The following is a 57671-nucleotide window of genomic DNA, read 5'->3' on the forward strand; positions in this document are numbered from 1 at the left end:
CCCAGTGTGGCCGTTCACCCTCTCAGGTCGGCTACGCATCGTCGCCTTGGTGAGCCGTTACCTCACCAACTAGCTAATGCGCCGCAGGTCCATCTGTAAGCAGCAGATTACTCCGCTTTTCCAGCTCTCCTCATGCGGGGAAAGCTCCTATCCGGTCTTAGCTATCGTTTCCGATAGTTATCCCAGTCTTACAGGCAGGTTACCTACGTGTTACTCACCCGTCCGCCGCTAAGCTATCCCCGAAGGAATAACTCCGCTCGACTTGCATGTATTAGGCACGCCGCCAGCGTTCGTCCTGAGCCAGGATCAAACTCTCCATTAAAGAAAAGCTGATTTGTGCTCATTTTAAAACTTTGGCTTATTCGCTCGTTGTTCAGTTTTCAAAGAACAATTCGTTTCTTTTTTCGTTTATCGCCGTTTCATTGGCGACCTTTATAATATATCACATTCGCCTACTTCTTTGCAAGCTTTTTTTAAAAAACTTTTTCGAGGTGATTCAGAAACAAAAAATCTGTGATCCATCATCTTTACCTCCGAAGGGGCGAGAAATAATGTACCACAGATCGCTATACAATTGCAAGCTTTTTCAAATTTTGATTACATCTTGTATAAAAAGCTGCCTTTCGATCGTTAAATTGACGATCGTTCCATCGACATTCACCCATGGGCGGGTAGGATTCGCGCGATCGGAGAAGATGATTTCCCCAACGCGGTTATCGCTTAATCGGACGACCGTACCATTGTGGAACTGTGTTACGCGATGGATAAATGTCTGTACGAGCACAGGATCAAGCTTGCCGAACGATTCCGAGAAGATCTGCTCCAGCACGAGATAAGGCGAAGACGCATCCTTGTAGCTGCGTGAAGAGGTCATGGCATGAAATACATCGGCGATGGCTACAATACGGGCATACGTATGAATTTTGCCGTCTCCGACTCCTAACGGATACCCTGTTCCGTCCATTTTTTCATGATGCTGCAACGCAGCTAACTTAACCCCTTCATTCAGCGCGGGAACATTCTTCAGGATGTTATAACCGTAAATCGTATGCTTCCGGACTTCTTCCGCCTCCTCAGACGTCAGCTTGCCCGGTTTATTCAGAAGGGCTGGATCGACCTTCATATTCCCGATATCGTGAAATAAACCCGCGAGTGCGATTTGCATCAGGTCCTTCGGCGGCATGCTGTGCCACTTCGCCAATACATACGAGGTCAATGCAACCATGATGCCGTTATGATACATGTAATCGTGTTTATTCGCGTTTTTGGGTGCGAAGGTCAAAACGTTGTAGTAATCGATTTGGGCAATGAGCGCTTCCAGTTGTGTCCGAATGTCCAACATCGGAACGGGATGGCTGGAATTTGCGAAATTGAACCCTTTTTTCAGCAAAGCAAGCATCTTGTCGTATTCGGCATGGAATGGGTGCGGTGTTGGGTTCGCCTCTTCGCCAGCCTTTAATTCTTCCGCTTTGCCCTGATCTTCAAAACGCCCCTTTGATTCAACCGATACCGACGGTACGAGAAAAGCTTGCAATATTTCGATCTCGCGCAACGTGATGACTTTGCCCTTGTTGAACAGCACGCCTCCAAGCGAGGTATGGACATTCTGATCCAACTTTTCACCGGGCTTCAATTGTGATACGGGAACGATTGCCATCCATTCACACCTTCTTTTCGCCGAATTCCATCTTGCTGTAGAACATTCTCATCCAAAAATTAAGGAAAAGAAGCGAATTAAGATTCGCTTCCCTCTTCATCCTCTGCGTTTTCCGACAAATCGACCTCTTCGCTCTTTTCCGTTGGGCTAACTGTCGAAACCGTATCGTCTTCGCGTATATTGATTAACCGAACGCCCTGCGTATACCGGCCCATCGTGGAAATGCCGGACATGCTCATCCGGATCAATGTTCCCGAAGCGGTAATAATCATCAGATCGTCGTCGTTATTAACGACCTTCAGACAAACGACTGGGCCGTTCTTGGCCGTTACGTTTAGCGTCTTGATTCCTTTGCCGCCGCGCGACTGAACGCGGTATTCGTCCATTGGCGTCCGTTTGCCGTAGCCTTTCGACGTTACGATCAGTACGTCATCGTCGGTCGAGACAACGTCCATATCGATGACGGTGTCGCCTTCGTCCAATTGAATGCCTTTGACCCCGGTTGCGGAGCGGCCCATCGAACGCACGTCCTGTTCCGGGAATCGAATGGACATCCCTTGGCTCGTCCCCATAATAATTTCTTTGTTGCCGTCGGTCAGCTTGACGCCGATCAGATCGTCGTCCTCACGCAGTGTAATCGCGATCAGGCCGCCTTTGCGGATGTTGCCGTAATCGTCAAGCGGCGTTTTCTTAACGACGCCTTGTCTCGATGCGAAGAACAAATAATGCTCCGAATCGAAGCTTTGCACCGGAATGACCGCATTGACCGTTTCGCCCTGCTCGATCTGAATCAGGTTGATGATCGGCGTCCCTCTTGCCGTACGGCCGAGCTCCGGAATTTCGTACGCTTTGATCCGGTACACTTTGCCTTTGTTCGTAAAGAACATCAAATAATGGTGCGAGTTCGTTACGAATAAATGTTCCACGAAGTCGTTATCCTTCGTATCCATACCGATTACGCCTTTGCCGCCCCGCTTCTGGCTGCGGTAGGTCGTTAACGGCAGACGTTTGATGTATCCGGTATGCGTTACGGTCACGATAACTTCCTCTTGCGGAATCAAGTCCTCGTCCAGAATACTGTCTTCGCCGATCGTAATTTCCGTCCGGCGCTCGTCTCCGAATCGTTCCTTGATCTCGTTCAGCTCCGTGCTGATGATGTCCAGCACGAGCTGCTCGTCCGCGAGGATCGCTTTGTATTCGGCGATCTTCTGCAGCAATTCGGCATATTCGGCCTCGATTTTCTCGCGTTCCAAACCGGTCAGACGGCGCAGACGCATGTCCAAAATCGCCTGGGCCTGCTCGAACGATAAACCGAATCGGGACATTAACCCATCGCGTGCTTCTTCGTCGGTCTTTGAAGCGCGAATCAGCGCAATGACTTCATCCAAATGGTCAAGCGCGATGCGCAGCCCTTCCAAAATGTGAGCGCGCGCTTCCGCCTTGCGCAGGTCGAATTCCGTGCGGCGACGAATAACTTCGATCTGGTGCTGCAAATAATGATAAAGCACGTCCTTGAGATTCAACAGTTTCGGCTCGCGGTTAACGAGAGCGACCATGTTGATACCGAAGTTCGATTGCATCGCGGTATGCTTGTACAAATTGTTCAGAACGACGTTCGGATTCACGTCACGGCGAAGCTCGATCACGATGCGCATCCCGTTACGGTCCGATTCGTCGCGCAAATCGGTAATGCCGTCGATTTTCTTCTCGCGCACAAGCTCGGCGATTTTCTCGACCAAACGGGCTTTAATCACTTGATACGGCAGCTCGTGGACAATAATTCTCGCTTTGTTGTTGTTCTCTTCGATCGTTGCCTTGGCCCGCATCGTAACGGAGCCGCGACCGGTCGCGTAAGCTTGCTTGATGCCTTCCCGGCCGATAATATATCCGGATGTCGGGAAATCCGGGCCTTTAATATAATGCATCAGTTCCAGTGGAGTAATATCGGGATTACGCATGAATGCCTGCAATCCGTCAATAACCTCTCCTAGATTATGGGGCGGAATATTCGTCGCCATACCGACAGCAATACCCGATACGCCATTGACGAGCAGGTTCGGGAACCGTGCGGGAAGTACGGCCGGCTCTTGCTCTTCGCCGTCGTAGTTCGGTACGAAATCAACCGTCTCTTTGTTCAGGTCGCGTAGCATTTCGGACGAGATTTTGGACAGACGCGCCTCCGTATAACGCATTGCGGCCGCATAGTCGCCGTCAATCGATCCAAAGTTGCCATGCCCGTCTATAAGCATGTAACGAAGCGAGAAGTCTTGCGCCATCCGGACCATCGTATCATAAACAGCCGAATCGCCGTGCGGATGGTATTTACCGATAACTTCACCGACGATTCTCGCCGATTTTTTGTATGGTTTATCCGGCGCCATGCCAAGCTCCGACATCGCGTACAATATTCTGCGGTGCACCGGTTTTAATCCGTCCCTTACATCAGGCAGAGCGCGGCTGACGATAATGCTCATCGCATAGCTCATAAAGGAATCGCGCATTTCTACGCCGATATCCCGGTCTGTAATCTGGGAATGATTTTCTTCAGCCATGCTTCACCCCTCCTAAAAGTTTTGCGGAGCAAAACTATCTTCGTAAGCATCCGCTTAGTTTTGCGTAGCAAAACTATTTTCGTAAGCTATCACTAAAGTGCGTATTTCAATGCTGCATCTATTTATTTTAAAAATCGAGATCTCTAACAATATTTGCGTGCTGCTGAATAAACTCCCGCCGCGGCTCGACATTGTCGCCCATCAGCGTGTCGAACATCGCATCCGCCTCCATGGCGTCCTGGATCGTTACCTGCAGCATCGTGCGGCTCTCCGGATCCATCGTTGTTTCCCATAGCTGAGTCGCGTTCATCTCGCCGAGACCTTTGTAACGCTGTACGTTGACCTTTACGCCTTCTCCGAATTCCGCCAAAACTTCATCCCGTTCTTTTTCGCTTCCCGCATATCGAACCACTTTATTCCGCTCCAGCTTGAACAACGGCGGCTGAGCGATATAGACATAACCGCTTTCGATAATTTTGCGCATATAACGATAAAAGAACGTGAGCAGCAGCGTACGAATATGCGCTCCGTCGACGTCGGCATCGGTCATTATAATGACTTTGTGGTAACGTGCCTTCGTAATGTCGAAATCGTCGGCAATCCCCGTTCCGAGCGCCGTAATGATCGCGCGAATCTCGTCGTTGGACAAGATCCGATCTAAACGGGCTTTCTCTACGTTAAGGATTTTCCCTTTGAGCGGCAGAATCGCCTGGAAGTGACGATCGCGTCCTTGCTTCGCCGAGCCTCCGGCAGAATCACCTTCGACGAGGAATACTTCGCTGACTGAAGCATCCTTGGACGAGCAATCGGCTAGCTTGCCCGGAAGTGAGCTTACTTCCAGCGCACTCTTGCGCCGCGTCAGTTCGCGCGCTTTGCGGGCGGCTTCCCGGGCACGCGCAGCCTGCAGCCCCTTCTCCATAATCCGCTTGGAGACGGCCGGATTTTCGTTCAAGAACTCCTGGAACTTCTCCGCGAAGAACGATTCGACGATACCGCGGACTTCGCTGTTGCCAAGCTTCGTCTTCGTTTGTCCTTCAAATTGCGGCTCCGGAATCTTGACAGAAATGATCGCCGTCAAGCCTTCACGAACGTCGTCGCCGGACAAGTTGGAGTCGTTGTCTTTAATCATGTTCGTCTTGCGCGCATACTCGTTAATGATCCGGGTCAACGCGCTTTTGAAGCCGGACTCGTGCGTACCGCCTTCATGCGTGTTGATATTGTTCGCGAACGAATAAATGTTCTCGGTATAGCTGTCATTATACTGCAGCGCAACCTCGACTTGAATGTTATCCTTGGAGCCTTCGACATAAATCGGCGGCTGGTGCAACGGCTCGCGATTGCGGTTCAAATATTCGACGAACGAGATGATGCCGCCATCGTATTTGAAGTTGCCGGATGCGCCGGTGCGCTCATCCGTTAACGTAATTTCGATCCCTTTATTCAAAAAGGCAAGCTCGCGAATCCGTGCTTGCAGCGTATCGTATTCGTATTCGGTCGTATCCGTGAAAATTTCCGGATCCGGCTTAAACGTTACGGTCGTTCCCGTTTCTTCGGTTTCGCCGATCACTTTCACGTCATATTGCGGCACGCCTCTGCGATATTCCTGACGGTGGATTTTGCCGTTCAATTTGACCGTCACCACGACAAGTTCGGATAGCGCATTCACGACCGAAACGCCGACGCCGTGCAAACCGCCGGACACCTTGTAGCCTTCGCCGCCGAATTTGCCGCCTGCGTGCAAGACGGTCATGACGACTTCAAGCGTCGATTTTTTCAGCTTCGCGTTTTCGCCGACAGGGATCCCCCGCCCATTATCGATGACGGTAATGCTGTTATCCTGATGGACGATGACGTCGATTTTCGTGCAATAGCCGGCCAGCGCTTCGTCGATACTGTTGTCGACAACTTCCCATACGAGATGATGAAGACCTTTGCCGCTCGTCGAACCGATGTACATGCCGGGTCTTTTGCGAACCGCTTCAAGACCTTCGAGTACCTGTATCTGGCTTTCATCATAAGTATGCTCACTCATTTGCCTACCTCCATCTACTTCTTCTTATTCAGTATAGCACGGGTTAAGGCGCAACAAAATGATGGGCGCGCTTTTTCAACGTCGATGACGAGATTGGTGAATAGTATATTTTTTCAAGGGTGACGACGATGGACTTCGCTTCCTCTTCCCCGATCGTCTCCACGGTTTTGCTTTTGATCGCATGAGAAATAAATTGCTTGGACAGCTTGGACGATTGCTCTATCGATATATCAAAAATCGCTACGAGTTCCGCGGAACGAATAATTTTTTCCCCGCCAAGATGGATGTACATCGTTTGCCAACTCCTTCGCATAGGGTGCGCCTTAAGCCGGCGGCCGCCGTACGCCCTACAGTACTTTGCCTTGATCCACGTGGAACATATTCGCGCCTTGAAGCTTGTTCAAGTCAACGCTTTCGATGCCGGTCGTCGTAATAAACGTCTGCACCTTGCTCTGGAACGTTTCGATGAGCTGCGTCTGCCGATTCCGATCCAATTCGGACAATACGTCATCCAGCAGCAGTACCGGATATTCGCCGATTTCCTCGCCGATCAGCTCGATTTCCGCCAGCTTGAGCGACAAGGCGGTCGTCCGCTGCTGGCCTTGCGAGCCAAACGTTTGGGCAAACTTCCCATTAATGTAAAAGGACAGGTCATCGCGATGCGGTCCGACAAGCGTCATGCCGCGGCGCATTTCCTGATCCTGCATTTGTGATAACTTTACCATAAATCGGTCAGATAAAACAGCTTCATCTTCCAACGCGTCGTGCTCTAGCGACGGATTATAGACGATTTCGAGCCGTTCTTTGCCATTTGTTATGCCATCGTGAATTTTTTCCGCCCACACTTGCAGTTTTTTTATAAAGCTTTGCCTTTTTTTCATGATTTTAACACCGCTTGCCGCGAGCTGCTCATTCCAGACTTCCAACATGGCCGCGTTCAGGTTGTGCTGTTGGTACGACTGCTTCAAGTAGTTGTTGCGCTGCACTAAAATTTTCTGATATTGCTGCAGCTCGTACAAGTACGCGGGGTGAACCTGGCCGATCTCCATATCGAGAAAACGCCGCCGGATGCCGGGATTTCCTTTGACGATTTCTAGGTCCTCCGGGGCGAACATGACGACGTTTAACGATCCGATAAAATCGCTTAGTTTGCGCTGCTCGAGCCCGTTGATTTTCGCTTTTTTGCCTTGCGTCGAAATCGACAGGTCGAGCTTGCACAATCCGTATTTCTTATCCACCTCGCCCGAAAGATGGGCAACCGATTCATTCCAGCGAATCAGTTCTTTATCCTTCGACGTCCGGTGGGACTTGGTCAAGGCAAGAACCAGAATCGCTTCGAGCAAATTCGTCTTCCCTTGGGCGTTCGAGCCGATAAAAATATTAACCTTGTGGTCGGTACTAATCTCCAGTTGATCGTAATTGCGATAATCGCGTACGGTTAATCGTTTGAGGAACAAGGCTCATGCCTTCCTTTCGACCGCAAACTTCCCGCATCCGTCCACTTCGACGGTATCTCCGTGGTACAGCTTCCGGCCGCGGCGGTTTTCCGGCTCGCCGTTCACGATCACTTTCGTTTCCTGCAAAAAGAATTTGGCATGTCCGCCGGTCGAAATGCAGTCGGCCAGCTTCAGAAATTGCCCGAGCGTAATGTATTCCGTTTGAATCGCGATCGATTTCATGCCGCTTTCCTTCCTCTCCGCATCAATTCGTCGTTCGGTAAGGCAAAATGAGATGCTGGCTTTCGACATGATCCGTCGGCTTCACGATAATCGGCTTCATCGCGCCGGAAAATCCGAGATGAATCGACTCGCTGTCGATAACTTTGAGTACGTCCAGCATATATTTCGAGTTAAACGAAATTTTTAAGGGTTGTCCCGCATAATGCTTCGCTTCGACCTGCTCTGTTACTTTGCCGAGCTCCGACGAGCTCGACGAAATTTCGATCGTTCCGTTATCGAGCGTCTGCAGCCGTACGATGTTCGTTTTTTCCTCGCGTGACAATAGGTATGCCCGATCGATCGCATCGGTAAACTGCTTCGTGTCCATAATAAGTTCTGTTTCGAACGTTTGCGGAATAATCTTGGATGTATCCGGGTACGTGCCTTCCAGAATGCGCGAATAAAACAGCACATGGTCGACCTTGAACAGCACTTGATTGTCCGCGACGACGATATCGACGACCGTGTCTTGATCCGGAACGATTTTGCTAAGTTCATTCAGCGTTTTGCCGGAAATGACAACATTGCCGAATTGGATCTGCTCATCGGCTTGAATATTGGCTTGGCGGCTTGCGAGCCGGTGACGGTCGGTTGCAACGAACTTCAATTGGCTTCCTTTCAAATTCCACAAGACGCCCGTCAGAATCGGCGAAGATTCCGTCGTGGAAATCGCAAACACCGTTTGACGAATCATCGTTTTGAGCAGGTCGCCGGATACGGAAAATACATGGTTTTCCTCAATGCTTGGCAATACCGGATACTCCTCCGGATCGAGGCCTACCATCTGAATTTCGGTAGAACCGGAACGGATAAAGGTATGAAAATGCTCAATGACTTCGATTTCTACTTCTTGCGACGGCAGCTTCTTGACGATTTCCGAGAAAAATTTAGAAGGCAAAACGACGCTTCCCGTACGGATTATCTGTACAAGAACATCGTCGCCGGCTTCGGTCGGAATAAAGCTCTGAATCGATATATCGGTATCGCTGGCGGTTAACGTTACGCCGGAATGCGTCACATCGACCTTAATGCCGCTTAGAATCGGAATCGTCGTACGGCTGGACACCGCTTTGGATACATTCTGGATCGCTTCGTTCAATACGTTTTTTAAAATCGAAATTTTCATCGTGTCGCTCCTTAAGCCATATTCGTGATTCGTTCCGCCGAAGGTTCTAAAGTTATCCGCATGTGCATAGATTAATATAATATATATTTTTATTAGTAATCGTAGTAGGGACGTCTAATATGTGGATAACAAAGGCGAGACGGTATAGAAAAAGCCTATCCACATGTGAATAGTTTGTGCATAGGCTCCCCGGTTGTTCACGTTGGATTTTTTATTTTTTCCGTCAAATTATGAATGATTTTGTACAATTCCTGGTCCTGCTGCAGCACGCCCGTAATTTTCTCGTGGGCATGGATGACGGTCGTATGATCGCGTCCGCCGAACGCTTCGCCGATTTTGGGCAGCGAATAGTCGGTCAGCTCGCGTGCCAAATACATGGCGATTTGCCGCGGAAATGCGACGGCTTTCGTCCTTTTTCGCGCTTTGAAGTCTTCGATCTTGAGCCCGTACAGCTCGCCGACCTTCATCTGAATGTCCTGGATCGTAATCATCTTCGGCCGGCTGGACGGAATGATGTCCTTCAGCGCTTCCGCAGCCAGATGGGACGAGATATCGGCATTAATCAGCGAAGAATAAGCGACGACGCGAATAAGCGCGCCCTCCAGCTCACGGATGTTCGTATCGATTTGGTTGGCGATGTACGTCATCGCTTCGTTCGGAATATCGAGGTTCTCCGCTTTCGCCTTCTTGCGCAGAATGGCGATCCGCGTCTCGAGATCCGGCGGTTGGATGTCGGTCGTCAGACCCCATTCGAACCGGGATCGGAGTCGGTCTTCCAGCGTCGGAATTTCTTTCGGCGGCCGGTCGCTCGAGATGATGATCTGCTTGTTCTCTTCGTGCAGCGCGTTAAACGTATGGAAAAACTCCTCCTGCGTCTGCTCCTTGCCGGCCAAAAACTGAATGTCGTCGATCAATAATATATCGATGTTCCGGTACTTGTTCCGGAAGCTTTCGCCCTTGTTGTCGCGGATCGCATTGATGAATTCGTTCGTAAATTTCTCCGACGAAATATAAAGCACGCGGCTATTCGGGTTATGCTCCAAAATGTAGTGCCCGATCGCGTGCATAAGGTGCGTTTTGCCTAATCCCACGCCCCCATACAAAAAGAGCGGATTGTACGATTTGGCCGGAGCTTCGGCGACGGCCAGCGAGGCGGCATGCGCGAACCGGTTATTGACGCCGATGACGAACGTATCGAACGTATATTTGGGATTTAGCATATTATAGAACGGCTCGTCCGCAGCGGCGGCAGCCGGCTTCGCGATCTGAACCTGCGGCTGCTGTACGGCGACGTCCGGCGACTTCGTATCTTCAATAAACTGCACTTCGACCTGGCGGTCGAGCAGCTCGAATACCGTCTCGCGAACCATCTTCGTATAACGGTTCTGCAGCCATTCCACTGCAAACGTCGAGGGCGCCGTGATGACGAGTTTCTCATCATTGAATACAGCAACCCTTGTCGATTTGAACCATGTATCGAAGCTTGGTTTGCTCAATTTGGTCTGAATTAAAGACAGCACTTGCTGCCATAATTCGTAATTATGGCCATCCACAGGTACGTTCATCTCCTTCAAAGTAATGACAAAGGTGCGGTACGGCGCATGCCGCAAATAGATGAGGAATATCGAATGGTGTCGAAAATATCCACAATGCTCAGAGAATTCTTGAGGAACTTATACATAGGGATGAACTTTGTTCACAATCTTATCCACAGGCTGTTAATAACATTGAGGAAAAATCGGAGCCGCCCACAATCAAAACACTATCATCATAGCAGATAAACCCTTATTTTTCAACGAATCGCCTGTTTTTATCCACATATTCAACAGGTTGTGTATATTTTTTATCTACACCACTACATATTGTTTATAATTTGTTGAGGACCGACCTTTTTCGCCAGCGCTTCGATTTTTTTATACACAGTTCGCGCTCTGTTGATAATTTTCCTGTTCATTTTTACTTATGCACATGTTCCTAAAAAGTGGCACGAGGATCGCCCAGCTTTTGTTTGACTTTTGGAACCGAACATGGTTTAATGTATAAAGGTGTTTTATGCGTAACGTATTACCTGTGAGGGGGTGCATTCTAAATGAGACCGACGTTTAAACCGAATGTCAGCAAGCGCAAAAAAGTACACGGTTTCCGTAAGAGAATGAGCACGAAGAACGGACGTAAAGTCCTGAGCGCTCGTCGTCAAAAAGGAAGAAAAGTACTGAGTGCGTAACCGAACGAGACCACGGCATGTGGTCTTTTTTAGTATAAAAAGGTCGATTTTGCCCAAGTATAATAATGGATAAAGAAACGTTGATCGTAATCCGAGTCCGTTTCAAGACTAGACGGAGAGTTGCCCTTGCAAAAACAATTGCGTTTAAGCCGTAGAGAAGATTTCAGCAAAGTGTACAAGTTCGGCAAATCGGTGGCCAATCATCAATTGGTGCTGTACGTGCTGCCGAATAAGGAAGCGAATCCGTTCCGGGTCGGCATTTCCGCCAGCAAAAAAATAGGCAATGCGGTCGTCCGCAACCACATGCGCCGTTTGCTCAAAGAGATTATGCGGCTGCACGAAGCCGAAATCGCGGAGCACTTCGATTTGGTGTTTATCGTCCGCAAGCCGGCCGTTTCCATGGAGTACGCACAGCTCGAAAAAAGCGTGTTTCATCTATTAAGGAAAGCTTCTCTCTTGAAAAGGTGAGGCTGTTTCTTTGTTGTCTAACATATGGTATAGTTTAGTATGGATATGGACGGTTCAGAGAGGAGTTTTGCATGTTGTCTCGAAAGAATTCGCGGAAATGGTACGTACTCGCGGCTCTTGTTCTGCTAGTATTGTTCCTGTCAGGCTGCACACAGAGCGGCCATACGACGACAACCGAAGGATTGGCCCAGGGCAACTTCTGGGAGAAAAATGTCGTTTACTATTTCGCTTTAATGTTGGATACGTTTGCAAACTGGTTCTGGGGGCAATACGGTTTATCGATCCTGTTGCTCACGGTTATCGTTCGCTCGCTTATTTTGCCGTTGACGATCAAGCAAGTGCGCAGCTCGAAAGCGATGCAAGCTTTGCAGCCTGAATTGAAGAAATTGAAAGAGAAGTATAAGGACGATGCGAAGAAACAGCAGGAAGAAACGATGAAGCTGTTCCAGAAGCATCAGGTTAACCCGCTAGCCGGATGTTTGCCGCTTATTATTCAAATGCCGGTGTTTATTGCGCTTTACAACGCGATTTACACAAGCCAGGTCATTCGGGAACATAGTTTCCTATGGCTGAAGCTGGGCGAACCGGATCATCTGTACATTTTGCCGGTTATCGCTGCGGCAACGACGTTCATTCAATCGAAAATGATGGCGTCGCAGGCGGCACCTCAGATGAAAGGGCTCATGTTTATTTTCCCGGTGCTGATTTTCGTTATGGCCCTGAACTTCCCGGCGGCGCTGCCGCTTTATTGGATCTACAGCAACATCTTCACGATCGTGCAAAACTATTTCCTGTATGGAGGCTCTAAGCAGAACAAGGAGGTTCCTTCGAAGTGAAGAAAATTGTCGTATCGGGTAAAACGGTAGAAGATGCATTGAAGAATGGGTTAGCACAATGGAATACGACCGAAGACCGCGTGAAATTGACGGTGCTGGAGCAACCGTCGAAAGGGTTGTTCGGCCTGATCGGTTCGAAAGACGCCAAAGTCGAGCTAGAGTATATTCCGGATGCCGTCGAAGAAACGATCTTGTTTTTGCAAAACGTATGTCAAGCGATGGATATTGACGTTTCCGTAGAAAAGCAAGAAGACAAAGACGGTGTTATTCTGAATTTGACCGGCAAGGAGCTTGGCATGCTGATCGGCCGCCGCGGCCAAACGCTTGACTCGCTGCAGTATTTGGTCAATATTGTCGCTAACCGTTATTCCGATTCCTATCTTCGTATCGTGCTCGATGCGGAAAATTTTCGAAATCGCCGTAAAAAGACGTTGGAGGAACTGTCCGACCGGCTGGCAAGCCGTGTGATCCGAACGCGGAAAGAGGTCGTGCTTGAGCCGATGTCGCCGCAGGAGCGGAAAATCATTCACGCCCAGCTGCAGGACCATCCGAAGGTGAAGACGTACAGCAAGGGCGAAGATCCTAACCGCAGAATCGTCATTACGATGCGATAATGCGCACATGATGAAATGCAATGACTTCGCGCATGCGACGCAGTCATTGCATTTTTTGTATATACCAAGAGGAGCTTGTCGTTCAAGTTCGACTCATAGAGAAAGTAACGGTTGGCAAGCCTATGGAATGGAAGGAAAAGAGGTGGAGCGGATGATGTACGATACGATAGCGGCCATTTCGACGGCCGTCGGCGAAGGCGGCATCGCGATTATACGCGTGAGCGGTCCCGAGTCGATCGTTCGCGTGGATGGCATTTTCAAATCGAAAGAAAAACTGACGGATGCGGCTTCGCATACGGTGCATTATGGACACATTGTCGACCCGGAGCGGAACGAGCGGATTGAAGAGGTGCTTGTCACGTTGATGCGGGCGCCGAGATCGTTTACGATGGAGGATGTCGTCGAGATTAGCTGCCACGGCGGGGTCATCTCGGTTAAGAAGGTGATGGACCTGCTGCTGCGCCAAGGGGTTCGGCTGGCCGAGCCGGGCGAATTCACGAAACGCGCGTTCCTGAATGGGCGCATCGACTTGTCGCAGGCGGAAGCGGTTATCGACTTGATCCGGTCGAAGTCGGACCGGGCGTTTTCGGTGGCGCTGAAGCAGGTGGAAGGCGTATTGTCGAATCGGATCAAAGAACTGCGGCATATATTAATCGAATTGATGGCGCATGTCGAGGTGAATATCGACTATCCGGAGCACGATGTCGAATCGATGACGGCGTCGCTTATTCAAGATAAATGCAATATCGTTATGGCCCAAATCGACGAATTGCTGAGAACCGCGAATGAGGGCAAAATCCTTCGCGAAGGGATCGTTACCGCGATTATCGGGCGGCCGAATGTCGGCAAATCGTCGCTGCTCAATGCGCTCGCGCAGGAGAATAAGGCGATCGTAACCGATATTCCCGGAACGACGCGAGACGTGATCGAGGAATATGTTACGCTTGGCGGCATTCCGCTCAAACTGCTGGATACGGCGGGAATGAGGGAAACGTCGGATATTGTCGAACAAATCGGCGTAGAAAAATCGAAGAGTGCGCTGGCCGAAGCGGACCTGATTCTGCTTGTGATCAACGGGAACGAGCCATTGCATGAGGATGAGCTTCAGTTGATCGAGCAGGTGAAGGATCGGCAATCCATCGTGATCGTGAACAAAAGCGATCTGCCGCGGCAAGTCGATATGGATGCGGTCTATGCGGCATTCCCGCAAGAGTGCGTCGTGCTTGCGGCGGTGCGGGAGCAGAAAGGCATGCGTGACCTGGAGCAGGCGATTTCTTCGTTGTTTTTCAGCGGCAAGCTGGAGTCGAACGATTTGACTTATGTGAGCAATGTCCGGCATATTCATTTGCTGCGCGCGGCATATACTTCACTCAAGGATGCATATGAGGCGGCTGAAATGCGGGTCCCGATCGACATGATCCAAATCGACCTACGAAGCGCCTGGGAATCGCTTGGCGAAGTGATCGGCGATGCGGTAGGAGACTCGCTCATCGATCAAATTTTCTCCCAATTTTGTCTGGGTAAATAGATGTAGGGATGACGGGAAGTAAAGAGGAGTAGGGGGAGAGAAGGAAAGTTGTAGCGCGCAATTGTCTTGTCTAGTGAAATTCAGTTTCACTCTGTGAAGACTTTGTGTAGGATGTTCTTTTCTTTCTTTCTTCTTGGCAAGAAAAATGTTATCCACTTGTGAATAAGTTTCCGAAATAAACGGTTGAATTTATCCGCAGGGATGGTGTTGACATACTTGTCCGACTGTGGACAACGATAAATTATCGATAGGATGTATCCTATCAACAATTGTTTTGCAGCATGCAAAACGTTAAGGAGGGTTTAATCATGGGATATCTGGCAGGGGAATACGATGTCATCGTCATCGGCGCGGGCCACGCAGGCTGCGAAGCGGCATTGGCATCGGCGCGGATGGGCTGCGAAACGCTGCTGCTCACGATCAATCTGGACATGGTGGCTTTTATGCCGTGTAATCCGTCGATCGGCGGACCGGCCAAAGGCCATGTCGTTCGCGAAATTGACGCGCTCGGCGGAGAGATGGGGCGCAATATCGACAAAACGTTCATTCAGTTGCGGATGTTGAACACAGGGAAGGGACCTGCCGTTCACGCATTGCGCGCACAAGCGGACAAATTCATGTACCAGCACGTGATGAAGAAAACGATCGAGGAGACCGATCATTTGACTTTGCGTCAGGGGATGGCGGAAGAGCTCATCGTAGAAGACGGCGTATGCGTTGGCATCGTGACGAAGACGGGGGCCGAATACCGCGCCAAGTCCATCGTTGTGACGACGGGCACGTATTTGCGCGGCAAAATCATTATGGGCGAATTGATGTACGAGAGCGGGCCGAACAATCAACAGCCGTCTCTGAAATTGTCGGAGAGCTTGCGCAATATCGGTCTTAAGCTTGTTCGTTTCAAAACCGGAACGCCGCCGCGGGTGCACAAAGATACGATCGATTTTTCGAAAACGGAAATTCAGCCCGGCGACGACAATCCGAAATTTTTCTCGTATGAAACGACCTCGTCGACGAATGAGCAAATTCCATGTTGGCTGACGTATACCTCGGAAACGACGCATCAGATCATCAGCGATAATCTGCATCGTGCGCCGATGTTCTCGGGAGCGATCGAAGGAGCGGGGCCGAAATATTGCCCGTCGATCGAAGACAAAATCGTACGGTTCAGCGATAAGCCGAAGCATCAGATCTTCCTGGAGCCGGAAGGACGCCATACGTCGGAATATTATGTCCAAGGCTTGTCGACAAGTATGCCGGAGGATGTGCAGTTGAGCATTTTGCGTTCCATACCGGGGCTTGAAAAAGTCGAAATGATGCGAACCGGCTATGCCATCGAATACGATGCCGTCGTTCCGACGCAATTGTGGCCGACACTGGAGACGAAAGTGCTGCCGAACTTGTTCACGGCAGGACAAATCAACGGCACGTCGGGTTATGAGGAAGCGGCAGGGCAGGGCATCATGGCCGGCATCAATGCGGCGCGCAAAGCGCAAGGCAGGGATGGGGTCGTCATCGACCGTTCGCAAGGCTATATCGGCGTCATGATCGACGATCTCGTGACGAAGGGAACAAACGAGCCTTACCGGCTGCTCACATCGCGTGCCGAGTACCGGCTGCTGCTGCGTCATGACAATGCGGATTTGCGGCTGACGCCGATCGGTTACGATATCGGTTTGATCACGCAAGAGCGCTTTGATCGTTTTATGCATAAAAAAGAGATGGTAGATCAAGAAATCGAACGCCTGAAAACGACCAAAGTTCGTCCGGAGGAAACGATCCAGCAAATCTTGACTGAAGCGGGCAGCGTTGTTCTCAATAACGCGGTCGATCTGATCTCGCTGCTTCGCCGTCCGGAAGTGACGTATGCACATATCGAGCGGATGTCGCCGTCGCAGGCTGAATTGACGGATGAAATGAAGGAGCAGGTCGAAATCCAGATCAAATATTCCGGCTACATCGAAAAACAGCTGTTGCATGTGGAACGGCTGCAGAAGATGGAGAAAAAGCGGATTCCCGAGGATATCGTATATAAGGACATTCACGGATTGGCGAATGAGGCAAAAACAAACCTCGAACAAATTCGCCCGATCTCGATCGGCCAGGCTTCCCGGATCGCCGGCGTAACGCCTGCGGATATTTCCATATTGCTCGTCTATCTCGAACATTACAACCGCGTGACCGCGGCAAGAGGGTAAACTAACGATGGATCAAACCTATACATTATTTAGCGGTATGCTTTCCGAACAGGGTATTGCTATAAGCGGTCAGCAATGGCAGCAGTTCGAGACATACTACAAGCTGCTCGTCGAATGGAACGAAAAAATGAATTTGACGGGAATAACGGAAAGAGAGCAGGTGTACGTAAAACATTTTTACGACTCTGCTTCCCTTTCTTTCTTTTTGCCTATGAATGAAGTCCATACGATGGCGGACATCGGCTCGGGGGCTGGGTTTCCAAGCCTTCCGTTAAAAATATTGTTTCCGCATATCGATGTCATGATCGTCGACTCGCTCAACAAACGCATTCAATTTCTTACCCACCTTGTCGGCGAACTCGGACTTACCGGGGTGACATGCGTGCATGGCCGGGCGGAGGATGTTGCCCGTAACCCGAACTATCGGGATAAGTTTGACCTCGTCACTGCAAGAGCGGTAGCCCGATTAAACGTGTTAGCCGAATTTTGCATGCCGTTTGCTCGGAAGGGCGGCAAGTTTGTTGCGATGAAGGGTTCGGATCCGACCGAGGAAATTACGGAAGCAGGCTATAGCTTGAAGCAGCTGAACGGCAAATTAGAGCATGTTCATCCTTTTACGCTTCCGATTGAACAATCGAGTCGACACATTATCGTTGTTCACAAAAATGACAATACTCCAGCAAAATACCCGCGCAAAGCGGGAATTCCTCTAAAAATGCCGTTAATCGGCCGTTGAATGTTCCACGTGAAACATTATTTTTAGGAAGTCTCATGAGGTCAAGCAGGAAATCGAAACAATCGTGGAGAATTAATAAAGTGATAGCAACTTGACTAACTAGACGATGTGTGTGGGCAGGATAAACGGTGATTGTAGTCATATACAACTTTCACCCTATACAGATCTTCATTTCCTAAATAAACGGTTCGCTTCATAAATGGCGATTGCCGTTTATTCTTGGCGCATTCGTTTGTGGCACTTCTCTTTTTTTCTTCAAAATGATAGGGTCATAGTAACTCTGATGGTGTCATCGGTCTTATGCTCTTCCGTTGAAGAAAAAGCTTGAGTAAACGCATACTTTCAAACGTGGTTTGCAGTGAAACGTTCGGCACGGCATAACATGGGGTACGTATCCATGTACCGCTGACTGCCTAATTTGTGAGCCTATTGGCGAATATCTCGGTGACACAAACGGTTTTGTATCTTACATAATGTCGGGTGGTAGCAAACGGTATGAAGGAGCAATTATCGAAATTGTTTGGTTTAACGGAGAAGACGAATACGGACGAAGTAAAAAGCATACCGGTAGCTGACATTGTACCGAGTCCGTATCAGCCTCGTACGATATTTGATGACGAGCGGATCGATGAATTGTGCCAAACGATAAAAACGCATGGCGTCATTCAACCGATCGTCGTACGAATCCGTAACGGCCGTCATGAGATTATTGCCGGTGAACGGCGATGGAGAGCGGTCAAAAAACTTGGACTGGAATCGATCCCTGCCATTGTCCGCGAATTTAACGATTCGCAAGCAGCGTCGATTGCGTTAATTGAAAATCTTCAGCGTGAAGGGTTAACGGCTCTTGAAGAAGCGATTGCTTATCAGAAGTTGATTGAGCTTCACGATTTAACGCAAGAAAGCTTAGCACAGCGATTAGGAAAAAGTCAGTCGACTATCGCCAATAAATTACGGCTGCTGAATTTGTCGGAGCCGGTCAAGAACGCCTTGCTCGATCGCAGCATTACGGAGCGGCACGCAAGAGCGCTTCTTGCATTAGAATCGGAAGACCTTCAGGTGAAAGTTCTGAAGGATGTTGTCGAGAAAGAGCTCAATGTCAAGCAGACGGAAGCTCGGGTCAATTTCTATAAAGAAGCGGCGAAGATTAAGAAATCGAAGCGGGTTTCTTTTACAAAAGATGTCCGTCTTGCCGTCAATACGATTCGTCAATCGGTTGAATTGGTGTCGGGCTCCGGACTGCACATCAAAACGGCCGAGCAGGATCATGAAGATCATTACGAGATCGTGATTCGTATACCGAAACGATAGGCCGAATTACAATATATGTAACGCTGAGAAAGCGGCATCGACCGCTTTTCTGTCGTTTGTGCGGTTTTCATCGGTAAGAACGCGCCGATTCAGTCGGCGCAAGTCGTTTATCTTTGGGGAAACGATGTTAATGAAAATGAACTTGAGGTGGACAGGTTGTCAAAAATTATTGCAATAACGAATCAGAAGGGTGGGGTTGGTAAAACAACAACATCCGTCAATCTTGGGGCATCGCTAGCTTCGCTTGGCCGCAAAGTTTTGTTAGTTGATATCGATCCGCAAGGGAATACGACGAGTGGCATCGGCATTAATAAGGCCGATGTTCAGTATTGTATCTATGATGTCATTATTAACGACATTCATCCGAAGGATGCAATGGTCGATACGAATATTCCGAATTTAAAAATCATCCCGGCAACGATCCAGCTCGCAGGTGCCGAAATTGAACTGGTGCCTACGATTTCCCGCGAGGTACGATTGAAAAAATCGCTGCACCTCGTAAAGCATATGTTCGATTATATATTGATCGATTGTCCGCCGTCGCTTGGCATTTTGACCGTAAATTCACTTACGGCGTCCGACTCGGTGATCATTCCGATTCAATGCGAGTATTATGCGCTCGAAGGATTAAGCCAACTGCTCAATACAGTTCGTCTTGTACAGAAGCATTTAAATACAAGTCTTCAAATTGAAGGCGTATTGCTGACGATGTTCGATGCAAGAACGAACTTAGGCATTCAAGTGATTGAGGAAGTAAAAAAATACTTCCAAGAAAAAGTATACACAACGATTATCCCGAGAAACGTTCGTTTAAGCGAAGCGCCGTCCCATGGACAATCCATCATCACCTACGATCCGAGATCGAAGGGTGCAGAAGTGTATCTTGAACTTGCGAAGGAAGTGATTACGTATGAAAAGTAAGGTCGGTTTGGGCAGAGGACTGGAAGCATTAATTCCATCGCTAGGCGTGAGCGACGATGACAAAGTAGTCGACATTCCGTTAGGGCAGCTGCGTCCGAATCCATATCAGCCGCGCAAGCAATTCAATGACGATTCGATCAAAGAACTGGCGGAGTCGATCAAGCAGCACGGCGTCATTCAACCGATTATCGTTCGTACCGTACTAAAAGGCTACGAAATCATTGCCGGCGAGCGTAGGTTCCGCGCATCTCAATTTTGCGGCAATGCAACGATTCCCGCAGTCATTCGCAAATTTTCCGATCAGCAAGTCATGGAAATTGCACTGATCGAAAACTTGCAGCGCGAGGATTTGAATGCGATTGAAATCGCAGTAGCCTATCAATCGTTAATTGATTCTTTTTCTTTAACGCAAGAGGAGCTCAGCTTGAAGGTTGGGAAATCCCGTTCTCATATCGCTAACTTCTTACGTTTGCTTGGATTGCCGGAGCAAATCAAAAATCATGTTTCACGTGGAACATTATCGATGGGACATGCGCGTGCGATTGTCGGTGTCAAAAACGACGCGATGAAAAAAGAGTTGGCTGATCTGACGATCAAAAACGAGTGGAGCGTTCGAGAGCTGGAGGATGCGATTAAAAAGCTGGAGGAGAAGGTTAAGGAAAAAGAAAACCAGAAACCGAAGCTGAAGAAGCAGGATCCATACATTACGCAAGTGGAAGACAGTTTGCGTGACCTGTTTAAAACAACGGTGAAAATCAAACACAATAAAGATAAAGGGAAGATTGAACTGGCGTATTATTCCCGGCAAGATTTGGACAGATTGCTTGAATTGCTGCAATCGAATGCATAATGATAGCTGTGGCATATCTCGGTTGTTTTCTTTCTTCGGAAAGATTAAACTAAGATATGCTACTTTTTTTCGGTGCAAATCGTCATGGAAATGTAGTGGAAAAAAGGCGAACGTTGTTCGGAAGTTCAATGAATGCTTAAATGGGCGGAATGAGGATAATATTCCACCGGAAACCAATGGACAGAGGGAGACGGTCGAACCGTTTTCTGAAATTATAAGAAGTAAAAGTTTGTCCTAAACTTATCTGATATTTCATCGGTAAACGAATACGCCGAAGTCAAACCGTGCTAGCCGTTTATCCTTGTGTAGACATCTGATCCGTATATCCTTGGAAAGGGAGTGAAGGGATGGGGGTTGTTTATCTAGACAATGCCGCATCATCGTGGCCGAAGCCGCCTGCTGTTATCGAGGCGATGAGTCAGTGCATGCTGGAGTATACGGCGAATCCCGGAAGAGGAAGCCACCAGATGGCTGTGCGCGCCAGTCGCGTATTGTTCGAAACGCGCAAAAATTTAGGCAAACTATTCAAGGTGAAGAACCCGAACGATATATCGTTTTCGCTTAATACAACGTCAGCGTTGAATTTAGCGATTCAAGGCTTTTTGAAACCGGGCGATCATGTGGTGTGTACCTCCATAGAGCATAATTCGGTGCGCAGACCGCTCGAGTATATGAAGGCCAAATTCGGCGTTCGCATTACATATTTGCCGAGTGACCCCCAGGGCAGACTCGATATCGCGGATTTAAAAAATGCACTGCGGGCCGATACGAAGCTCGTTGTATGCAGCCATAGCTCCAATCTGATGGGTACGATTATACCGGTAAGCCAGATTGGTGAGATGACCCGGGCTAGAGGGATAAAGCTGCTTGTAGATGCGGCTCAGACGGCCGGCGTATTGCCGATTGATGTTGAAGGCATGGGGATCGATATGTTGGCTTTTCCGGGGCATAAGGGGCTGCTGGGGCCGCAAGGGACCGGAGGATTATACATTCATCCGGAGCTTGATCTGGAGCCGCTGCATTATGGTGGAACGGGAAGTCAATCGGAGGAAATCGATCAGCCGAAGGTGAGGCCCGACCGATATGAAGCCGGGACGCAGAACACGCCGGGCATCGCTGGACTGAATGAGGGCGTCAAATTTGTGCTGCATGAGACGGTGGAAACGATCCATACTAAAGAATGGAGCTTAACGCAGAAGATGATGGACGGACTGCGGCGAATAAACGGCGTGCGCATACTTGGACCGGACATCGGCGAGGACAAAACGGGGATCGTCGCCTTTCAGCTTGAGCAGGCGGATAGCTCGGAGGTTTCCTTTATTCTCGATCAAAGCTTCGGCATCGCGGTCCGTGCAGGTTATCATTGTACTCCGCTCGCGCATCAGACCGCAGGTACATCGGATAAAGGCGCCGTACGAGCGAGCGTCGGATATTTTACAGGGGAACAAGAGGTGGATGCTTTAGTCGAAGCGGTGAAGGAAATTTCCGTTCATTTCGCCGGAGGGACATCGTAAATTCATGGAGCCATTGTGCAGCCTAGAGCGACAGCATAGACAAGAATAGAGGAGAGAACAAGGTGTCCGACATACTGAACGATTATATGCCGATCATTGCAGCGGCTGCTGCTGTGGTCATGTTATTTTTTTTCATCCTCGTGATCCAATTATCCGTTTCGTTAAAACGTCTGCGCAAACGTTATGCGCAAATGATGAATGGCACCGGCGTGGAGGACTTGGAGCAAGTGATCATCAAGATGCAGCATACGATCCAGGAGCTTCAGGGACGGAGCGAAGACCACGGGTCGCAGCTGCACCATTTGGCCGCTTCGATGATGAAGATGAAAGGGAATGTCGGTATTGTCCGGTACAATGCGTTTTCGTCGGGGCTCGGCAGTGATTTGAGCTTTTCGCTGGCGGTTGTCGATGAATATCAGAGCGGTATTGTATTGTCCGGCATACATAGCCGGGAAGAAACGTATGTGTACGCGAAGCCTGTGCAAGAGGGACAATCCGAATACAAGCTTACCCCGGAAGAGAAGCAGGCACTTACTCAAGCCTTGCAAAAGAAATAAAGGAACCGCGTATTTGTTTGATCGCATAATAGAGGCTGTTCGCAATGATATCTGACATTTTCATAACAATGCTGAGCCGCGTGTTCTGCAGAACGAAATATTCCATAAATCCTCCTACATTCACGATCCCGGTAACATGCATATCCCCGACCGGCGGCAATTCTTTGTTCACGCCGGCCCCGGGCTTCACGGGTCCACTGCCGACTTGAATGACACCGACGCTGGACACTTGTCCCAAACAAGCGTCGATACCGACAATATAAGGTTTGCTTGACGAGGATTGAATGTGATTCAACGTATCTTGTAAGTTAACGGCATGGACAGGTTCATCCAGCGTACCGTATAAACGAAAACCCGGATTGCGGTATTTGCTTAAAGAAGTACCGACAAGCGGTCCCAAAGCATCCCCCGTCGAACGGTCGGTCCCGACACAAACGACAATAATTTCGCGATCGCTTGAAACGGCGGACAGCTGCTGGACCATTCGTTCGGTAAGCTGGGTATGAACCGTGGAATCCGTATATGAAACTTTGAGTACGGGCGTCTCTTTTTTTTCATGGCGATCGATAGAAAACATCGGCATCCCCTCCGTCTGCATGGTGTTACTAGTATATGGATGGGGGGAATCTTTTATACGACGTACAAGGCTTTTAGAGGAAAATATATTTTCGAGTGCGAGATAGTATAATGGTTATGCGAAGAATGCTTCTTGTAAGCCACATGGACAAAAATGATGAAGAAGGACGGAATGCGATGGACATGCTGATCGCTTTTGACTCTACACAGCAAGCGCTTCGCGCGGAGATGCTGCTGGAATACGCCGATATCGAAATCGACATCTGCCCGACGCCGAAGCAAATTACGGCAGGTTGCGCTTTGTCCATTCAGTTTGAGGTGGAAGCCTACGACGAGGTCAAGTCGATCATCGAAACGGAACGGGTGGAGATTCGTGGAATTTTTAAGAAACAAGGCGAAAATTATGTTAACATGTGAATAGAAACGTTATACAAAAAGTTATGCAGACTGTGGATAGTGTAGTATAAAAGGGGGAGAGGGTAGGTATGGAGCGAAAGCAATTCCAGCTTGGGGATGTCGTGCAGATGAAAAAAGGACATCCTTGCGGCTCGAATGAAATGGAAATAATTAGGATGGGTATGGACATTCGAATTAAATGCGTAGGCTGCAAGCACAGTGTTCTAATCCCGCGAGCCAAGTTTGAAAAAAACTTGAAAAAGGTGCTGCGGTCAGCGGAACAAAAGGATGGAAGCGAGAGCGGAACCGGTTTATAATAAGGCATTCGCTTGTTCATAAATAGAGCTTGCAACATGAAGGTGTTTGTGCTACAATAACAAATGTCCGCTTTTTCAGACACGGAGAGGTACCCAAGAGGCCCAAGGGGGCTGACTCGAAATCAGCTAGGCGGTTCATAGCCGTGCGTGGGTTCGAATCCCACTCTCTCCGCCATGATTTATCATCTTCGAATAGTAGGGGATGAGAACCCACGGAGGGTTCGTCGGAGCATAAGCTTCGAAGCATTACTTCGCAGTCGCGGAATGAAATGGAGCGTATCCCACTCTCTAAATCCGCCATGGAACTTTCAGTAATACATATATATCGTAAACTAATCTTCAGCGTTGAATAAATGCTGGGGATTTTTTATTTTTTAATGAGTAATTCAATCAAATAAACAAAAAGAGATCCTTTCGGATCTCTTTTCGTCTCCCGGACGGGAGATGACGGTACGATTTTTTTGGATTTTTACTTCTCTAACATCTACAGAGAAACCTCGGTTGCATTGTTATTACAATACAATGTGTTTACAAGCACGGGTACGTGTCTTTAGCACATCCCTCCGCTTCTATATCGAGTAGAAAAGATCGTCCTTCGGTTGTTTCGCTGACTCGTTCAACGGAACCACACCTCTCTTCGTACCGTCGATATTATAATGTCCGGATCGAGCATTTCTTATGCAAGGCGGTCGAAGAAATGTTATTTGGCTTTCCGTTTCCATTTGCGGTCTTTATTCGTCGGTTCCGGGAACGGATCGCCCTTCTTTAAGGATATGTGACGGGGGTTGTTAATTCCCATATGAAAATCGTTTTCGCCAACCTCGATATATTCCCCGTTATTCGGCGCTCGGTCACCCATGCTGAATTCGGTACGTTCGCCCATGAGATTCACCTCCATGTCGAATTAGATTAGGTTCAAGCGTTATTGTTACCGTTAGATGAAGGAAAGATGTTAAGCGAAATGTTCCAGAGCTGAGCGTAAAGATTCAATCGGCGCTGGCTTGAAGTGGCACTTGCCATGCCTGGTTCATTTTGCTATAGTTATATGGTGCGAGTTTTATTCCTCGCTCCTTGCTCCCATGCCTTCAGGGCAGTATTTCGTTGAAATACAGCGGGGCCGTTTAGTCCAAAAGGAGGTGACTACAATGCGCAAATATGAAGTGATGTATATTATTCGCACGGATATTGAACAAGAAGCTGTTCAAGCGACGGTCGAAAAATTCCAAGGCATCATCTCCAACGGTGGCGAAATTACGAAGCACGATGTAATGGGTAAACGCCGTCTTGCGTATGAGATCAACAAGTTCCGTGACGGAGTGTACGTATTGGTTAACTTCAATGCAACACCTGAAATCGTAGCTGAGCTTGAGCGCGTAATGAAGATTACTGACGAAGTAATCCGTTACCTGATCGTACAAGATGTTGCGTAATTAACCGTGCAGCAGTAATAATCGCAGGGGAGGGATTAGATTGCTTAATCGTGTCATTCTCATCGGCAGATTAACTAAAGATCCGGAGTTGCGGTACACTCCTGCAGGAGTTGCCGTAACGCAGTTTACGATCGCGGTAGATCGTCCGTTCAGCAGCCAGCAAGGCGAGCGCGAGGCGGATTTTATCCCGGTTGTAACGTGGCGCCAGCTAGCGGAAACATGCGCGAACTACCTTCGCAAAGGCCGGCTGACAGCGGTGGAAGGCCGACTTCAAATCAGACATTATGATAATAACGAAGGTAAACGGGTTTACGTGACCGAGGTTATTGCCGATAATGTCCGGTTCTTGGAATCCGCCAACCGTGAAGGAAGCGGCGGAGGCGGAGGTTTCGTACGTGACGATGCTCCACCAAGCAGTGGCGGCGGATACGGCGGTGGCGGAGGCGGTCGAAGCTCGAACGCATCGCGCGGCAATCAAGACCCATTCTCCGACGACGGTAAGCCGATTGACATTTCGGACGATGATTTGCCATTTTGATTGGAAAGGACTGAGATGAATGAGCTTCAAACCAAGAGATAACGAAGATCGCGGTGACAAAAAGTTCGGCGGACGCGGTAAAGGCGGACGTAACAAACGTCGCAAAGTGTGCTTCTTCACTGTAAACAAAATCACGCACATCGATTATAAAGATATCGACTTGCTCCGTAAGTTTATCAGCGAGCGCGGAAAAATCCTTCCTCGCCGTGTAACGGGAACAAGCGCTAAATATCAGCGTATGCTCACGACAGCGATTAAACGTTCGCGTCAAATCGCTTTGCTGCCATACACAACGGAATAGTTGATGGCCGAGAACGGCAGGGATTCCATCCCTGTCGTTTTTGTTTTTTAGTGCGAGGCGTGTAGGGGCAGTGCTGTGGGATATGAAGCAGGCTAGGATTGGATATGTGGTGACGGATTGACATGGGCTGCCTTTCTTTCTATGATTAAACTATCAGACAGGTTTACAGCTCTAACGCAGAATAACTTGGAAGGATAGGTGCACTTTGATGAGAAAAATCAATAAAATGCAGATGCATGAGATAGTGGCAAATGAAATCAAAACATACATAACCGTCAATAAGCTGGAGAATGGCGATAAGCTGCCGTCGGTGGAGAAGATGATGGAGCTGCTGGGAGTCGGCCGGTCCTCATTAAGAGAAGCGCTTCGTTATTTGGAGGCGACGGACGTCGTCGAAGTGAAGAACGGCAAAGGCGTTTACGTGAAGGATGGCGACTTGTATCACATATCCGCCAAGGTGAAGGTCGAAGATGAGAAAAACGCGTTATTGTACGCGCTTGAGGTACGCCGGGCAATGGAGGGGGCTGCTGTCGAGCTTGCGGCTTTAAGGGCGACGGAGGAACAGCTGCAACAGCTCGATCTGTACTTGCACCAACTGGAGACGTTGGAAGGCAAGGAGAACTCCGCGGCTGATATGAGGTTCCACCAGACGATATATGAAGCCTCCGGCAATCCGGTACTTCAGAGCCTTGTAGAATCGATATGGGCGATGTTCCACCAGTTCTGGGTCGCACCGTTCGGCAAACAAGAAATATTCGACGATACCCGGCCGCTGCACCGTACGATGGCCGAAGCGATCCACAGCAAAGATAAGGTTCGGGCACGGGAACAGTTCGATCGCATGATGGACATCGTGGAGACAGCGATTCGCAATGTATAAGTGTAGCAGAGTATGTAAGGCATCAGATGAATTTCAAATTTTCGCTCGTCCAAGTGTTGACAGTGACCATACTGTATACTATAGTTTTTTTATAAGCAACCTGTATGACAGGTACATAGTTGAATAGGGTGAAAGCAAGCAGTCATTCGTGAAATAAGCTACACGCTCAGTCACAGGCATCGCATAGATTCGGTTATAGAAGGCATAAGTCTTTTATAATATAAAATCCGATTTTATGGGGGGTTGCTTCTTGAAGCTGAAGGGTAGAAAATTGGGGTTTGTCGCGGTAGTCCTGTCCATGTTCACCAGTATCGCAGCAGGGTGCAGCGGGGGCGGGGACGGAAATACGGTAACGCTGAAAATGATCGAAAGCTTGACGAGTCCGACGCGAACGGACGTCATCAAACAGATGATTGCCAAGTTCGAGGAGCAGAACCCGAACATCAAGGTGGATTTGATTTCGCCGCCGTTGCAAAGCGCAGACAACAAGATCGCCCAGATGCTCTCAGCCAAAGAAGAGCTCGATGTACTGGAAGTGCGGGACATAACCGCCAAGCAGTTCGTCACAAACAAATGGATCGAAGACTTGAAAGCGTATACAGACAAGTGGGACGGCTACAAGACGTTAAACAGCAATGCTTTGTCGATGGCCACCTATATTGACAATACGCCTTATTTTATACCTTATGGGTTATATCAGAAAATCATGTTTTACCGCAAAGATTGGTTCGACGAGAAGGGGCTTACACCGCCGAAGACGTGGCAGGAGCTTTATGAAACCGGCAAGAAGCTGACCGACCCCGCGAACAACCGTTACGGTTATTCATTCCGCGGCGGCGCAGGGGCGAACGGCTATATTACGGAGATCATTCAAGATTATAACGGCAACAACATCAATCCGGACGACTCGATGTTCCTGAAAGACGGAAAAACGATGTATTCCTCGCCGGAAGCGGTTGAAGCGATGAAGATGTACATGAACATCTATAAGGATATTTCGCCGAAGGATTCGCTCAACTGGAGCTATCCGGAAATGGTCGAAGGGTTCGTGTCCGGCGTAACCGCGATTCTGCTGCAGGACCCGGAAGTGATCGACGTGACCAAGCAGAAGATGAAGGAAGGGACTTGGGCGACGGCTCCACTGCCGACGGGACCGCAAGGGCAAGCGCACTTCGGGGTTGGCGCGGCTGGCTGGGGCATGACCTCCTATTCCAAGCATAAAGAAGAAGCATGGAAGCTGATACAATTCTTATCGAGCCCGGAGGAAAACCTGTTCTTCACGAAAAAGGTCGGACTCATCCCGATTCATACGACGGCTGCGGACGACGAGTTTTTCAAAACGGGAGCGTATGCCCCGTATCTTGAAATGAACGCCAAGCCGGAAAATTACGTCGCCGTGAAGCCGGCCACGGACTATGCGGGCTCGGGTGAATTCAACAAGATCAATCAGGAAGACGGGCAAGCGCTCATTCTGAACAAGATGTCGATCGAAGATGCGCTCAAGAAGTGGGACGAATACTGGACGAAAGAAAAGCAGAACAAGAAGTAATGCTCCGCGGCGGCGGGAAAGCTGACGCTACCCGTCGCCGTTTTGTTCAAATATAAGATCAGGATGGCGCTAGCCGGTATTCTATCTTAGAGAATGAAGCAGGAGGGACGGAGCATGAAGAGAGAGCCTTTTCGTTTGGCCGCGTTCCGTTTGAGCCGGACCAGCACGTTCATTGTTTTGTGCCTGCTGCCCGCGCTGTTGCTTGTGGCGGGATTTACGTATTACCCCATTATTCGGGGTATCGGCATGGCGTTTCAGAAGTATACGCTGTTCGACTTGAATGATGTCCATTTTATCGGTTGGGATAATTTCAAAGCGGTTTTCAACAATTTGCAGTTTTCGGATACTTTGATCAATACCGCTTATTGGGTATTCGTATCGTTGTTTTTTCAATTTTTTCTCGGGTTCATTCTGGCGCTTATGCTGCAGAAGAAGTTTCGCGGTCGGGGCGTATACCAAGGGTTTGTCTTTTACTCGTGGGCGATGTCCGGCTTCCTGATCGGTATCATCTGGCGTTGGATGTACAACGGGCAAATCGGCGTCATTAATGACCTGCTGCTCAAGACGGGGCTCATTCAGGAGCGGATCGCGTTCCTGTCCGATCCGGGTTGGGCGATGGCTGCGGTCATTACGGCGAACGTCTGGTATGGGATCGCGTTTTTTGCCATTATGCTGCTCGCCGCGCTGCAATCGATTCCGGGCGAGCTGTACGAGGCTGCCGATATGGACGGTGCGGGCTGGTTCCGCAAGCTGATGAGCGTGACCGTGCCGTACATCATGCCGACGATTATCACGACGACGCTGCTGCGCGTCATCTGGATTTTTAACTCGCCGGACCTGATCTATTCGCTTACCGGAGGTGGGCCGGCAGGTTCGACGCACATCTTGACGACGTTTATGCTCGATAAAATTATTTTCGCGGGCGACTATGGCCAGGCTTCGGCGGTTGGCGTCGTTGCGATCGGCATTTTGGTGCTGTACACGTTGTTCTACTTGGCGGCGACCCGTTCCGAGAAAGCGGGTGACTTCTGATGAATTCGAAGCTGCGTACGCTCGGACTCGGCGGGAAAGTGCTATATTTGTCCGTGTTTTTCGTCTTCATGGTGTTTCCGCTCTATTGGATCGTCATTACGTCGCTGAAGCCGCAGAACGAAATTTTTATGCTGCCGCTGCAATATTGGCCGGAGCACATTACGTTTGAAAACTACATTAATATTTTCAAAATATCGAAGTTCCACATCTACATCGTCAACAGCTTACTTGTCTCGCTTGTAGCTGCCGCAGTCGTTCTTCTGATCGCGATGCTGGGCGCATACGTCTTGGCGAGGTTCACGTTCAAGGGCGGCAAACAGATCATGTTCGCCTTCTTCCTGACGCAAATGATTCCGATGTTTATCGGCTTCGGACCGCTGTACGTGATGATGTCGAACTTCGGGATGCTGAACAAGCAAATCAGCCTCATTCTGATGTATACGGTCGGGCTGATCCCGTTTAGCGTCATCATCCTTCGCGGCTTCTTCCAGCGCATTCCTTCGAGCTTGGAGGAGGCGGCGATGATCGACGGCTGCTCCCGCTTGCGGGCACTATTCCTCGTCATCGTGCCGGTCATGCTGCCGGGCATCGCGGCAACGTTCATCTTCGCTTTCGTACAAAACTGGAACGAGCTGTTCCTGTCGATCATGATGATCGACCGCGAGTCCGCGAAGACGATTCCGGTGGCGATGAACGCGTTCATTACGAAGTTCGATATCGAGTGGAGCTCGATGTCGGCGGCTACGGTGCTGTCGGTTATTCCGACGGTGATTTTGTTCGCGCTCTGCCAGAAGCTGATCGTCGAAGGGCTAACGCAGGGGGCCGTGAAGGGGTAAGCGGGAGGAAGGCGAAGAAGGCGAGAAGGATTTAGTGACCGGTGAGCAAGGCAAGATCGAGGAATTGATTAAGAAGCGAGAAGCAAGAAGGCAGCAAGTGGGAAGCGTGAAGAAAGCATGAAGCCAGCGGCAGGACAAACAATCGCTTGACGAAGGTGGGGAAGATGAGATGGCATCGAAGGAGAAGATGAGCCAAGCCGCCGGGTCGCTCGATCCGCAAACGCTTGTCGTACACGATGAGCATGATGAGGTGCATTACGGCGCCGTCACGATGCCGACGTACCAGAACAGCCTGTTCACGTTCCCGACGCATGCCGCGTTCGATGCGGCGATGGACGACGGTCGCGGCCGGTTCGTCTATACGCGGGGCAACAACCCGACGGTGCGCGCCTTGGAGCAGCGTTTAGCCGCGCTGGAGGGCGGGGAGCGGGCGCGCTGCTTCGCGTCCGGCATGGCGGCGATTTCGTCGGCGATCCTGTCGACGGTTCGTGCGGGCGATCACATCGTGTGCGTCGATCAAGCTTATGGGCCGGCTAGGCAGTTCATGTCTGCGTATTTGAAGCGTTTCGGCGTGGAGACGACGTTCTTCGACGGAACGTCGGTCGATAGCTTGCGGAACGCGATGCGGCCGAACACGAAGACGATCTATCTCGAAAGTCCGACGAGCATGGCTTTCGAGCTGCAGGACATCGAAGCGTGCGCCGAGCTGGCCCGCAGCCGGGGCGCCGTCACGATCATCGATAACACGTGGGCGACGCCGTGTCATCAATCGCCGCTGGCGCTCGGCGTCGATTTGGTCGTGCATTCGCTGACCAAATATATCGGCGGCCACAGCGACGTCGTCGCAGGCGTCGTTATCGGCTCCGAGGAGCGGATGGAACGGCTGAACGCGGACGAGTTCATGCTGCTCGGCGGCATCATGACGCCGCAATCGGCGGCGCTCCTGCTGCGGGGTTTAAGGACGCTGCCGCTGCGCATGGAGAAGCTGCAGGCAAGCGGCTTCGCGATCGCCCGGTATTTGGAGCAGCTGCCGTTCGTGGCGAAGGTGAACCATCCCGGGCTGGAATCTCATCCGCAGCACGAGCTGGGCAAGCGCCAGATGACAGGGTACAGCAGCCTGCTGTCCTTCGAGACGAAAGGCGTGCCGCTTGCGCTGATGCGCCGCTGGGGCGATGCGTTGGCGTATTTCCGGATCGGCGTCAGCTGGGGAGGCTACGAGAGCCTCGTCATCGTCTCACGGCAGAGCGAAGCGCAACAGGAAGAAGGGACGGTAAGGACAAGGCTGTACATCGGGCTGGAGGAGTCGGCCTTGTTGATCAAGGATATGGAGCGGGCTTTCTGGGAAACGGGAATTGTATAGTTTTGTTCGTTCAATAGCAAAGAGGCTCTTCCTCAAAAGCAGATTGCCTGCTTCGGAGGAAGAGCCTCTTTTGGTGCGAAAAATATAATCATACGAAAAAGCCGGTTAACCTACCGACGTCTTCAACTGCTCCAGCTCGGACGTGACTTTCTCGATCATCTGCACGAACGAAGTCAGCTCTTCGGAGCTGGCCGCTTGAGTGCGCGCCTGCGAGGCGGTAGAAGCCGATTCGCTCTGCACCATGTTCACGATGCGGGTAATGCCGCGCAGCTTGTCCGTAATTTGCTCCAGCGATTCCTTGGAGCGGGAAGCGAGCTTGCGCACTTCGTTGGCGACAATCTCGAAGCCGCGCCCTTGATCGCCGGCACGCGCCGCTTCGATCGCCGCGTTCAAGCCGAGCAGGTGCGTCTGATCGGATATTTCGCGCATGAGCGAGCCCATCGAATCGATATGCACGACCTGTTCGTTCAGCTCTACCATCATGCCATGCGTTTTCTCTTGCGATTCGGCGGTCTGGATCGCCGATTCCGCGACAGACTGGCTGCTGGAAGACAATTCGACCATCATCGATGCAAGCTCCTGAATGGCCGAGCTAATGCCTGTCAGCAGCTCCTGCTGCTCGTCGACAAGCCGTTCGACTTTCGCTTTTTCATCCGCTTCGTAAGCTTCAAGCACGAATTGCGCGTCGAGGTTGAACATCTTGGTCAAAGCATGGACAATAGGCAGCCAATCGTTCGGCAGCACGCGCTGGAGGTGGGAGGTTGCGATGTCCAGGTAGAGCATGTAGGTACCGAGATACCACTGCGTCGGTAGACCGATCTTGGAATGGATTTTGCCGATGAACAGCCGTTTCTCGATAAATTCCATGTCGATATGTCCGGCTGCAAGCGTCATGAAATACCAGCGCTGCGTTTCTTTAAGCCGATCGAGCGTGCTGAATTTGTTGATGATCGCGACAAGCTCGGGCTGTCGCGTTATCTGATCGTACAGCTCGTCCACGAGCGTGCCTACGATTTGCTCGAACTCGGCTTCGCGGCTTTTGAGCAGCTGTAAATCGGACTCTTTCAAGGCCACGTAATCGAGCTGCTTCTTGCGTTGTTCGCTCAGTTGAATCATGTTAGCAGTTCCCTCTCTTTACCTCTATAATGGTATATGTAGACATTCGACGCCGATCGACAAAAAACCTTTGCAACAAATAGGAAGTCAAACTTAAGTCCGAGACGGAGACGTTCATCGGATAGGGCTAGAGATGGCACGGGTCATGGCTTTTTCGCCATGTTCCTGCGAATACTTGCATACCTTTTACATATCGGCTCCCATCATGTTAAAAGTTAGTTCTCGCGCTCAAGCCAAAACGTTGGTAAGATGAATTGGACGAATGGCGTTCCGGAATGGAACAAAATGGAGGAACGTACCGTAAATAAAGAGAGATCGTGAACGCTTACAATTTGGCTTTCCTCACGGAAAGCTTGAAAGGAGAACACGAAATGAACGTTGCTTTTTTCTTATTGCCCAAAAGCGAGGTCGCCTGCATGACCATGGATGCGACGCTGCGCCAGACGCTGGAGCGGATGGAGTTTCACCGGTATACGGCTGTCCCGCTATTGAACGAGGTCGGCGAATATGTCGGGACGGTAACGGAGGGAGACCTGCTCTGGTTCATGAAGAACACGGCGGGCATGTCGTTCGATCAGACGTCGCGGTATTCTTTGTCCGAGGTGCCGCTTCGCCTGAAGAACAAGACCGTGCATATCAATGCGAGGATGGAGGATTTGATCCTGCTCGCCAAATCGCAAAACTTCGTCCCGGTCGTGGACGATATGAACAAATTCATCGGCATCGTGCGGCGCAGCGATATTATCGATTATTGCCGCAAGCTGCTGCTGGCGGACATAGAGGCAGGAAGCTAACTCCGGTAAGGCGGCGAGGGGCAGGTCGCGCGAATCTTCTGTACTGTAAGACTTTTGTGGTATAATGTGTACATTATCAATTGTCGTAAGAGGTGAACGGCTTGAAGCCTGGCTTAACGTCCGCTCTATGGAGCGGCTTATATTTTGTGCTGCTTGTTTCGATGGTATCGCCGTTTAACTTCCTGACGATCAGCTTTGTTATGATTCCGCTCGTCATCATGTACGTCCGTTTGACTCCGCTGCGATTCGCCTTGCATTTGGGCGTTGTGCTTGCCTTGGCGTTTTTCGCGCTGGGCAGCTTCGGCTCGGCCGTTCTGGCGATCACGTTGTTCTTCCTGATGCCGGCTATTCTGATGGGCCATCTATACAAGCGGGGAAGCGCGGCGCGTACGGTCGTTACGGCGGGCGTCGTCACGATGCTGGGCGAGCTGCTGCTCGGCTTGATCATTGCCGCGGCGTTCGGCATGAATGCCATGCAAGCGCTAGGAGACCTTGTGCGCGCGAGTCTAGCCGATTTCCAGAAACTGGCGCCGGGCTCGTTATCGACGGGGATGATCGACGACATCATTACGCTCATGACCCAGATGATCCCGCTTTATTTGATCGTATTCTCGCTATACTATGTCGTCATTACCCATGCGCTGAGCCGGCTGCTGCTGAAGGCGCAAGGCTTCGCCGTACCCGCGATGAAGCCGATGAAGGAATGGATGCTGCCGAAGTCGACGGTCTGGTATTACCTGATTGCGCTGACGCTGGACTTTTTCGTGAAGAAAGAGACCGGTTCGACGGTGACGATGATTCTGCTCAATTCGATCCCGCTCTTAATGCTGCTGTTTTCCGTGCAGGCGCTTGCTTTTTTCTTCTTCCTGGCCGACCGCCGGGGGTGGGGCAAGGCGCTGCCTTTCGTCATGATCGTACCGATCGTGTTGTTTCCGCCGCTTAGTTTGCTCGGAGTTCTCGATGTGGCGTTTCCAATCCGTAAAGGAATGACGAAATCATAAGTAGGGGCGAAGATGAATGCCTAAGTTTTTGTTGAATCGATGGCATGGGCTGCATATGATGTGGGCTTTCATTTTCATGATGGTCCTCATTATCGTTGTAGCGTGGTATCAGTGGGTATATGGCGTTGTTGGGCTCGTCGTTTGCGGTCTGCTCGGCTATTATACGATCGTGGCGGAGAAGGCGTTCCGCAAAGATTTGTACGCCTATGCGGGGACGCTGTCGCATCGGGTGAAACGGGCCGGAGGCGAGGTCATCAGCGAGTTGCCGATCGGCATTTTGCTGTATAGCGAGGAACGGATCGTGGAGTGGCACAATCCGTTCGTCGCCAAAATGCTGGAGCGGGAATCCGTAGTGGGCTCTTCGCTGGATGAGGCTTTCTCTGCGTTTAAAGGCAAGAAGGAAATCAAGGACGGAAAGTTAGATATTACGGTCGGCAAGCACGTGTACCAGGTGACGATCAAAGCCGAGGAGCGGCTGCTGTATTTCACCGACATTACGGCGATGACGACATTGTCCAAGCGGTATGAGGACGAAAAAATCGCGATCGGCATCGTGGCGATGGACAACTTGGACGAGGTTACGCAAGGGATGGACGATCAAGGCCGGACGGCGATGATGTCCCGGGTGACCGGGGAAATTACCGAATGGGCGTCCAAGTACAACATGTTCCTGAAGCGGATTTCGTCCGATAAATATTTGATGATGACCGATACGAAGTCGCTTCGCGCGCTGGAGCAGACGCGCTTCGAAATTCTCGACGACGTGCGGGAGCTGACGCTGGAGCACAAGCTGCCGCTGACGATCAGCATGGGCTTCGCGGCCGGCGTCGACAGCTTGACCGAGCTCGGCACGTTGGCGCAGACGAGCTTGGACGTCGCGCTTGGGCGCGGCGGCGACCAGGTGGCGGTGAAGATCGGACAGAAGCTGACGTTCTACGGCGGCAAGTCGAACGCGGTGGAGAAGCGGACGCGCGTCCGCGCGCGCGTCATCTCGCATGCGCTGCGCGACCTGATCAAGGAAAGCGACAAGGTCATCATTATGGGCCATCGCATTCCGGACATGGATTCGATCGGCGCGGCGATCGGCGTCCTCAAGGCGGCGCAGCTGTTCAATAAGGAAGGCTACATCGTGCTGGAAGGCATCAACCCGTCGATCGATCGGCTGATGGAGGAAATCAGCGGCGACGAGAGGCTGCAGAAATGGTTCATTACGCCGGAGCAGGCGCTGCAAATTACGACGGCCCGCTCGCTTGCGGTGGTCGTCGATACGCATAAGGCGTCGATGGTGAAAGAACCGAAGCTGCTCCAGCAGACGCATCGCGTGGTGGTCGTCGACCACCATCGCCGCGGCGAGGAGTTCTTAAGCGACGCCGTGCTGATCTACATGGAGCCGTATGCCTCGTCAACCTGCGAACTGGTGACGGAGCTGCTCCAGTACATTCACGACCGGGTATCGCTGGATGTGATGGAGGCGACGGCGCTGCTCGCGGGTATTACGGTCGATACGAAAAATTTCTCGCTCCGCACCGGCTCCCGTACGTTCGAAGCGGCTGCGTTTCTGCGGCGGAACGGGGCGGATACGGTGCTCATTCAGCGGATGCTGAAAGAGGACCTCGACGAATATATCGCCAAAGCCGAAATTATGAAGCATGCGGAAATTTTGTACGATCATATTGCCGTAGCGGTCGCGGAGCCGAATCGCAAATATTCTCAGTTGCTGATCGCCAAAGTAGCTGATACATTACTCAATATGACCGATATTATGGCGTCGTTCGTCGTATGCGAACGGAATGACGGGCTGATCGGCATCAGCGCCCGTTCTCTGGGGAACATCAACGTGCAAATCGTGATGGAACGGCTTGGCGGCGGCGGGCATTTAACGAACGCGGCCGTTCAGCTGGAAGGCACGCTCGCCGAGGCGGAAGCCCGGCTTAAGCAAATATTAAATGAAATGGCAGAGGAAGAGGGGTTGTTCGAATGAAAGTCATTTTTCTGAAAGACGTCAAAGGCCAAGGCAAGAAGGGCGAAGTGAAGGAAGTTTCGGAAGGGTATGCGCGCAACTTTCTAATGCCGAAAGGACTTGTGCAGCCGGCGACGGAAGGCAACGTCAAGACGCTGGAGCAAATGAACGTGTCCGAACAGAAGAAGAAGGATAAGGAAAAGGAGCAAGCGAAGGAGCTGGGCGACAAAATCGTCGAGATGACGCTTGTGATCAAAGCGAAATCGGGCGAAGGCGGCAAGCTGTTCGGATCGATTACGAGCAAGCAAATCGCGGACGAGCTCGCCGGCCAAGGCGTGAAGATCGATAAGCGGAAAATCGAGCTCGACGACCCGATCCGCACGATGGGCGTGACGAATGTCGCCATCAAGCTGCATCCGGAAGTGAAGACGACGCTTAAGGTTCACGTCGTGGAGGCGTAACCGATGAGCGCGAGAAACGCGAACGCGAGAAACGCTTTCGTTACCGGCCCGGACATGGACGCGGCAGGCGGGGATTTGTTCTTCGACCGGGTGCCTCCGCAAAATCTCGAGGCCGAGCAAGCGGTGCTCGGCGCGATTTTGCTGGAAGCGGAAGCGCTCGTGTCGGTGATGGAGAAGGTGAAGAGCGAGGACTTCTACAGCTCGGGTCACCAGCATATCTTCGAGGCGATGGCGCAGCTCGGCGAAGAAGGCCAGCCCGTCGATCTCGTGACGCTGACAGCGCGGCTGCAGGACCAGCAGCTGCTCGAGGAAGTCGGCGGCGTCAGCTATCTTTCGAAGCTGGCCCATGCGGTACCGACGGCAGCGAACGTCGAGTATTACGCCCAAATCGTCGAGGAGAAGTCGATGCTGCGACGGCTCATCCGCACGGCAACGCAAATCGTCTCGAGTGGTTACGTGAGCGGTGATGACGTCAGTGAAATCTTGAACGACGCCGAGCAGCGCATCCTCGAAATTTCGAACCGCCGCGCGGCAAGCGGCTTTATCTCGATTCGCGACGTGCTGATGGAAGTATTCGAGCGCGTCGAATTTTTATATGCCCATCGCGGCGGGGTTACCGGCATTCCGTCCGGCTTCCCGGACCTCGACAAGATGACGGCGGGCTTCCAGCGCAACGACTTGATCATCGTTGCGGCGCGCCCTTCCGTCGGTAAGACGGCGTTTGCGCTCAACATCGCGCAAAACGTCGGCGTCCGCTCGAAGGAAACGGTCGCCATTTTCTCGCTAGAGATGTCCGCGGCACAGCTTGTGCAGCGTATCATATGCGCCGAGGCGAACGTCGACGCGCAGCGGATGCGGACAGGTGCGCTCGAGCCGGACGACTGGGAGAAGCTGACGATGGCGATCGGCGCCTTGTCGGAGGCGGAAATTTACATTGACGATACGCCGGGGATAACGGTATCGGAGTTGCGTGCGAAGTGCCGTCGGCTGAAGAAGGAAAAAGGGCTTGGCATGATTCTGATCGACTACCTGCAGCTCATTCACGGGCGCGGCAAGCCCGGCGAGAACCGGCAGCAGGAAGTATCGGAAATTTCCCGTACGCTGAAGCAGATAGCGCGGGAGCTGGAAGTGCCGGTTATCGCGCTGTCCCAGCTATCCCGGGGCGTTGAGCAGCGGCAGGACAAGCGGCCGATGATGTCCGACCTTCGGGAATCGGGCTCGATCGAGCAGGACGCCGACATCGTTGCGTTCCTGTATCGGGACGATTATTACGACAAGGAATCGGAGAAGAAGAACATCATCGAGATCATCATCGCCAAACAGCGGAACGGTCCGGTTGGTACGGTCGAGCTTGCGTTCCTCAAAAGCTTCAACAAATTCGTCAGCCTCGATCGAACGCATCAAGAAGGGGCGTAACGGAACAGGGTCCTTGGCCTCGGACGGCCGCGCCGGAAGAGGACGTGACGAAACAACATCGCCGGCCTAGGGCCAGATGTGTCCGGAAGGGACGCGTGACGATACAACCTCATAAGCCCCGATCGGGAAGCATCAAGAAGAGGAATAACGCAACGACGACAAAGCAGGCCTGCCCGGCAGCGCCAAACAGGCACGTACGAAACGACAAGGGGCCGAGGCCCTGCAATCGAAAAAAGCAGCAGAAGCGGATCGGATGTCCGAGGCTTCTGCTGCTTTTATTTTTCGGTGCTAACTTCGGTGCTTACCCTTTAAAGCTGTCCTGCCATTTCAGCAGCTTGTTCTCCAGCAGGCGTACGAACGAATCGGTCAGCTTGCCGACGACGGCGAATACGATGATGCCGACGAACACGATGCCGGTCCGCATATAAGCGCGGGCATCCTGGATCATGAAGCCGATCCCTTGGTCGGCGCCCATCAGCTCCGCGACGACGAGGCAGAGCCACGATACGCTGAGCGACAGCCGCAGGCCCAGCAGCACGTTCGGCATCGCTGCAGGCAGGACGAGCTTCGTAATTTGATGAAACCGGCTGAACTCCAATACGCGCGCCACGTCGAAAAGCTTGGAATCGACGCTGCGGACGCCGAGAAACGTATTGACGTACATCGGGAAGAAGGCGCCCATGGAGATCAGCAATATTTTCGAAAATTCCCCGAATCCGAACCATAAAATAAATAACGGCGTAATCGCGAGCAGAGGAACCGTTCGCAGCATTTGAACCGTCGGGTCCAGCACTTGCTCCGAACGCTTGGAAAATCCGACGATCAAGCCGAACACGAGTCCCAGCGCTCCGCCGAGCATAAATCCGGATAATGCGCGCACGACGCTGACCTGCAAATGATGAAGCAATTCACCGCTTGTCAGGATGTCCCAGAAATCGGCGATGACGCTAGTCAGAGGCGGCAGCATTTGCGGCGAGATCAGCTCGGCCGACCCGATCACTTGCCACAAGATCAGGACGAGGACGGGCAGTATGCTTCCCATCGCAACGCGTTTTATGAATGAAGGGCTTGTTTTGACAGTCATTGTTGTAGGTTTGTCTGACATCCGGTGGCTCTCCCTTTCTAGATTTCCCAGGAAATTTCCGACTGTTCCGATTTCTCCAGCGTACGGAAAACACGGGTCCGCAGGTCTTGGAATGCGGAGCCGACCCGGCTCCGAGGATAAGGCAGCTCGTTCGGGATGACCGCCTTCACGCGCCCCGGTCTTGCATCCATCACGACGATCTGAGTCGATAGAAATACCGCCTCGTCGATGTCGTGCGTCACGAGCAGCATCGTCGTCCGGTTGCGCCGCCAAATGTCGAGCAGCACCTCCTGCATATGGTTGCGGGTGAATGCATCGAGTGCGCCGAACGGCTCGTCCAGCAGCAGCACCTGTGGCTCGCGCATGAGCGCCCGGGCGATGGCGACGCGCTGCGACATGCCTCCGGACAGCTGCCGCGGGTACGCTTTTTCGAAGCCGTCCAATCGGACAAGCTGAATCATGTCCTGTACCCGCTGCCGGACGGCAGGGTCTTTAAGCCGCAAATCGGCGGCGATGTTCTTCTCCACTGTGAGCCACGGGAACAAGCGATGCTCTTGAAAAATAAACCCTTTCTGCTTGCTCGGCCCCTCGACCGGCTTCCCGGCGAGCAGAACGTCGCCTTCGTGCTCGACGTCGAGGCCTGCGACGATTTTCAGCAGGGTGCTTTTGCCGCAGCCGCTTGGCCCGATGATCGCAATGAATTGTTGTTCGTTTATGGTTAAATTAACCCCATCCAGCACAGGGGTGACCGATCCGGCGGTATGAAACGTTTTATTCAAATGTCGAATTTCCACAGCAGGGGTTGTCATCCGTTTCCTCCTTGAATCTCCATGGATCAAGCTTTTTCTGCATGATTGAATGTTGTTCATCATACCATTTCCGATTAATCCAGTAAATTATCTTTGGTTTATAGGGTCATAACTATCCGTTATGCCAACCTTACGCAAATTGTTGTATTCTCGTAGTAGGTATTTCAGGAACTCTTTTTGCGCGATGGAGAAATGTTTGTTCTTCTTGCGGGCCCAGCCGAGCGAGATCTGATTCGGTTCATGGCCGACGAGCGGAATGGCCACCATGTCGCCGTTCAGGATAAAAGGGTCATGCAGCATGCTGAATTCGATGAAGAAGCCGATGGCCACATCCTTTGCAATGGTGCGTTTCAGAATCTCGACATTATTAGAAGAGAAAATAACATTGACCGGTCCGTATTTCTCCATGAAATCATCCAGAAACCAATTCGAGTAGTTGCCGTCGATGTTCACAAAAGGATATCCGAGCACGTCTTCGGGCGTTACGGCCTTTTTGGACGCAAGGGCGGAGTCTCGGCCCACGCAAACGACAATCCGGGAATCTAGAATCCGGTTCAGGATCAGATCCTTCACTTGTTCCTGCTCATGGCCGTCCAAATAGATCAAACCGAGGTCGGTCCGGTCATCCTTCAAATCCTGCACGATATCCTCCGAGTTTTTCGAAACGATTTCGAGCCGGACTTTCGGGTAATCCTTCTTGAACGAAACGACGGAGCGGGACAGCAGGTCCATAAAGTTCGGGCCTACCGAAAACCGTACTTCGCCCTGCAGGAGCGAGCCGACCATTTGCGATTGTTCTTTGATTTCCTCGATCTTGGCCAGAATGTCGTTGATTTTATCGATAATGATTTCGCCCCGGCGGGTCGGCGTGCAGCCTGCCCGGGATCGGTTGAATATTTTGACCCCTAATTCCTCTTCGAACTTGGACAACGATTTGCTGATGCCGGCTTGGGAAACGTGCAGCTGCTTGGCGGCGATGGAAATGGAACCGGACCGGGCGATGGCCGCAATATATTCAAAATGCTCGACGTTCATTCGAGACCTCCTTTACATAACCAAAATTCATGGATGTATATTTCATAGTTATTTTACAAGATTACTCGGATATAATACAATCGGAAAAAATGATAATTTACATCCATGAAGGAGAATGACCATGAGACCCGCACTACTCGTAAAAAAAATCGCTTTGCTCGCCGTTGTGGCGCTATTCGCAGCCATTGTGCTTACCGCTTGCGCAGGCGGCTCGAAGGATGGTTCCGGCAGCTCCGGTAAAGACAAAGTCACGGTCAATATCGCCATCAACGGCGGCCTTAATCTATTAAGCATCGCCAAAAATAAAGGGTGGTTCGAGGAAGAGTTCAAGCAGCATAACGCCGAGGTCAAATGGAACGAATTCCAGAGCAGCGCCCCGCTGCTGGAAGGGATCGTCGCGGACCGGATCGACTTTTCGTTCATCGGAGACGGGACGCTCGTTACCGGCGCCGCGGCCAAAACCCCGATTAAAGCGATCTCCGTTACCGGCGTTGAAGGCAACCAGAACAGCGTTATCGTGAAGCCGGACAGCCCAATCCAGTCAATTGCCGATTTGAAGGGGAAAACGATCGCCATCGCCAAAGGCTCCTCCGCCCACGTATTTCTCATTAAAGCGCTGGAGAAGAACGGCTTGAAGGAATCGGACGTAAAGCTCGTGCAGCTGCAGCCCGATGAAGCGAACCCTGCGTTCCAGACGGGACAAGTGGACGCCTGGGGCATCTGGGATCCGTTCGTCACGACGGAGGTGCAAGAGAAACGCGCCCGCATCGTGGCGAGTGTCAAAACGATGAATTTCGTGGCGCCGGCGATTATGATCGGCCGGGACAAGTTTCTGCAGGAGCATCCGGATTTGACGGAAGCGTATTTGAAGGTTTATCAGAAGGCCGTCGAATGGCTGCCGAACAATATTGACGAAGCGGCCGAGATTCTGTCCAAGGAACGGAAGATGGACAAAGCGCTCGTGAAGACGCTGCTCGAAAACACGCACTACATCAACACGCCGATTACGGACGAAGTCGCCAGCGCGATCCAATCGACGGCTGACATTTTGTTCGCGTCCGGAACGATCAAAGAACAAACCGATATGAGCAAGTTCCACGACAATTCGTTCATCGATAAAGCGTTGAAGAAATAAGACAACAGGGGAGGGATCGGCATGAGTGCAAACCGAGCGACTTCGGTTCACAATTATTTGCAGACGGCGGTCAAAATCAGACAAAGCGTGGAAGGCGCGCCTGAGGTGCTGCTGAAGTGGCGTCCGGGACCCGGCAAGTGGAGCATCCACGAGGTCATCGTCCATTTGATCGATTCGAACATCGTGAATTCGTACCGGATTCGCAAAATCATTTCCGAGCCGACGACCGATCTCGTGACGTTCGCTCATGAGGATTGGATTCGCAGCCAGCGGCTGGACGACGTGCCCGTCGCGGAGCTGCTCGAGGCGTATGACGCCATTACGCGTTACAACGGGCTGCTGCTGCAGCGACTCGATGATGAGGAATGGAACAAATTCGGGATGAAGCCGAATGAGCCGATTTCGGTCGGGCATATCGTCGACCAATTTATTTGCAATCACGTGGAGAAGCATCTGGGCCAGATCGAGCGCAACAAAGCCGCATACGCTTCGGCATCGGCGCAATAACCCGACGAGGAGATGAAGGCCGCATGGCGGTAGAAGCGAAAGTGCTTGAACAATTGCTCGCGCAAGCGGAGGCTGCGGAGCTCCAGGGTGAAGTCATCGCATGGAGGCGATATATGCACCGGCATCCGGAGCTCTCGTTCGCCGAGCATGCGACGGCGCAATATATCGAAGACACGCTGCGCACGTTCCCGAATCTGATCGTCACGAGACCGACGGCGACAAGCGTCATGGCAAGGCTGATCGGCGGCCGTCCGGGCAGGACGCTTGCGATCCGCGCGGATATCGACGCTTTGCCGATCCAGGAGGACACGGGGCTCCCGTTCAGCTCGGAGAGCGAAGGCGCGATGCATGCGTGCGGTCATGACGGGCATACGGCGATCGTGTTGGGCGCGGCGAAGGTGCTGTCAGAGGCGCAGCCTTTCCTTGCGGGCGAGATCCGGTTCTTGTTCCAGCACGCGGAGGAGCTGCCTCCGGGAGGGGCAGAAGAGATGGTCGCCGCCGGGGTGATGGACGGCGTCGATTGGGTGATCGGCGCGCACCTGCAATCCCCCGTCGAGGTGGGCAAAATCGGCGTCATCGCCGGACAAATGCTCGCATCGCCGGATACGTTCCATATTACACTCACCGGCAAGGGCGGGCATGCCGCCGAGCCGCATAAGGCGGTGGATACGATCGCGATCGGCGCGCAGCTCGTCGGCAACCTGCAGCTGCTCGTGTCGCGCTGCTTTAATCCGATGGACCCGCTTGTCGTATCGGTTACGAAATTTATCGGAGGGCATACGCACAACGTCATTCCGGGTATCGTCGAGATGAGCGGCACGGTTCGCTGCATGAACCCCGAGGTGCGGCAGGAAGTGCCGCGGCGGATGGAGCAGATCATACAGGGCATCACGGCGGCGCACGGAGCCTCCTACGAGCTCAAATACGAGTTCGGCTACCGACCGGTTATCAATGACGAAGAAGTAACCCGGATCGTCGAGGAGACGGCCATCGAGCTGTACGGCGCAGAGGCGTTGTATCGGATCCAGCCGAGCATGTCGGCGGACGATTTCTCCGCGTTCCAGCACAAGGCGCCGGGGACGTATTTCAACATCGGGGCGGGGAACCAGGCGCAAGGCATCGTTTACCCGCACCATCATCCGAAATTTACGATCGACGAAGGCTCGCTCACGATCGGCGTCAAAATGTTCGTTGCGGTCGCCGCGAAGCTACTCTAGGCATAAAGGAAAGAAAAACAGACGGGAGAGATTCCCGTCTGTTTGCCGTACAATTCTATCGAAAGCTGCTGTCAGTCTGTTCGATTGATCAAAATCGATTCGCATTCCCTATTTCCGCATACTCGCTATTCCACGATATATTCCTCGAGCACCTCCTCGACTTGATGCACGAAATCATCGGATGCACCCCAGTCGAAGTTGAAGAACATCCCTTGCGAGCTGCCGGTTGCGATGGAACGAACCTCGGTTACGCCTTTCAAGTCGTCGATAATGACCACCAGTGCGGCGCGGTTGGAGGTCCGCATATAATACTTTTCAAATACGAGCGTTCCGATCGATCGGCCGCCCCCCACATCGTGAAATTCCTCATGGATCAAATCGGCGTTCATTCCGTCTTGCACAAGCGATAAAGCTTGAGATGGAGTTATATTGACATGAAAGCTTGACTGGCTCATTGAGCACCCTCCTTGATCATATAGTATGCGATACGCAACCCGGCGCCGGAAGTTTCGAGAGAAGGCCGGGAATAAGAAATTCGATTGAAATCTTGCTTCATGTTCGCGTAACGGGAGGCGCATGGAACTGCTGCGATGGCATGAAAGGGGGAGTCTTGCATCAATGCCGCAAGTTCTGGAAATACTATGTCCCGGTTCGGACGGAAAAAGCCGAGACGCGCGAAGAAGAAGCAGCCTAAGGAAGCACGACCGCGAAAATACGACGATTTAAACAGAATGTAAACATACGATGAACAATCGTGTCCAATATCCGAACATTCATAATGACAAGGGTGGAATTGTTCGCTTTTTCATTGACTTTACTTGAATCGACTGCTAAACTAGAAGTGCTGCCTTGGCGCCAGGGTTCCGTTTGGGATGGGAAAAACGCTTTAGCGCAGCAATATCATGGTGTGATGAACACCCGATGGGGGTACGCTTTATGTCAACGGTTGTCGTAGTTGGAACGCAGTGGGGCGACGAGGGCAAAGGGAAAATTACCGACTTTTTGGCGGAGAGCGCGGATGTTGTAGCAAGATATCAGGGCGGCAACAATGCGGGACATACAATTCTCATTCAGGATAAAAAATATAAGCTTACGATGATTCCATCCGGAATTTTTTATCGCGATAAACTTTGCGTCATCGGCAACGGCATGGTTATTAATCCGGCCGCGCTGATTGAAGAAATCAAGTACATTCATGACAACGGATTTACAACGACGAATTTGAAAATCAGCGATCGCGCGCACGTGATCATGCCTTATCATATGGTGCTGGACGGCCTGGAAGAAGACCGGAAGGGCGCGAACAAAATCGGTACGACACGCAAAGGGATCGGCCCTTGCTACATGGATAAAGCGGCGCGCTGCGGCATCCGGATCGCCGATCTGATGGACGCCGAAGAATTCGAACTGAAGCTTCGCCACCTGGTTGCCGAGAAGAATAATCTGATCGAGCAAGTATACGGCGGCCAGGGCGTCGACGCGGAAGCGATTCTGAAGGAATACCTGGAATACGCGGAATTCCTCCGTCCGTACGTCACCGATACGTCGGTCGTGCTGAACGACAACATCGATGCGGACAAAAAAGTGCTGTTCGAAGGCGCGCAAGGCGTCATGCTCGACATCGACCAAGGCACGTATCCGTTCGTTACGTCGTCCAACCCTTCGGCCGGCGGCGTCTGCATCGGTTCCGGCGTTGGCCCGTCGAAGATCCAGCAGGTTATCGGCGTTGCCAAAGCGTATACGACACGCGTAGGCGACGGTCCGTTCCCGACGGAGCAGTTGAACGAAACCGGCGACTGGATTCGCGAGAAAGGCCACGAGTACGGAACGGTTACCGGCCGTCCGCGCCGCGTCGGCTGGTTCGACAGCGTCGTTGTCCGCCATGCCCGCCGCGTCAGCGGCATTACGGGACTGTCGCTTAACTCGCTGGACGTGCTGACCGGCCTTGAAACGGTCAAAATTTGTACGGCGTACAAGTACCGCGGCGAAATTATCGAGCATTATCCGGCCAGCCTCAAGATGCTGTCGGAGTGCGAGGCGGTATATGAGGAAATGCCGGGCTGGAGCGAGGACATTACCGGCGTGAAGACGCTGGAGGAGCTTCCTGCCACAACCCGCAACTATGTGGAGCGCGTATCGCAGTTGACAGGCATTCCGATTGCGATCTTCTCCGTTGGCCGCAACCGCGAGCAAACAAATCAAGTAACACCGATCTATTAAGATCGGCTCCATATACGATGATGTACGAAGATGCCCTTGCAGTCGAATGACGACTGTGAGGGCATCTTTTTGTCTTTTTATCTATCCTCGCGATTATTGCTGGCAGCATTTTTGGTCGAAAACCGGGAGGAAGCAGCACATGCAAATCTAGCAATCTTCCATACTATGATTGTAAGAGCGGCAGCTCTAATTGATTCATAGGAGGACGAATCATGAGCGTAAAAATCGTATCGAAAAAAGTTTTCAAGCCAAAAGTAAAAATGAGAACTACCGGTACTAAAAAATGGTGCGGTTTCGGCAGAAGGCCGAACAATAATCAACTCATAATCGTTGTTTTGTTTATTCTTCTGATCATTATCAGCAACCAATCCACGGCTGCGGTCCGCGGTCGGAATATACGCAATATTAATAAAATGCTGCTAGGGATATTGGCCTCTAAATAAGAATTTGGCCATGTGAAAAGGCTATTTTTACAACACAGGAATGAAACATCCCCCCGCTAGTTAATACTGGTAACAAAACGAGCTCCGGCGGCAAGGGGATGGAAGGCATGAAAATTGCGTTATGGCTGGCGAAACTGGCGGCAAGTGCCGTTCTGGTCAGCGTATTGACCGTGTTTACGACATGGTATGTGGTGAACGGGTATATCGAAAATATGCTGCAGCGGTTCAATATCAATCTGCAAGGGCAGTCGTTCCAGACGATGGATTTTTTGAGCGGCATGCTTGGCGGAAGCGGCAAAGGAAGCGTTGACAAGACGGCAGGCGGCGGAGACGGCGCGAAGTCCGGGAACGGAAGCGGAACGGCGGGCGACGGCGACGCGAAAAGCACATCAGGCGGAGCGGGTTCGAGCGGAGGCGGCACGAAGAACTCGCAGGAGGGTGCGGGCGAAACCGGCGGTACGGCGCAAGGAAACGCGCAGGGCGACGAGTCCGGCGACGGTAGACCACCGCACGGGGATGACGATGCGGTACCTGTATTCAACCAGCAGAGCGGCGGCGGTCTTGTCATGACGCCGGAGGAAATTACGAAGACGAAGAGCAAGGTCAGCGAAAGCGACAAGCTGGAGCTGTTCAATCTGCTGACGACGAAGCTGTCGCCGGAGGATTTGCAGACGATTTCTAGCTACGTTGAAGACGGCATCACGGAATTAGAGCTCAACGAGATCAAGCAGGTGCTCGCCAAAAGCTTGAAGGACGACGAGTACAAGAAGGTGCTCGATATTTTGAGCAAATATTGAGCCTATAGCAGCAGGAGCCCAAAACGCGAATTAAAGAAAGGCCGACCCTTGGAAGGTCGGCTTTTTTGGCGTTACCCTATTGCCGGGGAATCGTGCTGTATCCTGCAAAAATCGGTCGAAAAACGGCTCCATTGTGGATCATATCCGACCTCCGCGAAGGTCCAAAATGGCGATTCGAGTTGATCAAGGGCGTAAAGCTGTGGTACAGTAGATACCGTGAGCCAGAAAGGCGGTTTTTTCCGCGTTTTTGGTCAAATTTATTCATAATACGGCGAAAGGAGACGTTCATGCCAAGTTTCAGAGCGAAGGATTGGATTCTAGGCGCTTTACGCAAGACGAAGGCGGCCTTCAGCAAGGTCCGGCAACAGCAATTACCCTCCGCAACAACACGAGTTGCAGGCGGTACGGCTCAACTACTGAAACGATATCGTAAACATATAGCACTAGGGGTCGGCGCAACGGCAGTTGTGGTTACCGGCGTTCTAACAACCACTCATTACATTGAAGCCAATACTTTTGAAATATATCACGTTTCCGTAGACGGCAAGGATGCCGGTGTTGTCAGCAATCCGAAAGTTATCGAGCAGCGATTGATCGAGAAAACAAAAGAGATCGAGGACAAATACCCGAACGTACATATGGTCCTCAACACCGATAAGGTAACATACAAAAGTGAAAAGGCTTACAAAGCGAAGTCGGACGACCAAGCCGCTTTGAAGCAGCTGGACAGCTTGATCACGGCGCAAGCCGTCGGCGTGGAGCTGAAAATTAACGGCAAAGTCGTCGCGATCGTCAAAGATCAGGAGACGGCGGATGCCATTCTGGAGAAGTACAAGGGCAAATATGTTCCGCAGAAGCAGACTCGGGTGGGTATCTTGTCCGCCGACAGCGGCAAGCCGCAGCAGAACAAAACCGAGGTGAAGTCGGTCTCGTTCCTGGAGAAGGTCGAGACGGAGCCCGCCAACATCGAGCCGGATGAGGTGCTCGATCCCGAGCAAGTGATCAAAATGCTCGAGAAGGGCGACACGAAGCCAACGAAGTATACGGTGCAGGAGGGCGACTGCGTTTCTTGCATCGCCAGCAAGTTCGATATTTCGAAGCAGGTCATTTACAAGAACAACAGCTGGATCGAAGACGATATGATCAAGGTCGGCGAAACGCTGGATCTCACGGTGCTGCAGCCCGCGCTGAACGTGAAGACGATCGAGCAAGTGACCGAGAATGAAGAAATTCAATACGATACGATTTACGAAAAAGACCCGTCGCTGCCGGCAGGCAAAACGAAAATCATTCAGCCGGGCAAGCTCGGCTTGAAGAAAGTCATTTATAAGCTGACGAAGCAGAACGGGTTGCTCATGGAAGAGGAGCTTCTCGACGAGCAAGTGGTCCAGAAGCCGCTGCCGGCGCGCGCGAAGCGCGGCACGAAAATTATGGGCGAGGGCTCGGGGAAATTTGCATGGCCGGTGATCGGCGCAAGGTTATCGAGCAGCTTCGGCCAGCGCTGGGGTCGAACGCATAAGGGCGTCGACCTCATATCGAGCAATCGGACGATTCTGGCGGCAGACGACGGCAAAGTCATTTTTGCCGGTCAGAAGGAAGGGTACGGCAATTGCATCATTATCGATCATAAGAACGGCTACGAGACGCTGTACGGACATCTGAGCAAGATCGGCGTCAGCAAGGGCGACGTCGTGCAGAAGGGGACCAAGATCGGCGTTATGGGCAACACGGGACATTCGTTCGGCACCCATCTCCACTTCGAAATTCATAAGAACGACGGATTGCAAAATCCGATGAAATTTTTGAGCCGGAAATCATAATATTCTTCTTTCCGAAGGATGCGAAGGAACACGAAAAGCTGAAAAGCTAGTTTATCGAATACAAATTTTGGAGTATTCAATAAACCGGGCTGCAGCGCCGTGTTCCTTTCTTTTTTGTGCAGGTATGGTAAACTAGACTTAAGAATCTGAGTTTGTCAGGTGGTGTAAATATGAACGGAAAAATATTGGTTGTTGATGATGAGCAGCCGATTGCGGATATTTTGAAATTCAATTTGGAGAAAGAAGGCTACCAGGTCATTTGCGCCTTTGACGGCGGAACGGCGGTGGAGCTTGCGTTCAGCGAAAATCCCGATCTGATCCTGCTCGATCTGATGCTGCCGGTGAAGGATGGCATGGACGTCTGCCGCGAGGTGCGGACGCGCCTGTCTACGCCGATCATTATGCTGACGGCGAAGGATACGGAGCTCGACAAGGTGCTCGGGCTGGAGTTCGGCGCGGACGACTACGTGACGAAGCCGTTCGGCACGCGCGAGCTGCTCGCTCGCGTGAAGGCGCATTTGCGCCGGCAGACAAAAGCGGCGCAAGCGGCCGCACAGCAGAGCGCGTCTGGCGGCGGCGCGGCAGCGGCTTCGGCGGCGCAGCAGGGGCTGAAAATTTTCAACCTGCTGATCGACACCGACATGTACGTCGTGTACAAGGATGGCGTGGCGTTGAATTTGACGCATCGCGAATATGAGCTGCTTTATTATTTGGCGAAGAACAGCGGCAAGGTCATGACGCGCGAGCATTTGCTCCAGGCGGTATGGGGCTTCGAATATTTCGGCGACGTGCGGACGGTTGACGTGACGATCCGGCGGCTGCGGGAGAAGATTGAGGACGATCCTAGCAAACACGAATATATTCTGACTCGCAGAGGCCTCGGCTATATGATGCGCAACCCGAAAACAGGAGGCTTGTAATGAAGGGCATCCGATTCTTCCAATCGGTTCAGTTCAAGCTCATCATTATTTACGTCCTGCTCATTCTGATGGCGATGCAGCTTATCGGGGTTTATTTCGTCAGCACGCTGAAGACGAGCCTGGAGAACAGCTTCACGAGCAACCTGAACAAACAGGCCGATCTGATGGCGATCTTCGCGGGCTCGAAGCTTGCGGCGAACGCATCGGACCAAGAGGATGGCGGCAAAAAACGGAACGAGGATTTGAATAACGTCGTACGCACGTTGTTCAACATCAGCGGCGCGGAAATCCAGGTCGTCGACGCCAGCGGTACGGTGCTGACGACGTCACAGCCGGACCATGCCTCGTACGTCGGAAAGAAGAACAAGCAGACGGTTGTCATCCGGGCGCTGCAAGACATCAAGGATAACGAAGAAGATATTATCGACGAGGACAATACGCGCAAGAAGGTCATCGCGAAGCCGGTGCACAACGGCGACAAGGTGGTCGGGGCCGTCTATATCGTCGCGTCGATGAAAGAGCATTACGATACGATGGAGCGGATTAATCATATTTTTATTACCGGAACGCTGTTCGCTTTGGCTTTTACGGCGGTGCTGTGCATCATTTTGTCGCACACGATCACGAATCCGATCAAGGATATTACGCGGCAGGCAACGGCGGTGGCGGACGGCAAGTTCGACCAGCAGGTGAAAATCCTCAGCAGCGACGAGATCGGCCAGCTCGGCGAAGCGTTCAACCATATGACCGACCGGCTGCGAGAGGCGTTGTCGATCAACGAGGAAGAGAAGGAGAAGCTCGCCTCGATTTTGTCGAACATGAGCGACGGCGTCATCGCGGCCGACGAGGTCGGCACCGTCATCGTGATGAATCGGCGGGCGAAGCATATGCTCCAGCTGAACGACCATACGATGAACGGGCTGGACATCGCCGGGGTGCTCGGCATTCCGAAGACGCGCATCGGCCAGCACGTGATGGGCGAAGACAACACGTCGATCATCCGGCTTGAGCGGGGGGACGAGGAAGAGCAAATCGTGCGCGTCACGTTTACGGCGATTCATCGGCGGAATCAAGGCATCGCCGGCACGATCGCGGTGCTTCAGGACGTGACGGAGCAGGAGGAGCTCGACCGGTCGCGGCGCGAATTCGTTGCGAACGTGTCGCACGAGCTGCGGACGCCGCTCACGACGATCAAGAGCTACGTCGAGGCGCTCGACGACGGCGCGATGAACGAGCCGCAGCTGGCGCAGCGGTTCGTCGGCGTCATTCGCAGCGAGACGGAGCGGATGATCCGGCTCGTGACCGACCTGCTGCATCTGTCGCGGCTCGACTCTAAGCAGGCGACTCTGCGCAAGCAGCCGACGAACGTGATGGAGATGCTCGACGAGGTGGCGGATCGGTTTTCGGTGCAGGCTCGCCAGAAGGCGATCCGCTTGCGCGTGACGGCGATCGACGGCATCAAGCCCGTCATGCTGGACCGGGATCAGATCGACCAGGTGCTCGACAACCTGCTGTCGAACGCACTCAAGTTTACGCCGGAGGGCGGGTTCATTGAGATCGGCGCGCGGAAGCAGGACGCGGATTGGATCGAATTTTGGGTGAAGGATACGGGGATCGGGATTCCGAAGAAGGATTTGAGCCGCATTTTCGAGCGGTTTTATCGCGTCGATAAGGCGCGATCGCGCAGCATGGGCGGGACAGGCCTCGGCCTCTCTATTGCCCGGGAAATTATCCGGGCGCACGGCGGCTCGATCGTATTCGAGTCGGAACTGGGCCAAGGAACGAAAGTCATGTTCACGCTGCCGATCGTTTCGGAAGGGGGCGAGCCGGCATGATGGAGAAGGGCAAAACGATCATCCTGACGGTGCTTGTCATCGCGAGCGTGCTGCAAAGCTATTATCTCGCTTACAGCACGCCGAACTTCGTGCCGGTCGAGAAGCTGGATACGGACTATGTGAAGACCGAGCTGATGGGCACGGAGGAGAAGGCCGAAAACCTTATTTTCCCAGAGCAAATCATCGTGCATTACGGCGGCTCGAAACATACGATGCTGTATCCCGATACTTCGTTTTACAATTTTATTTTCAAAGCGCTGCAGAAGCGGGAGCTTGGCGGCTTCCAGCGCAACTCTGTGCTTAGCTATGACTGGGACGATATTCGCAACAATGACGAGGGCATCGAGCTTAATTTCGGCCGGGCGATTCCGCTGCAGTTGCTGCAGAAGATCATGCAAGTCAAGAGCGAGGCGCTCCTGCTGAACGACGCGATCGAGAAGGTATGGATTTTCGCCAAAAATACGCATGAAGACGTGCGGACGGTGTTCTTCAGCCAGGACGGCACGACGGTGTACGAGTCGACGAAGGCGGATTTGTTCTACAAAGACATCGAGCAATATCTCGGTTATGTGCAATATCGCGACGGCGAGCGCTCGGAGTTCGGGACGACATATCATACCGTGAACGGCAAGTATTATGTCCCGGACCAGCCGCTGGAAATGATCCGGTACTCGGTTCCTTACACGGTGTTCACGCCGGAGCAAATGCAGAAAAACCTGTTCGTCGATCCCGGCATTACGCGCAACATTATGGAGCGGGACGGTTCGGAGATCTATACGGACGGCAAGCGGGGCTTACAGGTGAAGATGGAGCAAAAATGGATGAGCTATTCGGACCCGGTTGCCCCGGCCGATGCGCCGACCGATCTGAGCGAGAACCTGTATTCGGCGGTGCAGTTCATTAACCAGCACGGCGGCTGGAACGGCAAGTACCGGTTCGGCAACGTGCCGGATGGCCGGACGGACGGAAGCATTATTTCTTTTCAGCAATATTACGGAGCGGCGCCTTCCGGCTCTTATCCGATCGTGTCGGAATCGAAATTCAACTTCGGCTACATGAAGCTCACGCTGCAGCAAGGGCTTGTATCCAACTACGAGCGGACGCTGATCAATCTGGACCGGACGGCGTCGGACAAGAAGATCGTGCGGCTGGAGGGTGGCGAAGCGCTGGATAAGCTGATCGAGAGCTTCCCGGCGCGGGCGCTGATCCGGAACGTTTTCCCGGCTTACCGGCCGGTGTACGACGAGAAGCACGTGCTCCTCCTGCCCGTATGGGCGGTGGAACTGACGGACGGTACGCGGCAATATTTGAAGTAAGCCCGGAGTATGGGGCATGCAGAATATATCCAGGCGGCTTGGCTGCTGTTGAGAGACTGTGAAGCCGGCGCAGGCTGGAATCATCCGTTCGGTTGGCGGACGGACAACGATTGAGAGATAGGATGCTGTTCGTAAAGGAGGTTTGGTCATGGATTGGAGTAAAGCGAAAACGGTGCTGATCTTTTCGTTTCTGCTGCTCAATGTGCTGCTGGGATACCAGCTGTGGATGGATGGCCGGGAGCGGATGAACTCCAATCCGGATCTGACCGGGCTGACGGAGGAAACGCGCCGGACGATGCAGGAGAAGCAAATCCGGCTGGAGTCGAGCATTCCGTCGGAGACGCCTTATTTGCGCGAAATCTCGGTGCGGCTGGACAACCGTAAGCTGGTGACGCTGCCGCAGCCGGTCGACAGCAAAATCGTTTTTTCCGACAAGGACTTGCGGCAAGGGCTGAAGGGTGCGATCCCGAATATCGAGGCTTATGAATTCGACCAGGCGGCCAGCACGGAATCGGTGTGGGAGCTGCACCAGCTCGCGGACAACGGACTGCCAATGTTCGATGTGAAGCTGGAGCTGGTTTATAAAAACCAGAAAATCGACTCGTACCGGCAGCAAGTCGCGGAAGTGCTGCCGTCGGACAGCGAGAAGGACCAGAAGGTGCTTCCGGCTTATAAGGCCGTAGCGAGCTTGATCGATAACAAGCTGCCTGCGGGCACGGTCATCAAGGATGTGCGGCTTGGCTATCACGGCCAGTTGTTCAACTCGGACGACCAGGTGCTGGCGCCTTCGTGGCGGATCGTGACGGAGAGCGGGCAGCTGTATTATGTGCACGCGATCAGCGGCGCGGTGGAAGTGACGCAGAAGTAGGCGTCCGCCGCTTAATTTTCCTAGTTTTTCGGATGGGACTAGTTATAGAGTTGGCTTGAACTGGAATAGGATGAAGTAAGCAAGGTAAGGATGGGGAACGATGGGGATGCGATTTACGGTTTTGTCGAGCGGCTCGACGGGCAACGCGATGGTCGTGCAGAGCGATGACGCGGCGGTGCTGATCGATGCGGGGCTTAGCGCGAAGCGGATCGAGGAGCTGCTGGAAGAGAGGCAGCTGAGCGGCAGCGATTTGGACGCGATCTTCGTGACCCATGAGCATTCGGATCATATTAAGGGTCTTGGTGCGGTGGCGCGGAAGTTCGATCTGCCCATTTATGCGAACGAGAAGACGTGGGAAGAGCTGAACAAGCACGTCGGAAAGATTGCCGAGGAGAAGCGGGTCGTGATGGAGACGGGAGAGGCGGTCGATTTTGGCGAGCTGAAGGTTGAGTCGTACGCCATCTCCCACGATGCCGCGGAGCCGGTTATGTATTGCTTTCACGAGGGAGACCGGAAGCTGGGGCTTGCGACCGATCTCGGTTATATGAGCGAGAAGGTGAAGAACGCGCTGGCCGGTTCGGATGCGCTTGTGCTGGAGTCGAATCACGATATCGAAATGCTGCGCATGGGCAAGTATCCGTGGAACATCAAGCGCCGGATCTTAGGCGATATGGGCCACTTGTCGAACGAGGCGGCCGGCGAAGCGCTCAGCGAGCTGCTGATGCACAAGACGAAGCGGGTGTATTTGGCGCACTTGAGCCGCGACCACAACATGATGGATTTGGCAAAGCTGACGGTGAACGACGTGCTGCAGAACAACGGCATTTTCACGAAAAAAGACGAGCTGCAGCTGATGGATACATACTTCGATCGGGCTACGAAATGGGATGTTGTGGGCGAGGACTAAGCATCGGGTAAGCGTCCAGCTCGGCGGCTTTTCTCTCAATCTCGTGGCGCGTGACCACGCCTTTCTCGACCAGCAGTTCGATGATCGCATTGATGAGCAGGGCACTGTGATAATGTTCCGCTTTTAAATCAGCCAGTTTTCCGATAAAATCAACTTGATCAAGGTGCGAGTATATTCGATTCATTTGAAATTCTCTCCTTTGGTTTTGTATCGTTTTCGGTTTCGGTTTCGTTAGAGGAAACTCTACTTGTATTGTAGTCTTCGAGTTTCGAAGTTATTCCTATTGAGCCTATGAAAATATGATTGAAAACGCCGCTATTAGTTTCGGGGAGCGGAATCGGCGACGCAGCTGCGAGGGGAGAGAGCTGGGATGAGCTTGTTTGAGGACGATTTTTATTCGACGAAGGTATCGCGGCGGGCACGATGGGATAAACCGTTTCCGCGGCGCAGGGGCCGGGGCGGAACGTTTGGCATTGCTGCGATATCGTCGCTCGGGGGCGCTCTGGTCGCGGTGATCATTATCAGCCTGGCTCTAGGCGGCGGTGGCGGTGCGTCCAGCGGCAGCAGCAATGCGGCCGGGGCGAACTTGTCGGCCACGAAGGCAGGCGACGACGGATTCGACAAAGACGGAGCGACGGATCGCGTCGTGCAGGTCGTCGCGAAGGTCAATCCGGCGGTAGTGAGCGTCATCAGCAAGCGTAAATCCTCGCTGAGCGGCTTGTTCGGCGGTGGCGGATCGTTGCCAGGGCAGGACAAAGGCAGCGGCGATGCGGCACAAGGCGACGATCCGGGCGTAGGCGACGAAGGCCAGGGTCAGGACGGCGCCAATGGCGATAAGCCTTCGGATGGAAACGCTGACAGCGGGGATTCGGAAGACGGCGCATCCACGGACGGCGATGTTTTCGGCGAACTGCCGATGGAGACGGGGCTCGGGTCCGGCGTTATTTTTCAGAAGGATGGGTCCAAGGTTCTCGTCTTCACGAACAATCACGTCGTCGAGGGCGCGGAGCAGGTGGACGTCGTTCTGCCGAACGGCGAGCATCGGCCGGCCACGATTATCGGCAGCGATAATATCAGCGACTTGGCCGTGCTAGAGATGGACGGCAAGGGTATCAAGACGATCGCCGAGCTGGGCGACTCCGACGATGTAAAGAAGGGCGAAACGGTTATTGCGATCGGCAATCCGCTCGGTCTTGGGTACTCTCAGACGATTACGAAGGGTATCGTCAGCAATGTGCATCAAGTCATTCCGGTATCGCTCAACCAGGACGGCATTTATGATTGGGAGCAAGAGGTCATCCAGACGGATGCGTCCATCAACCAAGGCAATAGCGGCGGGGCGCTGGTCGACCTGAACGGGCGCGTCATCGGCATCAACAGCATGAAGATCGCCGATATGGGCGTCGAGGGACTGGGCTTCGCGATCCCGATGAATGTGGCGCGGCCGATCATCGACAGCCTGATCGAGCACGGGAAAGTGATGCGGCCTTATCTTGGCGTGTATACGCTCGATTTGAACAATTATTTCACGATGGAACAAGCGAAGGATCGGAAGCAGCTCAAGCTGCCGAAGGACGTGCAGAGCGGTGTCATCGTGCTGGAAGCCGTTGGTCCGGCGCTGAAAGCGGGGCTGCAGCTGAACGACGTGATCGTCAAGCTGGACGATCAGCCGATCGGAAGCACGCTGGATTTGCGCAGGTACTTGTATACGAGCAAGCAAATCGGTGAAGAAATGGAAGTAACGTATTATCGCGGCGGGGAGAAGCATACGCTGACGATCGAGCTTGAGGAGAAGGAAGATTAAGCTTTGTCGGCGGTGCGGGGTTGGCTTTCGCCCGCGTCAACTATAGAACTGGACACGGAAGGATTGTTGGAATGTACGTTGTTTGCAAAGACCATGTGGAACTAGCGATCGATATGTTTGTCGATGAATACGAGGATGCGCCGGATTTG

General features: G+C 52.1%; 57 protein-coding genes, 1 tRNA gene and 1 rRNA gene (1 of these 59 running past the window's edge). 42 read left to right on the forward strand and 17 right to left on the reverse strand.

From position 1 onward, the window contains the following. From AC0LWM_RS24500 to dnaA, 9 genes are all read right to left on the reverse strand, one after another. A 16S ribosomal RNA gene (locus tag AC0LWM_RS24500) occupies positions 1-322 on the reverse strand; the annotation flags it as partial. 264 nt (positions 323-586) lie between these two features. Beyond that, positions 587-1657, reverse strand: a complete 1071-nt coding sequence (locus tag AC0LWM_RS24505; protein WP_474677637.1) for an HD-GYP domain-containing protein — start codon at positions 1655-1657, stop codon at positions 587-589. Positions 1658-1734: 77 nt separating this feature from the next. Next, positions 1735-4209, reverse strand: coding sequence for a DNA gyrase subunit A (gene gyrA, locus AC0LWM_RS24510; protein WP_474677638.1), 2475 nt, complete (start codon positions 4207-4209; stop codon positions 1735-1737). A 127-nt stretch (positions 4210-4336) separates the two neighbouring features. Continuing rightward, complete coding sequence (gyrB, locus tag AC0LWM_RS24515; protein WP_474677639.1) at positions 4337-6241, reverse strand: DNA topoisomerase (ATP-hydrolyzing) subunit B; 1905 nt, start codon at positions 6239-6241, stop codon at positions 4337-4339. Positions 6242-6284: 43 nt separating this feature from the next. Then, positions 6285-6533, reverse strand: coding sequence for an extracellular matrix regulator RemB (gene remB, locus AC0LWM_RS24520; RefSeq protein WP_474677640.1), 249 nt, complete (start codon positions 6531-6533; stop codon positions 6285-6287). A 55-nt stretch (positions 6534-6588) separates the two neighbouring features. Beyond that, on the reverse strand, positions 6589-7698 hold the full coding sequence (gene recF, locus AC0LWM_RS24525; protein WP_474677641.1) for a DNA replication/repair protein RecF: 1110 nt from the start codon (positions 7696-7698) through the stop codon (positions 6589-6591). Between the two features lie 3 nt (positions 7699-7701). Next, entirely contained in the window at positions 7702-7920 is a 219-nt protein-coding gene (gene yaaA, locus AC0LWM_RS24530) for a S4 domain-containing protein YaaA (RefSeq protein WP_474677642.1), read from the reverse strand. Positions 7921-7942: 22 nt separating this feature from the next. Beyond that, entirely contained in the window at positions 7943-9085 is a 1143-nt protein-coding gene (gene dnaN, locus AC0LWM_RS24535; RefSeq protein WP_474677643.1) for a DNA polymerase III subunit beta, read from the reverse strand. A 197-nt stretch (positions 9086-9282) separates the two neighbouring features. Then, a complete protein-coding gene (gene dnaA / locus AC0LWM_RS24540) occupies positions 9283-10638 on the reverse strand; it encodes a chromosomal replication initiator protein DnaA (RefSeq protein ID WP_474677644.1) in 1356 nt (451 codons plus the stop codon). A 536-nt stretch (positions 10639-11174) separates the two neighbouring features. Between dnaA and rpmH the strand changes: the two genes are divergently transcribed. From rpmH to AC0LWM_RS24600, 12 genes are all read left to right on the forward strand, one after another. Further along, complete coding sequence (gene rpmH, locus AC0LWM_RS24545) at positions 11175-11309, forward strand: 50S ribosomal protein L34 (protein WP_474677645.1); 135 nt, start codon at positions 11175-11177, stop codon at positions 11307-11309. Positions 11310-11435: 126 nt separating this feature from the next. Further along, entirely contained in the window at positions 11436-11777 is a 342-nt protein-coding gene (gene rnpA / locus AC0LWM_RS24550; protein ID WP_474677646.1) for a ribonuclease P protein component, read from the forward strand. Between the two features lie 71 nt (positions 11778-11848). Next, positions 11849-12613 (forward strand): membrane protein insertase YidC, encoded by a 765-nt coding sequence (yidC, locus tag AC0LWM_RS24555; protein ID WP_474677647.1) that lies wholly within the window; start codon positions 11849-11851, stop codon positions 12611-12613. Beyond that, complete coding sequence (gene jag / locus AC0LWM_RS24560) at positions 12610-13227, forward strand: RNA-binding cell elongation regulator Jag/EloR (protein ID WP_474677648.1); 618 nt, start codon at positions 12610-12612, stop codon at positions 13225-13227. Before yidC ends, jag begins: the two co-directional genes overlap by 4 nt. A gap of 151 nt (positions 13228-13378) precedes the next feature. Further along, positions 13379-14755 carry a tRNA uridine-5-carboxymethylaminomethyl(34) synthesis GTPase MnmE gene (gene mnmE, locus AC0LWM_RS24565; protein WP_474677770.1) on the forward strand — a complete coding sequence of 459 codons (1377 nt, stop codon included), beginning with the start codon at positions 13379-13381 and terminating at the stop codon, positions 14753-14755. 308 nt (positions 14756-15063) lie between these two features. Further along, positions 15064-16953 (forward strand): tRNA uridine-5-carboxymethylaminomethyl(34) synthesis enzyme MnmG, encoded by a 1890-nt coding sequence (gene mnmG, locus AC0LWM_RS24570; protein WP_474677649.1) that lies wholly within the window; start codon positions 15064-15066, stop codon positions 16951-16953. Between the two features lie 7 nt (positions 16954-16960). Then, positions 16961-17689 (forward strand): 16S rRNA (guanine(527)-N(7))-methyltransferase RsmG, encoded by a 729-nt coding sequence (rsmG, locus tag AC0LWM_RS24575; RefSeq protein WP_474677650.1) that lies wholly within the window; start codon positions 16961-16963, stop codon positions 17687-17689. Between the two features lie 495 nt (positions 17690-18184). Continuing rightward, positions 18185-19000 (forward strand): nucleoid occlusion protein, encoded by an 816-nt coding sequence (noc, locus tag AC0LWM_RS24580; RefSeq protein ID WP_474677651.1) that lies wholly within the window; start codon positions 18185-18187, stop codon positions 18998-19000. Positions 19001-19156: 156 nt separating this feature from the next. Further along, entirely contained in the window at positions 19157-19921 is a 765-nt protein-coding gene (locus tag AC0LWM_RS24585) for a ParA family protein (RefSeq protein ID WP_474677652.1), read from the forward strand. Beyond that, entirely contained in the window at positions 19911-20771 is an 861-nt protein-coding gene (locus AC0LWM_RS24590) for a ParB/RepB/Spo0J family partition protein (protein WP_474677653.1), read from the forward strand. Before AC0LWM_RS24585 ends, AC0LWM_RS24590 begins: the two co-directional genes overlap by 11 nt. Before the next feature lie 347 nt (positions 20772-21118). Continuing rightward, entirely contained in the window at positions 21119-22285 is a 1167-nt protein-coding gene (locus AC0LWM_RS24595; protein WP_474677654.1) for an aminotransferase class V-fold PLP-dependent enzyme, read from the forward strand. Between the two features lie 62 nt (positions 22286-22347). Beyond that, complete coding sequence (locus AC0LWM_RS24600) at positions 22348-22842, forward strand: DUF4446 family protein (protein WP_474677655.1); 495 nt, start codon at positions 22348-22350, stop codon at positions 22840-22842. Here the strand turns inward: AC0LWM_RS24600 and yyaC are convergent. Continuing rightward, entirely contained in the window at positions 22817-23419 is a 603-nt protein-coding gene (gene yyaC / locus AC0LWM_RS24605) for a spore protease YyaC (protein WP_474677656.1), read from the reverse strand. The genes AC0LWM_RS24600 and yyaC overlap by 26 nt on opposite strands. 182 nt (positions 23420-23601) lie before the next feature. On the opposite strand from yyaC, the gene AC0LWM_RS24610 reads away from it, so the two are divergent. The 3 genes from AC0LWM_RS24610 (at position 23602) to AC0LWM_RS24620 (ending at position 24306) form a co-directional block, all read left to right on the forward strand. Then, the gene (locus AC0LWM_RS24610; protein ID WP_474677771.1) at positions 23602-23835 is read left to right on the forward strand and encodes a putative Se/S carrier protein; all 234 of its coding nucleotides are present in this window, start codon (positions 23602-23604) and stop codon (positions 23833-23835) included. Positions 23836-23903: 68 nt separating this feature from the next. Further along, on the forward strand, positions 23904-24131 hold the full coding sequence (locus tag AC0LWM_RS24615) for a DUF951 domain-containing protein (protein ID WP_474677657.1): 228 nt from the start codon (positions 23904-23906) through the stop codon (positions 24129-24131). Between the two features lie 83 nt (positions 24132-24214). Then, positions 24215-24306 (forward strand) — tRNA-Ser (locus AC0LWM_RS24620). 525 nt (positions 24307-24831) lie between these two features. Here AC0LWM_RS24620 and AC0LWM_RS24625 read toward each other — a convergent pair. Then, positions 24832-25014, reverse strand: a complete 183-nt coding sequence (locus AC0LWM_RS24625; RefSeq protein WP_474677658.1) for a YjzC family protein — start codon at positions 25012-25014, stop codon at positions 24832-24834. A 262-nt stretch (positions 25015-25276) separates the two neighbouring features. Between AC0LWM_RS24625 and rpsF the strand changes: the two genes are divergently transcribed. The 8 genes from rpsF to AC0LWM_RS24665 all read left to right on the forward strand — a co-directional run bounded on the left by rpsF (position 25277) and on the right by AC0LWM_RS24665 (position 32057). Further along, complete coding sequence (rpsF, locus tag AC0LWM_RS24630) at positions 25277-25561, forward strand: 30S ribosomal protein S6 (protein WP_474677659.1); 285 nt, start codon at positions 25277-25279, stop codon at positions 25559-25561. Positions 25562-25601: 40 nt separating this feature from the next. Then, positions 25602-26099, forward strand: coding sequence for a single-stranded DNA-binding protein (ssb, locus tag AC0LWM_RS24635; protein ID WP_474677660.1), 498 nt, complete (start codon positions 25602-25604; stop codon positions 26097-26099). Between the two features lie 19 nt (positions 26100-26118). Next, positions 26119-26400, forward strand: a complete 282-nt coding sequence (gene rpsR, locus AC0LWM_RS24640; protein WP_474677661.1) for a 30S ribosomal protein S18 — start codon at positions 26119-26121, stop codon at positions 26398-26400. Between the two features lie 208 nt (positions 26401-26608). Further along, on the forward strand, positions 26609-27280 hold the full coding sequence (locus AC0LWM_RS24645) for a FadR/GntR family transcriptional regulator (protein WP_474677662.1): 672 nt from the start codon (positions 26609-26611) through the stop codon (positions 27278-27280). Between the two features lie 250 nt (positions 27281-27530). Continuing rightward, positions 27531-28829: an ABC transporter substrate-binding protein gene (locus AC0LWM_RS24650; RefSeq protein WP_474677663.1), complete on the forward strand. Its 1299-nt coding sequence runs from the start codon at positions 27531-27533 to the stop codon at positions 28827-28829. Between the two features lie 114 nt (positions 28830-28943). Continuing rightward, entirely contained in the window at positions 28944-29861 is a 918-nt protein-coding gene (locus tag AC0LWM_RS24655; RefSeq protein ID WP_474677664.1) for a carbohydrate ABC transporter permease, read from the forward strand. Beyond that, positions 29861-30697, forward strand: coding sequence for a carbohydrate ABC transporter permease (locus tag AC0LWM_RS24660; protein ID WP_474677665.1), 837 nt, complete (start codon positions 29861-29863; stop codon positions 30695-30697). Before AC0LWM_RS24655 ends, AC0LWM_RS24660 begins: the two co-directional genes overlap by 1 nt. Before the next feature lie 169 nt (positions 30698-30866). Further along, positions 30867-32057 carry a trans-sulfuration enzyme family protein gene (locus AC0LWM_RS24665; RefSeq protein ID WP_474677666.1) on the forward strand — a complete coding sequence of 397 codons (1191 nt, stop codon included), beginning with the start codon at positions 30867-30869 and terminating at the stop codon, positions 32055-32057. Between the two features lie 105 nt (positions 32058-32162). Here the strand turns inward: AC0LWM_RS24665 and AC0LWM_RS24670 are convergent, their stop codons facing one another. Continuing rightward, positions 32163-33173 carry a protoglobin domain-containing protein gene (locus tag AC0LWM_RS24670; protein WP_474677667.1) on the reverse strand — a complete coding sequence of 337 codons (1011 nt, stop codon included), beginning with the start codon at positions 33171-33173 and terminating at the stop codon, positions 32163-32165. Between the two features lie 371 nt (positions 33174-33544). Between AC0LWM_RS24670 and AC0LWM_RS24675 the strand changes: the two genes are divergently transcribed. From AC0LWM_RS24675 to dnaB, 5 genes are all read left to right on the forward strand, one after another. Next, complete coding sequence (locus tag AC0LWM_RS24675) at positions 33545-33967, forward strand: CBS domain-containing protein (protein WP_474677668.1); 423 nt, start codon at positions 33545-33547, stop codon at positions 33965-33967. Positions 33968-34068: 101 nt separating this feature from the next. Beyond that, complete coding sequence (locus AC0LWM_RS24680) at positions 34069-34968, forward strand: DUF2232 domain-containing protein (RefSeq protein WP_474677669.1); 900 nt, start codon at positions 34069-34071, stop codon at positions 34966-34968. A gap of 16 nt (positions 34969-34984) precedes the next feature. Further along, positions 34985-36949, forward strand: coding sequence for a DHH family phosphoesterase (locus tag AC0LWM_RS24685; protein WP_474677670.1), 1965 nt, complete (start codon positions 34985-34987; stop codon positions 36947-36949). Then, positions 36946-37389, forward strand: a complete 444-nt coding sequence (gene rplI / locus AC0LWM_RS24690) for a 50S ribosomal protein L9 (protein WP_474677671.1) — start codon at positions 36946-36948, stop codon at positions 37387-37389. Before AC0LWM_RS24685 ends, rplI begins: the two co-directional genes overlap by 4 nt. A 54-nt stretch (positions 37390-37443) precedes the next feature. Then, entirely contained in the window at positions 37444-38805 is a 1362-nt protein-coding gene (dnaB, locus tag AC0LWM_RS24695; protein WP_474677772.1) for a replicative DNA helicase, read from the forward strand. Between the two features lie 301 nt (positions 38806-39106). Here the strand turns inward: dnaB and AC0LWM_RS24700 are convergent, their stop codons facing one another. From AC0LWM_RS24700 to AC0LWM_RS24710, 3 genes are all read right to left on the reverse strand, one after another. Next, on the reverse strand, positions 39107-39889 hold the full coding sequence (locus AC0LWM_RS24700) for an ABC transporter permease (protein ID WP_474677773.1): 783 nt from the start codon (positions 39887-39889) through the stop codon (positions 39107-39109). A gap of 38 nt (positions 39890-39927) precedes the next feature. After that, entirely contained in the window at positions 39928-40698 is a 771-nt protein-coding gene (locus tag AC0LWM_RS24705) for an ABC transporter ATP-binding protein (RefSeq protein WP_474677672.1), read from the reverse strand. Positions 40699-40785: 87 nt separating this feature from the next. After that, positions 40786-41733 carry a LysR family transcriptional regulator gene (locus tag AC0LWM_RS24710; protein ID WP_474677673.1) on the reverse strand — a complete coding sequence of 316 codons (948 nt, stop codon included), beginning with the start codon at positions 41731-41733 and terminating at the stop codon, positions 40786-40788. Between the two features lie 121 nt (positions 41734-41854). On the opposite strand from AC0LWM_RS24710, the gene AC0LWM_RS24715 reads away from it, so the two are divergent. From AC0LWM_RS24715 to AC0LWM_RS24725, 3 genes are read left to right on the forward strand one after another with little or no spacing between them, the layout of a single operon-like run. Beyond that, positions 41855-42868: an aliphatic sulfonate ABC transporter substrate-binding protein gene (locus AC0LWM_RS24715; RefSeq protein ID WP_474677674.1), complete on the forward strand. Its 1014-nt coding sequence runs from the start codon at positions 41855-41857 to the stop codon at positions 42866-42868. Between the two features lie 21 nt (positions 42869-42889). Continuing rightward, the gene (locus AC0LWM_RS24720) at positions 42890-43375 is read left to right on the forward strand and encodes a DinB family protein (protein ID WP_474677675.1); all 486 of its coding nucleotides are present in this window, start codon (positions 42890-42892) and stop codon (positions 43373-43375) included. A gap of 23 nt (positions 43376-43398) precedes the next feature. After that, positions 43399-44592: an amidohydrolase gene (locus AC0LWM_RS24725; protein WP_474677676.1), complete on the forward strand. Its 1194-nt coding sequence runs from the start codon at positions 43399-43401 to the stop codon at positions 44590-44592. A 125-nt stretch (positions 44593-44717) separates the two neighbouring features. Here the strand turns inward: AC0LWM_RS24725 and AC0LWM_RS24730 are convergent, their stop codons facing one another. After that, a complete protein-coding gene (locus AC0LWM_RS24730) occupies positions 44718-45047 on the reverse strand; it encodes a DUF6054 family protein (RefSeq protein ID WP_474677677.1) in 330 nt (109 codons plus the stop codon). Between the two features lie 481 nt (positions 45048-45528). Here AC0LWM_RS24730 and AC0LWM_RS24735 point away from each other — a divergent pair, with 481 nt between their 5' ends. The 9 genes from AC0LWM_RS24735 (at position 45529) to AC0LWM_RS24775 (ending at position 55718) form a co-directional block, all read left to right on the forward strand. Continuing rightward, complete coding sequence (locus AC0LWM_RS24735; protein WP_474677678.1) at positions 45529-46812, forward strand: adenylosuccinate synthase; 1284 nt, start codon at positions 45529-45531, stop codon at positions 46810-46812. 212 nt (positions 46813-47024) lie between these two features. Further along, positions 47025-47255: a hypothetical protein gene (locus AC0LWM_RS24740; protein WP_474677679.1), complete on the forward strand. Its 231-nt coding sequence runs from the start codon at positions 47025-47027 to the stop codon at positions 47253-47255. Positions 47256-47362: 107 nt separating this feature from the next. Further along, positions 47363-48052 (forward strand): hypothetical protein, encoded by a 690-nt coding sequence (locus tag AC0LWM_RS24745; protein WP_474677680.1) that lies wholly within the window; start codon positions 47363-47365, stop codon positions 48050-48052. Positions 48053-48339: 287 nt separating this feature from the next. Further along, positions 48340-49872 carry a peptidoglycan DD-metalloendopeptidase family protein gene (locus tag AC0LWM_RS24750; RefSeq protein ID WP_474677681.1) on the forward strand — a complete coding sequence of 511 codons (1533 nt, stop codon included), beginning with the start codon at positions 48340-48342 and terminating at the stop codon, positions 49870-49872. Between the two features lie 170 nt (positions 49873-50042). Continuing rightward, positions 50043-50792 (forward strand): response regulator YycF, encoded by a 750-nt coding sequence (gene yycF / locus AC0LWM_RS24755; protein ID WP_474677682.1) that lies wholly within the window; start codon positions 50043-50045, stop codon positions 50790-50792. Then, positions 50792-52627 (forward strand): cell wall metabolism sensor histidine kinase WalK, encoded by a 1836-nt coding sequence (gene walK, locus AC0LWM_RS24760; RefSeq protein WP_474677683.1) that lies wholly within the window; start codon positions 50792-50794, stop codon positions 52625-52627. Before yycF ends, walK begins: the two co-directional genes overlap by 1 nt. Next, positions 52624-53943 (forward strand): YycH family regulatory protein, encoded by a 1320-nt coding sequence (locus AC0LWM_RS24765; RefSeq protein ID WP_474677684.1) that lies wholly within the window; start codon positions 52624-52626, stop codon positions 53941-53943. Before walK ends, AC0LWM_RS24765 begins: the two co-directional genes overlap by 4 nt. 148 nt (positions 53944-54091) lie before the next feature. Then, on the forward strand, positions 54092-54811 hold the full coding sequence (gene yycI, locus AC0LWM_RS24770) for a two-component system regulatory protein YycI (protein WP_474677685.1): 720 nt from the start codon (positions 54092-54094) through the stop codon (positions 54809-54811). Between the two features lie 100 nt (positions 54812-54911). After that, complete coding sequence (locus tag AC0LWM_RS24775) at positions 54912-55718, forward strand: MBL fold metallo-hydrolase (RefSeq protein WP_474677686.1); 807 nt, start codon at positions 54912-54914, stop codon at positions 55716-55718. On the opposite strand, the gene AC0LWM_RS24780 is transcribed toward AC0LWM_RS24775, so the two are convergent. Beyond that, positions 55687-55902 (reverse strand): hypothetical protein, encoded by a 216-nt coding sequence (locus AC0LWM_RS24780; RefSeq protein ID WP_474677687.1) that lies wholly within the window; start codon positions 55900-55902, stop codon positions 55687-55689. The two genes, AC0LWM_RS24775 and AC0LWM_RS24780, sit on opposite strands and share 32 nt — an antisense overlap. Before the next feature lie 186 nt (positions 55903-56088). Here AC0LWM_RS24780 and AC0LWM_RS24785 point away from each other — a divergent pair, with 186 nt between their 5' ends. Next, positions 56089-57522, forward strand: a complete 1434-nt coding sequence (locus AC0LWM_RS24785) for a S1C family serine protease (RefSeq protein ID WP_474677688.1) — start codon at positions 56089-56091, stop codon at positions 57520-57522. Positions 57523-57593: 71 nt separating this feature from the next. After that, positions 57594-57671 carry the 5' portion of a CxxH/CxxC protein gene (locus tag AC0LWM_RS24790; RefSeq protein WP_474677689.1) on the forward strand. It continues 90 nt past the right edge of the window, so 78 of the gene's 168 nt are visible here — the first part of the coding sequence; it begins with the start codon at positions 57594-57596; its stop codon lies off the right edge, out of view.

It is taken from the genome of Paenibacillus sp. sgz302148 (assembly GCF_056120465.1).

Bases quoted from the DNA above. Each gene is read 5' to 3' on its own strand.
- AC0LWM_RS24505 (WP_474677637.1), bottom strand. From the start codon at position 1,657: ATGGCAATCGTTCCCGTATCACAATTGAAGCCCGGTGAAAAGTTGGAT.
- gyrA (WP_474677638.1), bottom strand. From the start codon at position 4,209: ATGGCTGAAGAAAATCATTCCCAGATTACAGACCGGGATATCGGCGTA.
- gyrB (WP_474677639.1), bottom strand. From the start codon at position 6,241: ATGAGTGAGCATACTTATGATGAAAGCCAGATACAGGTACTCGAAGGT.
- remB (WP_474677640.1), bottom strand. From the start codon at position 6,533: ATGTACATCCATCTTGGCGGGGAAAAAATTATTCGTTCCGCGGAACTC.
- yaaA (WP_474677642.1), bottom strand. From the start codon at position 7,920: ATGAAATCGATCGCGATTCAAACGGAATACATTACGCTCGGGCAATTT.
- dnaN (WP_474677643.1), bottom strand. From the start codon at position 9,085: ATGAAAATTTCGATTTTAAAAAACGTATTGAACGAAGCGATCCAGAAT.
- rpmH (WP_474677645.1), top strand. From the start codon at position 11,175: ATGAGACCGACGTTTAAACCGAATGTCAGCAAGCGCAAAAAAGTACAC.
- yidC (WP_474677647.1), top strand. From the start codon at position 11,849: ATGTTGTCTCGAAAGAATTCGCGGAAATGGTACGTACTCGCGGCTCTT.
- mnmE (WP_474677770.1), top strand. From the start codon at position 13,379: ATGATGTACGATACGATAGCGGCCATTTCGACGGCCGTCGGCGAAGGC.
- mnmG (WP_474677649.1), top strand. From the start codon at position 15,064: ATGGGATATCTGGCAGGGGAATACGATGTCATCGTCATCGGCGCGGGC.
- rsmG (WP_474677650.1), top strand. From the start codon at position 16,961: ATGGATCAAACCTATACATTATTTAGCGGTATGCTTTCCGAACAGGGT.
- noc (WP_474677651.1), top strand. From the start codon at position 18,185: ATGAAGGAGCAATTATCGAAATTGTTTGGTTTAACGGAGAAGACGAAT.
- AC0LWM_RS24590 (WP_474677653.1), top strand. From the start codon at position 19,911: ATGAAAAGTAAGGTCGGTTTGGGCAGAGGACTGGAAGCATTAATTCCA.
- AC0LWM_RS24595 (WP_474677654.1), top strand. From the start codon at position 21,119: ATGGGGGTTGTTTATCTAGACAATGCCGCATCATCGTGGCCGAAGCCG.
- yyaC (WP_474677656.1), bottom strand. From the start codon at position 23,419: ATGTTTTCTATCGATCGCCATGAAAAAAAAGAGACGCCCGTACTCAAA.
- AC0LWM_RS24610 (WP_474677771.1), top strand. From the start codon at position 23,602: ATGCTGATCGCTTTTGACTCTACACAGCAAGCGCTTCGCGCGGAGATG.
- AC0LWM_RS24615 (WP_474677657.1), top strand. From the start codon at position 23,904: ATGGAGCGAAAGCAATTCCAGCTTGGGGATGTCGTGCAGATGAAAAAA.
- AC0LWM_RS24625 (WP_474677658.1), bottom strand. From the start codon at position 25,014: ATGGGCGAACGTACCGAATTCAGCATGGGTGACCGAGCGCCGAATAAC.
- rpsF (WP_474677659.1), top strand. From the start codon at position 25,277: ATGCGCAAATATGAAGTGATGTATATTATTCGCACGGATATTGAACAA.
- rpsR (WP_474677661.1), top strand. From the start codon at position 26,119: ATGAGCTTCAAACCAAGAGATAACGAAGATCGCGGTGACAAAAAGTTC.
- AC0LWM_RS24645 (WP_474677662.1), top strand. From the start codon at position 26,609: ATGAGAAAAATCAATAAAATGCAGATGCATGAGATAGTGGCAAATGAA.
- AC0LWM_RS24655 (WP_474677664.1), top strand. From the start codon at position 28,944: ATGAAGAGAGAGCCTTTTCGTTTGGCCGCGTTCCGTTTGAGCCGGACC.
- AC0LWM_RS24660 (WP_474677665.1), top strand. From the start codon at position 29,861: ATGAATTCGAAGCTGCGTACGCTCGGACTCGGCGGGAAAGTGCTATAT.
- AC0LWM_RS24665 (WP_474677666.1), top strand. From the start codon at position 30,867: ATGGCATCGAAGGAGAAGATGAGCCAAGCCGCCGGGTCGCTCGATCCG.
- AC0LWM_RS24670 (WP_474677667.1), bottom strand. From the start codon at position 33,173: ATGATTCAACTGAGCGAACAACGCAAGAAGCAGCTCGATTACGTGGCC.
- AC0LWM_RS24675 (WP_474677668.1), top strand. From the start codon at position 33,545: ATGAACGTTGCTTTTTTCTTATTGCCCAAAAGCGAGGTCGCCTGCATG.
- AC0LWM_RS24685 (WP_474677670.1), top strand. From the start codon at position 34,985: ATGCCTAAGTTTTTGTTGAATCGATGGCATGGGCTGCATATGATGTGG.
- rplI (WP_474677671.1), top strand. From the start codon at position 36,946: ATGAAAGTCATTTTTCTGAAAGACGTCAAAGGCCAAGGCAAGAAGGGC.
- dnaB (WP_474677772.1), top strand. From the start codon at position 37,444: ATGGACGCGGCAGGCGGGGATTTGTTCTTCGACCGGGTGCCTCCGCAA.
- AC0LWM_RS24700 (WP_474677773.1), bottom strand. From the start codon at position 39,889: ATGACTGTCAAAACAAGCCCTTCATTCATAAAACGCGTTGCGATGGGA.
- AC0LWM_RS24705 (WP_474677672.1), bottom strand. From the start codon at position 40,698: ATGACAACCCCTGCTGTGGAAATTCGACATTTGAATAAAACGTTTCAT.
- AC0LWM_RS24710 (WP_474677673.1), bottom strand. From the start codon at position 41,733: ATGAACGTCGAGCATTTTGAATATATTGCGGCCATCGCCCGGTCCGGT.
- AC0LWM_RS24715 (WP_474677674.1), top strand. From the start codon at position 41,855: ATGAGACCCGCACTACTCGTAAAAAAAATCGCTTTGCTCGCCGTTGTG.
- AC0LWM_RS24720 (WP_474677675.1), top strand. From the start codon at position 42,890: ATGAGTGCAAACCGAGCGACTTCGGTTCACAATTATTTGCAGACGGCG.
- AC0LWM_RS24725 (WP_474677676.1), top strand. From the start codon at position 43,399: ATGGCGGTAGAAGCGAAAGTGCTTGAACAATTGCTCGCGCAAGCGGAG.
- AC0LWM_RS24730 (WP_474677677.1), bottom strand. From the start codon at position 45,047: ATGAGCCAGTCAAGCTTTCATGTCAATATAACTCCATCTCAAGCTTTA.
- AC0LWM_RS24735 (WP_474677678.1), top strand. From the start codon at position 45,529: ATGTCAACGGTTGTCGTAGTTGGAACGCAGTGGGGCGACGAGGGCAAA.
- AC0LWM_RS24740 (WP_474677679.1), top strand. From the start codon at position 47,025: ATGAGCGTAAAAATCGTATCGAAAAAAGTTTTCAAGCCAAAAGTAAAA.
- AC0LWM_RS24745 (WP_474677680.1), top strand. From the start codon at position 47,363: ATGAAAATTGCGTTATGGCTGGCGAAACTGGCGGCAAGTGCCGTTCTG.
- AC0LWM_RS24750 (WP_474677681.1), top strand. From the start codon at position 48,340: ATGCCAAGTTTCAGAGCGAAGGATTGGATTCTAGGCGCTTTACGCAAG.
- yycF (WP_474677682.1), top strand. From the start codon at position 50,043: ATGAACGGAAAAATATTGGTTGTTGATGATGAGCAGCCGATTGCGGAT.
- walK (WP_474677683.1), top strand. From the start codon at position 50,792: ATGAAGGGCATCCGATTCTTCCAATCGGTTCAGTTCAAGCTCATCATT.
- AC0LWM_RS24765 (WP_474677684.1), top strand. From the start codon at position 52,624: ATGATGGAGAAGGGCAAAACGATCATCCTGACGGTGCTTGTCATCGCG.
- yycI (WP_474677685.1), top strand. From the start codon at position 54,092: ATGGATTGGAGTAAAGCGAAAACGGTGCTGATCTTTTCGTTTCTGCTG.
- AC0LWM_RS24775 (WP_474677686.1), top strand. From the start codon at position 54,912: ATGGGGATGCGATTTACGGTTTTGTCGAGCGGCTCGACGGGCAACGCG.
- AC0LWM_RS24780 (WP_474677687.1), bottom strand. From the start codon at position 55,902: ATGAATCGAATATACTCGCACCTTGATCAAGTTGATTTTATCGGAAAA.
- AC0LWM_RS24785 (WP_474677688.1), top strand. From the start codon at position 56,089: ATGAGCTTGTTTGAGGACGATTTTTATTCGACGAAGGTATCGCGGCGG.